The following is a 43,196-nucleotide window of genomic DNA, read 5'->3' as shown; positions in this document are numbered from 1 at the left end:
ATGGGCAGACCGAGGTCGACCCGGTCGGGGTGGTGATGCCGCTGACCGCGTGATTCGTAGCCCGACCCCGCTGCTTAATACCAAGTTAAAGGAACTACCGAAGAACACCACGAAAAGGGACTTGACCGGAAGAACTCGACTCCTTCCGTCCGTATCTCCCATCCAGGGAGGAAACGACGCACCACAGTATGCTTATTCAGCTTGGGGTGACGCTTATTCAACCAATTGACGATCCGCCAGAACGCGTAATGGTCAACGTAACTGAATGTCGCTTTCGACACCCCATGCTGGAAATACGCACACCACCCTCTCAACACCGGGTTCACCCGGCGGAGAAGATCGGCCAGCGTCCGATGTTGCGCTCTGCGAGTCAGACCGCGAATACGCTCCTTGATCGAAGCCAGAGACTTCTTCGACGGATACGTATACACCTGAGCCTGACCGCTGGTTCCCCTCTTCATCCGACGCTGGATGCGCCAGCCCAAGAAGTCGAACCCCTCATCAATGTGAGTCACTTTCGTTTTCTCCACCGATAGGCGCAAACCCATCGGCGCGAGCACTTCAGCCACCTCGTGCCACAGTGCCTCCACGTGCTCGACCGAACCGTGGACAAGGACAACGAAGTCATCCGCGTACCGGATCAGCTTCATCACCGGGATGCCCCTACGGCGCAGTTTCGCTCGCGTCCAGCTCGGACCCAGCGACTCCCACTTCTTTTGGAAGTGATCATCAAGCCCAGACAAGGCGATATTGGCCAGAAGTGGTGAAAGTATCCCTCCTTGCGGGGTGCCGGTGTGAGTGTTCCTATTGACACCATCCTCGCTGAGGATGCCTGCCTTGAGGAACCTTCTGACCAGAGCCAGGACCCTTTTGTCCGTGATTCGTTCACGCAAACGCTGAATCAGACCAGTGTGATCGATCTCGTCGAAACACGCAGTGATATCAGCCTCGAAGACCCACTCATAATTCAAAGGCCTCGACGTGAACTTATGAATCTCAGCAATCGCGTCCTGCGCACGCCGACGCGGCCGAAACCCATACGAGGACGGATAGAAGTCCGCCTCGAAGATCGGTTCCAGCACCAACTTCAGCGACGCCTGCACCACTCTGTCGGCCAGCGTTGGAATCCCCAACGAACGAGTCTTCCCATTCGACTTCGGGATCCTGCGCTCACGCACCGGCAAGGGTCGGAACTCACCAGTCTTCACCTGGCGGCGAATCATAGTGAGCACCTCAACGGCCTGACCATGAAGCAGGGACCGGGGTGCGACCCCATCGACTCCAGCAGTCCGACCGCCCTTGTTACCCCGCACTCGATCCCACCCTGCTACGAGGAAGGCCGGATCGTGGACAAGGTTGAACACATCATCGAAGACACGCCCCGGATCGGTGCGCGCCCATTGGTGCAATTTCGTCTGGATCGTAAGTACTCGATGCCATGCCGAAGTAATATCGACTGGCCCCGACACACCCGTATTCACCGGTGTCCCTCCTTTTCATCCCTACTTTCATTGCGGAATCGGCACTGAGTTCCTTCGCCATGTGGTCGGTTTTCCCGACCTCGGACTACTACGGACTCTCCGCCCCCACACCACTGGTATCAGTCGGCGACGGACCTTCCCTGCCGACCACGCATGTAATCCGTGGTCAGCAGGGACCAGCGGCGGGGTTCCCACGTTCACTATTCAACCGATTGACGGGATCGGTACCCAGCTTTACTCCTGCATCCTCGCCATAGCTACGCCGCAGGCTTTCACTATGGCCTCCCGGACCGGCGACATTCTCCGATCCGGAAGTTCCCTCGACTGGCACACCAGCCTCGGTCTGCGATGCAACCCGACCCCGATCCACCAGATTTCGAGTCGGTGGTCTGACTTGAGGAGCGTTCGGACACTGGTTCCTATGCGTGTACCTCTCCGTCGTGTTAGCCGAGCCCGACCCATCTGGCAGTACTGGAATCGTCTCGGCGTTGTCAGGGCTGCTTCCCGCCCTCGCTCCCATCCCGGAGTTCAGGCTGCCCTCAACTTCACCTGGCTGCTGCGACAGCCAGGCGGTGGTGGTCTCTCACCTCCACTCGGTTCAACAGCGCCTCGTGGCGCACAATGTCGGTCAACCAGAGCCGGTTCACGCCATCGGCTGTGAACTTGTGCCGGGTCCGACCGTCCTCGTCGACCACGGCACACAGGTCGTCGTGGACGGGTGGACCGGGCTTCTTTCCATTCTTACCCCGGCCCTTGCCGAAGGCTGAGAACCAGGAGTTGGTCGAACACAACCGCCACGCGGTGCGCACTGCCATGGGATGGCCGGCCGACTCTGCTTCATCGGCGAGGTATCGGTATCCGAACTCGGGATCGTCGCAGTGGGCGTCGAACAGGGCGTTGGCCCGGTACGCTTCGACGATATCGGCTTCAGGGACCGGTGTGGCCAACCACCGGTAGTAGGGCTGGCGCGAGAGCTTCAAGACCCGGCACGACACCGCCACGGGAATACCGTCGACGGCGAGCTCTCTCACGAGCGGGTAGAGCTGTAATGGCCTCTGGCGGGCCTGCGGCCGGCTGGGATGCTGAGCCGTAGCTCGGCCGAGTGACTCCGGGTAGAACCGACTCGTGAACAGTTCGCGATGTCTTCAAAAGGACGTGTCCTCGTCCGAGCCTCGGCTCGGTCTCTCCGCGCAGATGCCTTGATCAGAAGCCTGTCCGTCCCCAGGGGCGTGACTCATTACAGATGTGACTCTGAGCGACCCGGGCCAGCCCACTGATGTGCTGACGACTGGAGGAACTCACCATGGCCACCGTTACTGAACGCTACGAGCACGTCGTAGGGATCGATACCCACGCGCGTACCCACACGTATTGCATCATCGACTCTCGAACGGGATCGACGGTCGATACGCGAGCGTTCCCGACTACTGCCCCCGGGATGCAGCGTGCGGTCTCCTGGATTCGACGAAGGACTCGCGGAACGGCGGTGCTCGCTGCCGTGGAGGGTACTTCCTCGTACGGTGCCGGCATCACCACCGCCCTTCTGACCGAGGGGATCGAGGTCGCCGAGATCCGAGCTCTCTACCGCCGTTCCCGAGCACGAACAGGCAAGTCAGACCCCCTGGATGCAGAAGCAGCCGCTCGAACGGCGCTCTGCACCGACGTTGAGAAGCTCGCTCATCCACGCCGCTCTGGTGACCGCGCGGCGCTCCGCGTGCTGCTGGCGAGCCGGTCACTGACCGATCAGCAGCGCACGGCCAACAAGAACGCGCTCACGGCACTGCTGCGCACCACCGACGTCGGAGTCGATGCGCGCAAACCGCTCACCGACGCGCAGATCTCCACCATCGCGGCCTGGCGGACCGGGCGAGATGAGCCATCACATCGAATCTTCCGTGAGGAGGCACGAAGGCTGGCCAAGGCGATCATCGAGCAGACCCGGTCACTCCAGCAGAACCACCAGGCGCTGTCGGCGCTGACCGAGGCTCTCGCCCCGGGCCTCCAGGGCATCCCGGGGGTCGGCGCGGTCACAGGAGCGATCTTGGTGGCGTCGTACTCACACCACGGACGGGTGCGCTCGGAAGCGGCTTTCGCCGCGCTCGGGGGCATTGCCCCGTTGCCGGCTTCCTCGGGCAACACCAGTCGCCACCGGCTCTCCCGCTCGGGCGACCGGCAACTCAACCGGGCCGTCGACGTCGTCGTTCGCTCGCGGATGAGCTACGACCCTGCCACCTGCAAGTATGTTGAACGCCGGCGCGCGGAAGGGCTATCCAAGCGCGAGATCCGAAGGTGCCTCAAGCGATACGTCTGCCGTTCTCTCTTTCGGGAGCTTCGGACCCGGATGGCTTGACACGGAGGCATAGAAGCGTCCTTTTGACGGCAGATTCGCCTGCGACAGATACGCAGCCGCGCGGCGCAGGACTTCGTTCTCTTGCTCCAATAGGCGAGTCCGCCGCCGCAGCTCCCGCAGTTCAGCGGATTCGTCGGTGGTATTGCCGAGCTTGTTACCAGCATCGATCTCGGCCTGGCGGAGCCATTTCGCGATGGTGCCTTCGTGGACGCCGAAGTCCTTGGCGATCTGTCCGATCGTGGTCTTCTCGTCGCGGTTCAAGGCCACGCGGACGACGTCATCGCGGAACTCTTTCGGGTAGGGCTGGGGCATGGTGTCTATCCTTCCAGGCTTGCCTGTGTACAAGCCAGATCAGATGTCACCAAACCCTGCATCAGTCCCTACCGCGGTACACGGAAGCCGTCGCCGGAGCGGCTCCTGGCACGGCTCTTGCTACAGCGGCATTGTTCCGACGTCTGGCGGGGCGCCGAATAGAGAATCAATCGCGGCCCTCGCCAACTACCGTCTCGGGGCGATCCTTCCGCCTGTTCAGGGGTTCGCGTCAAGCCAGTCGCACGTTGGTGACTGGACTAGTCAAGGCAGGGCGGGTTGAACACCACGAGCCTGAAGCGCGGATGCACGACGACGGTAGCCGACAGTCCAGTGCCTCGGGAAGCCGTCACGCAAGCCTGTCACTGGGGAGCCTGTCACTCGCAGGGTGTGGTTGGCCTCCTCCAGCGGTGATTCGATGGGTTCATTCCCAGTTGTTCCACTGTCCCGTCTGCCAGTCACCAGATCTGCCGCAAGGCAAGTGCGGATTTGTGCTGCCTACACCAATGAAGAGAAACCGATAATGAACACCACCACGATTGAAACGCCACCGTCGAAAGGCCGCGTCGGACGGCGCTCATTTCTGCTGGGCTCGGCGGGAGCAGCTGCCGCCGGGGCGATGATGCCCTTCAACGCCGCGCCCAGTTTCGCCGATGCCAGCGTCTCCAGCGCCCTACCCAGTGGTGGCGGTGTCATTGGCCCCAAGGATCCGCGTTACTTGGACCTCAGGACGGGAAACAATGTGCGCTTCGTAGCGAAGCCTGACTACGTGCACATGATCAACAGTGCCAAGGACGCCAAGAAGGCGGTGCAGTCAGCGGTCGATGCCGGGAAGAAGGTATCCGTTCGCAGTGGAGGGCACTGCTTCGCCGATTTCGTCTGCAACTCTGACATCGAAGTCATTCTCGACGTGTCGACGATGGTCGGGGTGTCTTACGACGAGAAGAAGCGGGCCTTCGCGGTCGAACCGGGTGCGCGCCTCTCGAACGTGTACGAGCAGTTGTTCAAACGCTGGGGCGTGACGATCCCCGGTGGCATCTGCTACAGCGTCGGTGCTGGCGGGCACATCGTCGGCGGCGGATATGGCCTCCTGTCGCGGGCGCACGGCCTGGTCGTCGACCACCTGTATGCGGTGGAAGTCGTCACCGTCGACGCGGACGGGAAGGCGTCCATCCAGGTCGCCACCCGCGGCTCCCGCGGGGCGCTCGGCGATCTGTGGTGGGCGCACACCGGTGGAGGCGGTGGCAACTTCGGCGTCGTCACGAAGTACTGGTTCCGTTCCCCGCACGCGAAGGGCTCCGAGCCGGCCGGCCAGCTGATCGAGGCACCCTCTCGTGTGCTTGTCAATGCGCTCGCGTTCCCGTGGGACCAGGTCGACGAGACTAAGTTCCGCAAGCTCATGGACAACTGGGGTGCCTGGCACGAGGAGTTCAAGGACCCCGGCACCCCGGAATCGCACCTGTCGAGCCTATTCAACCTCAACCACAAGGCCCATGGCAGCCTGGGCATGTTCACCCAGATCGACGCCGACGCGCCCGATGCGACCGGCGTCCTCGAGCGGTTCATCGCCCGCATCACCGACGGCGTGGACATCGAGACTTCGGCGATGACCAAGCCTAACGGGGAGCTGCCGGCCCTGCCTGACTTCCACCAGACCCGGGAGATCTCCTGGATGCAGGCAACTCGCATGGTGGGCACGGACAACCCGACGATCACCAACCCCACCAGCCGGGGCGCGCACAAGTCCGCGTACTTCAAGAAGCGGTTCACCGACGCCCAGCTCGACGTGATGTGGGAGCAGATGACCCGGGAGGACTTCACCAACCCGGACACCATGATGGTGGTCTTCTCCTTCGGCGGCGCGGTCAACGCGGTGAAGAAGGATGTGACGGCGAACGTGCAGCGCGACTCGATCTTCAAGATCTGCCTGCAGACGTTCTGGCCGGACAAAGCAGATCATGACTTCTATCTCGGCTGGGCGCGCGAGACCTTCGAGGCCATGTTCGCCTCCTCCGGTGGCGTCCCGGTGCCCGACGGGCAAGTCGATGGCTGCTACATCAACTACCCGGACACCGACATGGCCGACCCGAAGCGCAACCGCTCTGGCGTGGCCTGGTCCGAGCTCTATTACCAGGGCAACTATCCCCGCCTGCAGCGGGCGAAGAAGTCCTGGGATCCGACGAACTTCTTCACCCACAGCCTCGGCGTGGAACTTCCCGCCTAAGAAGGGTGCCTGACATGACCACTCCTGTCCCCGCGACGACGACGCGACCACCGAAGCTGCCGTCCCTGACCGGGCTGCGATTCTTCGCCGCCCTGCTGGTGTTCGGATTCCACATCACCCTCTCCTCCTCACCGATCCCGCCGAACGACCCGATCAACCTGTTCGCCGACCCCGAGGTCGCGCGCGTGGCCGAGCAGATCTTCCTGGTCACCGGGTACGTGGGAGTGTCGTTCTTCTTCGTCCTCTCCGGGTTCCTCCTGGCGTGGGCGGCGAAGCCCGATGAGAAGCTCACCGCGTTCTGGCGTCGCCGGGTGATGAAGATCTTCCCGAACCACATCGTCATGTGGGTGCTGTCGATGGTGCTGTTCGCCGCCGCGATCACCCCGGCACACGCCTCGGTGCTTAACTTCTTCCTCCTCCACGCCTACTCCCCGGACGGGGCCGTTAACGTGGCCGTCAACCCGCCGTCGTGGACGCTGAGCAGCGAGCTGCTGTTCTACATGCTCTTCCCGTTCTTCATCGTCCTCATCCGCAAGCTCCCGGGTAACCGCCTGTGGGCGTGGGCGGGGCTCATGGTCGTGGGCATGATCGCCATCCAGATCATCAACCTCACCCTCATCCCCGACACCCCGAAGTCGGCGTTGACCCCGGTGTCCTCGTTCCAGTTCTGGTTCGGCTACATCTTCCCGCCCTCGCGCCTGTTCGAGTTCCTGTTGGGATCGATCGTCGCCCGCCTGGTCCTGGAGAAGCGGTGGCCCGCCTTCCGCATGTGGCACGCCCTGCTCCTGGCCGTCGCGGGATATGCGCTGGCAAACGTGGTGCCCTTCGTGTGGACCTTCAACGTCGCCACCATCATCCCGGTGACCGTGCTCATCGCTACCGCCGCCTCCTACGACGCGACCGGACGCAAGAGCTTCCTCCAGTCCAAGCCGATGCAATGGCTCGGCGACACCTCCTTCGGCTTCTACCTCGTCCAAGGCGTCTCGATCTTCTGGGTCCGCCAGATGATGGACAACGCCACCTTCTCCACCTCGGTCGCGCTGTTGTTCATCGCCGGGTTCCTCGCCCTGACCTTGCTGGCCGGCTGGGCGCTCTACGCGCTCGTGGAGAAACCGATGATGGACCGCTTCGCCCGGCCCCGCCGCAAGCCCGCCCTCCCGCGAGTCGCCGTCCAACCGACAGCGCCCACTGCTGCCCCCGCCGTCGCCGAACCGGCCGCGGTGGCCACCGCTGATTCCCGAGTCTGAAGAAGGAGACACATCATGGACCTCAACCTCACCGGCAACGTCGTCATCGTCACCGGAGGCACCAGCGGCATCGGCCTGGCCACCACCGAACTGCTCACCCGGGAGGGCGCGCACGTGGTCGTCCTCGCCCGCGGCACCACCGACGTGGCCCTGCCCAAGGGGGCGGAGCTGTTCAAGACCGATCTGACCGACCCCCACGCTGCCACTGAAGCTGTGGAAGCTGTCCGGGCACGCCATGGGCGTTTGGACGGGCTGGTCAACAATGCGGCCATCCTCATTTCCCAGCCTTCGTTCGCCGACATCGACGACGAGCAGTGGCACCGGATCTTCGAGCTGAACCTCCACGCCGGGATTCGACTCATCAGGGCCGCGCTACCGTTGCTGGCCGCAGCGGAGGGTGGCGGATCGATCGTGCACATCGCCAGCGAAGCCGCGCGGATGCCGGATCCCACGATCGCCGACTACGCGGCAGCGAAAGCGGCTCTGCTCTCGGTGTCGAAGTCCCTGGCCATCGACTACGGCGGGAGGGTGCGCTCGAACGTGATCTCACCCGGCCCCACCCGCACAGCTCTCTTCGATGCCCCGAGAGGGTTCGCTGAGCAGCTCGCGGAGAGGTTCGAGCTTCCCCCAGAGGAGGCCATCGAGCACTTCATCCAGAAGGAGCGGCGCCTGCCCACTGGACGCATCGGCGCACCCACGGACATCGCCGGGCCGGTGACCTATCTGCTCTCGGCGCGGGCAGCCCAGGTCACCGGAGCGGAGTGGTCGATCGACGGTGGAGCTCTGCGCCAGATATGACCACCCCCCTCACGCAGGATCGCCTACGCGCGACGATCAGCCCAACTCGGGTCACCGTGCCTGCCAGCAAAGACGGACCAGCGCTACCGGCGACCATGCACCGGCAGACCGAGAACGGGGCTGCCGGGTGGATCATCTGGGCCCACGGCGGGTCCTGGCACCAAGGGTCGGCCGCCGACTGGCAGCACGCCACCGGTCTGCTCGCGAGCCTGTCAGGCCGGAACGTGCTCTCACTCGACTACCGGCTCGCGCCGACGCATCGGCACCCCGCGGCCGTGCTCGACATGCTCACCGCCATCGGCTGGGTGCGCGAGACCAGCCCGGACAGTTCGATCATCGTCGGCGGCGACAGCGCCGGAGGCACCCTCGCCGCTGTCGCGGCGATCGCCGCCCGCGACCGGGGCGAGAGCCTGCAGGCGCAGATCCTGGCTTACCCGCCAATCGATCCCGAGTGCCGCGCCGTCTCCTACCATGCCGACCCCGGTTCATTCCCGCCGCCCGGGCTGCTAAGGACAGCCTGGCGGTCCTGGCACGGTACGCCGCAGGCTTCGGCGGTGGCCTCCGACGGGACTCGACTCCTGCTCTCCCCGCGCGAGGCCGACTCGCTTGCTGAGGTGGCCCCGGCCGTGCTCGTCGTCGGTGACCACGACCCCGTCCGTGACGACGTCGCCGCCTACGCCGAGCAGCTTCGCGCCGACGGAGTGCCCGTCGACCATCGTGTCCTGCCCGGGATCGGGCACGGCGACGTCCTCCGCCCGGCCAGCGCCGTCATCGGCGCACTCGCCGCGGCACTCACAGATTTCCCCCGAGAATACACACAGCGAAAGGAAGCATCATCATGACCACCGCGACCACGACCCCTGCACCGCTGGAGGCCCTCGTCCGCCACTTCGCCGATCTGCGCGACGGGGACCACTTCGGCGAGGTCACCCGCCAAGGCAAGGAGGCCGCGTTCCAGCGCGCCGTCGAACTCCTCGACACCCCAGCCCGGCAGGTGCTGGAGGAGTTCAACTCCTACCTCCTGCTCGACACCGGACAGATCGACTTCACTGGCCTGCACCGCGATGCCCATGGCGGGCTCCTGGCCTCCTGGCTGCTGAGCTGGCCGGAGCAGAAAGCCGCAGGCCTCGTCCCGATCAGCATCATCGCCATCTACGGCGCCGGATTCCACCACCCGCACCTACGCGGGGCGACCGTGGCCCAATGGCCCCTGAACGTCGCCACCGCCGATCACGCCTGGGAACTGGTTCCCGTGCTGCGATCGATCGCCGGCAGCGACATCGAGGATCTCGTGTTCCAGGTCGGCGGGAACTGGCGCATCGTGCCGGCCACCGCGCAGAACCGGACCGGGGAGCTGATCGCCTCATGACTGGCTCCACCACACCCGTGACGCTGTCGGTCCTCGACCAGTCACCCATCACCGACCATCTCGACCGCACCGAGGCGCTGCAGGAAAGCCTGCGCCTGGCCGAACGGGCCGAACGCGAGGGGTACCGGCGGATCTGGTACGCCGAGCACCACCACTCGATGTCCTTCGCCAGCCCAGCCCCGGAGACCATGACTGCCCTGGCCCTCGAACGCACCACGCGGATCCGGGTGGGCACCGGTGGGATCCTGCTCCCGCTGTACACGCCTCAGAAAGTCGCCGAGACGATGGGGCTGCTCCAGCGGGTCCATGGCGATCGTGTCGATATCGGTATCGGCCGCGCTGCGCTGCACACGAATGACTTCCCCCACAAGGTCGAGACCCTGCTGAGTCGACTCCCTGAGGGGATGCCGCAGACCGTCACAGAGCCCGAGCACCGGGTGTGGGTGCTCGGCGCCGGCGGAACCTCTGCTCCTCTCGCTGCGAGCCTGGGGGCCGGGTACGTGCAGGGGCACTTCCTCAGCCCGTCATCCACGCCTCGAGGCATGCGCGCCTACTGGGACGAGGTCGGGAAGAAGCCGGGGTTCGCCGTTATCGCGGTGCGTGCCGTGACAGCGGATACCGCCGAGAAGGCGCAGCGACTGGCGGCAGCGGCCGCCCTGTGGCGAGCTCGCAAGGACCTCAACTACGACAGCCCGATCCCGAGTCTCGAACACGCAGAACGCGACAAGGAATGGAGCGATGAAGAACGGGCGCGCGCAGTCACCCGGGAAAACGGCTTCATCCACGGCACCCCGGAGCATGTGCGCGACCAGCTCCTCGCGCTTGCCGAGCAGCATCGGGCCAGCGAGATCATGGTCAACACATTGACTAGCGATCCGGCAGACCGTGACGCCTCGTACACCCTGTTGGCGGACGCGTTCGACCAAGCGGCAGTGGGCGTGGCATAGACACGGCCCACCGAACGCGAAACTGCCCCGGAGTCCAAATCAGACTTCGGGGCAGTTCTGTCGTGTCCGCTGGGCAACGCTCGGCGATCACACGATGCCGCAGCGAGCGCGCAGGGAGAGGCAGGACTCAGGCGGAGTTGAGGAGCAGCTGAAGAGCGGAGCGGGCGCTGCTGCCCGGCGTTGCAGAGTGGGTGAGAATGCGCTGCCCGTCGCCCTCAGGCAGGTGCAGCACCTCGTAGTCGACGTCGAGGTCGCCGACCTCAGGGTGGTGCAGCCGCTTAGTGCCGCTGGTGCACAGCTGGACCGTGTGCTGGACCCACAGGCGCGCGAAGTCTTCACTACCGACGTTGAGTTCGCCGACGAGCTCGTGCAGACGCCGATCGTCGGGGAACTGGGCGGCGACATACCGCAGCGAGGCGACCGCGACGGTGGCCTCAGCCTCCCAGTCGCGGTAGAGCTCGCGGGTGTGCGGGTCGAGGAAAAGCATCCGCATCTGGTTGGGACGGTCGTCCTCGCGAGTGGGAGCTTCGAAGTCGAGGTGCCCGGCCAGGAGGAGATGCCCGGCACGGTTCCACGCGAGGATGTCGTTGCGACGACCCAGGAGGACAGCGGGCACCGATTCCATCGCGTGGAGGAGCTGACGGGCACCGGCGTTGGGCCGTTCGGGCCGGTCCACGGCAGGCCGTTTGACCATCCCCGGCCGGGCCAGGGCGAACAGGTGCGCGGTCTCATCGGCATCCAGGCGCAGAGCGCGAGCCAGAGACTCGATGACCGAGTCGGAGGCATTCTGAGACTGACCCTGCTCAAGTCGGGTGTAGTAGGTCACGGAGACACCGGCGAGCTGGGCGAGTTCCTCACGCCGCAGGCCCGCCACGCGGCGGCGCCCGTAGGAGGGGACGCCGACGTCTTCGGGGCTGAGCCGATCCCTGCGCGAGCGCAGGAATTCGCCGAGGTCGTCGGCGCGGGCCTCGTAGGCGGCTGTGGCGCGGGTCACTGTTGTGTAGTCCTCCATGCTTCCATTGTGCCGTGCCTGCGAGTTCCTAGCCTACCCCTGTGAGTGATAGGCAACTCAGGGATCTGGCTACGCCTTTGACCGGCTTCCAATATGGGAGCATGTCCACAAAAACCGAAGCACCAGAAGAAATAGACCGCGGTCAAACTCGGCTTACTGCCCTTCAGCGTTTGGCCCTCGCGGTGTTGTTGACGGCGAACTTCACCCTCGCGGTGGATTTCTCCATCCTGAATGTCGCGCTGCCGCACATCGGCCGCGAACTCGGGTTCCCCACCGAGAGCCTGCAATGGATCGTGACCTCCTTCGCATTGTGCGCGGCTGGTTTCACACTGCTCTTCGGCCGCGTCGCCGACCTGTTCGGGCGGAAGAAGCTCTTCCTCATCGGCATCGTGCTCCTCGGCGTCGCCTCCCTGGCCGGTGGCCTCGCCCAGGACCCGACCCTGCTCATCATCGCTCGCGTCGGCCAGGGCATCGCGACCGCGATGGTCACTCCTGCCGCACTGTCCCTGATGACCACGACCTTCCCCGAAGGACCGGCCCGTAGCCGCGTACTCGGCCTCAACGGCGCGCTCATGGCTGCAGGCTTCACCGCCGGGGCCGTGCTCGGCGGCCTGCTCACCGGCGCGGTGTCCTGGCGCTGGGCGTTCTTCATCAACGTCGTCGTCGCCGTCGCCGTGATCCTCGTTGCTCCGTTCGTGCTGCGCGAGAAGCCGACCGGTAACCGACCCAAGCTCGACGTGCCCGGCGCCATCACGGTCACCCTCGCCCTGGTCGCCCTGGTCTTCGGCATCGACACCGCCGGCCACGCCGACTGGTCCCACCCCGGCGCCTGGGGTCCGATCCTGGCCGCCGCGATCCTGTTCGTGGTCTTCTGGGCCATCGAGCGTAAGGTCGCGGAACCGCTGGTCGAGCTGTCGATGCTGCGTCGCGGAAACGTCGCGTGGGGCAACATCACCGGGCTCCTGGCCTTCGGCACGTTCACGTCTCTCGTGTTCCTACTCACGCTCTACCTGCAGGAAATCCTCGGCCTGGGCGCGATCAGCACCGGAGTGGTCCTGGGCGTGCTCGGCATCGGTACCGTGCTCGGCGGTCTCATCGCCCCCAAGATCATCGGCCGCACCAGCTCCAAGACGGCGATCATCATCGGTCTCGTCGTCCAGGGCGTGATGACGGTGCCACTGTTCTTCGCCACCGAGTCCAGCATCTGGGTGGTGCCGGTCGCAATCCTGTCCTTCATCGGCGGCGTCGCGAACCTGGTCGCCATCGTCGGCTACACCGTCACCTCGACGGCCGCGGTGCCCTCGCACCAGCAGGGCCTGGCCACCGGCCTGGTCACCATGAGCCAGCAGGTCGGCATCACGCTGGGCACCCCGGTGATGTCGGCAATCCTGGCCAGCCAGCTCGCCGCCGGCATGCTGCCTGGCCTGCAGCTGGCCATGGGCGTCAACGGCATCATCGCCCTGGCATCGGCCGTGCTCATCGCGATCGTGCTCCGGCTGCCCAAGCCCGCACGCGTCTGAGCCTCCAAGCACCACCGGACCGTCACCACGGGTCCATCCCATCTGCGCACGGCCTGCGGGCCACCGTGAGAAGCAGTGGCCCGCAGGCCGAGGAAGGAACGAACGAAGCCGGGGTGGGAGCCCTCCAACACGGAGAGCTCCCACCCCGGCTTCGTTGCGTCCGCTTGCGTACCGTGCTGGCCGGGTTGCTGACCTGGTCTCCCTGGGTATCACGCGATTCTGCGTGCACGAGGCGACGCCGTGGCCTCTGTCATGACAAAGGGTCGAGCGACACCAATGGGCGCGACGGTACAGCGTCGATGATCAGCCCACGGGGCCGAGTCGCCGCCGCCGCCAGCACACCACGATGTCGGTCTCCGCCGTACCACCGGAGCTCTTGCAAGTCGGTGAGAGGAGGGGCGTGCCGGACACAGCGAAGCGGTGCCGGACCCGCGGGCCCGGCACCGCCGAGAAGATGGTTGGCCAAGAGGTAGGTCAGGCCGGGATGAGTGCCGCCAGGTCGCGGAGGCGTTCCTCGGACACGCTGCCGGGGTCGGCGGAATGGGTCAGTAGTCGTTGCTCGCTGCCCTCGAGGGTGAGGATCTCAAAGCGGAGATCCAAGTCCCCGACTTCGGGGTGGTAAAGCTCGCGGATTCCGCGGGTCGGCGCTGCTGGTTGCGGGTCTGCCCAGTAGGCGGCGAACTCGTCACTAGCCACGACCAGATCTCCGACCAGTCTCATGAGCGCGAGATCGTCGGATCGGTGTGTGGCGAGCTGTTGAAGTTGGGTGACCGCTCGCTGCGCCTCGACCTTCCAATCGCGATACGTTTCTCGCAGTCGGGGATCGAGGAAGACCATCTTCACGCGATTTGGGCGTGTGTCGAGGTCTAGAGGCGATTCAAAGGGCAGGTGGGAGGCGATGAGGCGATGCCCGAGTCGATTCCACGCGAGGACGTCGTCGCGAGTGCCCAGCACGATCGCGGGAACATCGGCCATCGCGGTGAGCAGCTGCGCGGTGCCGATGCTGACATGCTCGGGCGGAGGCTCGCGGCGACGCGTGGCAGGAGGCGTCTCGGCGAGACGGAAGAGTTCGTCGCGCTCGTGAGCGTCGAGCATCAACGCGCGCCCGAGACCGTTGAGCGCGGCTACGGAAGCCTGGGTGGCCGTGCCCTGCTCAAGCCGGGCTAGGTAGGCCACAGAGATGCCAGCGCGGTGAGCGACCTCTTCACGAAATAGGCCCGGGCCTTCGCGGGGCTGGGTGAGATCGAGACCGAGGTCCTCCGGGGTCAAGGATTGCCTGCGGGAGCGGAGGAATGCTCCCAAGGCGGCACGGCCAGGATGGCCGTTCGGGTGTGACGGCATAACAACAGGTCCCCTTTCGCGGGAAGCCGGACCGCGTGCGTCGCAGACCGGAGTTTTGAATAAGGAGATCGCCGCGCGCAGCCCCGGTGCAGCTCGGCAGCGATGCGGATATCATCTGCGACCGACGCGGGGCATGGACCCTTCGCCGGGCAGGCAGTTGCGGCGCGGTCACGATGTCAGCGCGTGATACTCGATGGCGAGCCAGACCACGTCGGTGTCTGCCCGATACTGGTGCCAGGGGTAGGCGAGCCGCCCGTCATCCCATCGGCCGAAGATGGACGGTTGGGTCTGGGCGGGCGCGAGGATCTGGTCCTCGAAGACGGAAGCATGCGAGTTGTAGGCGAACTTCTGCATCCGGCCGGTCCCCAGCAGCTGCGTATGGGTCTCGATGAACGCGTGATCCCGGTGGATCCCGCAGTCGGTCCCCGCGGGACTGAACCACAGATTCAGCTTCACCTCGTGAGGAAAGGGATCCTGCGGGGCGTGCGGGTCGGCGAGGATCTGCGCGGGCACGAGCTCGACCTGGCCGACGCTGTCCTGCGTCGACTTCAGCAGCACCGCCGTCCCCGGTTGCGCGTCGGCGCGGTCGGATCCGTAGAAGTCTTCCCACCCCTGGGCGCGGAACACGGACTCGGGCAGCGGCTGCCCGGGCAGGCTGATGAGCGCGAGGAGCCGGCCGGAGACCTGGGTGCCGGCGGCGAGCATCGTCGAGGCCAGCGGCGGGATATACCCGCCCAGTGGCATGTCGATGCGGGCAGGATCAGCATCGAGGTTGACCACCATGCTCGGGTTCTCGAGCGTGAACTCGTCGGCATCGGTGACAGTGTCCGCGGAGAGGGCATCGAAGGAGAAGGAGGCGCGGCGGGTGGTGGACATGGTGGGTCCTTTCGTGAGGTCGGTGGCTACGCGAGGATGCGCTCGGCGACGCGCAGGGCGTTCGCGGCGATCGTCAGCGCCGGATTCAACGCGGCCGAGGATGGGAAGAATGACCCGTCGACGATCCAGAGGTTGTCGAGGTCGTGACTGCGGCAGTCCGGGTTGAGGACGCTGCCGTCGGGGTCGTGTCCGGCCACAGCGGTGCCGCACATGTGCGAGTTGGTCTGGATGCCCATCCGCTCAGTGAAGACCAGTGGGTATCCGCTGCCTCGCACGGCGGCGGTGACTTCCTCGACGAGCTCCTGATGGGGACGCAGATTCGTCGGCGTCCAGTCGATGACAGTCCGCCCGCCTGCCAGGCGCACACGGTTGTGCTGCCGAGGGAGGTCCTCGGTAGTCAGATAGAGGTCCACGGTGCGTGCTGCGACCTTGTCGAGGAACCACAGCGGCAACCGCGCTCGGGCAGGTTTCAGGTGCGCCCCCTGGAGTTTGCCGAGCATCTGCACGTTACCCAGCGGATATCGGTGCGCCGGAGTGGGCAGATACCAGTCGTTGAGGCCGAGGGTCTTCTGCCATCGGGTCCGGTTGCGGCGCAGCGGGTGGAGTCCGATGACAAAGGTGCTGTTGTGCACCATGTAGTTGCGTCCCAACAGGCCGGATGAGTTGCCCAGCCCGTCCGGATGCCTCTCGGTCGCCGAGCCCAGCAGCAAGACGGCGGAGTTGACCGCGCCGGCGGCCAACACGAACCGCTGACCGCGTACCGTCACGGGGCGCCCCTGCCTGCTGCCGTGAGCCGCGGTGATGTGCTCGCCCGCGGGGTCGGTTGTGAGCCGGGTGAGGGTGGTGCCGGTGAGCAGGCGCACGTTCTCGTTGGCCAGGGCCGGGCGGACCAGCCGGGTTTCGGCATCCGATTTCGCATCGGTGCCGGAGGGAGTGCCGTCGTCGGTGGACGCGCGGGCACGATCCCCGTCCGCGGTGAACGTCATCCCGTTGGGCATGTGGAACGGCTGTAGACCCTGGCGGCGCAGCCGTGCGGCGAATCGTTCGATGACCGGCTCATGGGCATGTGCGGGATGCGGATAGGGTCCTGCATGTGGCGGCTCGGTCGGATCTTCACCGGCGTTGCCATGGACGTCGAAGATTTTCTCTGCCCGCGTGTAGTAAGGGTCAAGATCCTCGTAGCGGATCGGCCAGGCGGGCGAGATCCCGTCGGCGGTGTCGAAGGTTTCGAAATCCTCACGGCGGAAGCGGGGCAGGCACGCCCCGTACATCTTCGTGTTCCCGCCGACCCAGTGGTAGACGCCGGGCTGGAACTCCGTACCAGTGTGCCCGTCAATCCAGGCTTCGCTGGTCTGGTAGCGGTGGTGGAGGAACATCTGCGCCGCATCGAAGTTCTCCGATTCCCTGGGCAGGAAGTCGCCGCGTTCGACGATGAGCACAGACAGGCCGGAGCCTGCGAGGGCGTAGGCGAGGGCACCACCGCCCATCCCGGAGCCGATGATCACGACGTCGGCGGTGATCGTGCCGCCACAGGTCTCAGGGTCGATGAGCGCCCCGGGACGCAGCGGTGGATGCGGCTGCGGCTGCCAACCGGTTGAAGGTGTCGGCTCGATCGTGGACGTCATCGCCTCGGCCACCTCGCCTCTGGGCTTGTGAAGGAGCGCGTGTTCTCAAGCATCGGACTAGTCGCTGAGCATCCGGAGCGCGTCGTAGCCGACGGTTCCCTCGGGCGCGGTGTGCACCAGTAGGCGCTGGCCGTCATCCAGCGGGGAATGCAGCACGTGATAGTCGAGCTCGACGGTCCCCCAGTCCGGCAGGATCAAGCTCTTACGACCCCGGGTGCAGCGAGTGACCGGATGCTCCGCCCACAACTTCGCGAACTCCCGGCTGGCCATCGACAGCTCGCCGACGAGGTTGCGGATGTCCGGGTCGTGCGGCGAGTTGCCCGACATGAAACGCAGTGACGCCACCGCCAGTCGGGCCTCCCATTGCCAGTCCGAGTAAAGGTCGCGGGTGTACGGGTCGGTGAACAGTAGCCGGTGCGTGTTGAGCGGCGCGCATTCGTCGAGGTGGGAGAAGAAGATCCGTCCGGCGAGATCGTTGTAGGCGAGCACGTCGTTTGTGCGCGACATCGCGAACACCGCCGCACTGGGCATCAACGCCACCACGTCCTCGAAGAGCGGGTCGCCGGCCGGTGGTGACGCAGGCGCTGCCGGCGCCGGTGCTTCCTTGATGGTGCCGGCGAGGCTGTGCAGGTAGATCGTCGCATCTTCATCGAGGCCAAGTGCCCGGGCGAGGGCGTTGATGACCGACCCGGACACGTTTGCCGCGTGCCCCTGCTCCAGGCGTGTGTAGTACGTCGGCGAGATACCCGAGAGTTGGGCGAGCTCTTCGCGCCGCAGTCCGGGCACCCGGCGGATCCCGTAGGCCACCAGCCCGACCTCTTCCGGCGTGAGACGCGAACGGTGCGCCTGGAGGAAGTCTCCAAGCGGGTTCGTCGACGTGTGAACGGCGGGTGGGTCAGGGTGCCCGGTGGGCCGAAGCGATGCTGCTGCCATACTCACCAGGGTCTCAAATTCGCCGGTGCCGTGCCTATCCCTGCCAGTGATAGGCAGGCCGGTGCTAGACGAAGCAGAGGGATGGTTGATGGCTCGACGCGGTCCGATAGTGGAATTGACACCCGTTGATTTGTCGCCTTGGCGGCGAGGTATCGGGCACATCTCGCACACGGACCTATGGAGAGAATGAGGACGGCTATTGTCCATCGACACGAAACCCGATGTGGGCATTATCAGCCCCGTTCGGAATTCCCGCGCGAAATTGGCGTTGCTCGCATTGAGCATCGGCGGCTTCGGGATCGGGTTGACCGAATTCGTTATCGCAGGACTCCTCACTGAGGTCGCCACTGACCTCAGTGTCACGATTCCCGCCGCGGGGCATCTCGTCGGCGCCTATGCCCTGGCGGTGGTGCCCGGCGCTCTCATCCTCACCCCGTTTCTGATGCGCCGGCCCCCGAAGGTCGCCCTCGTGGCGCTGCTGGCCCTGTTCGTCATCGGCAACATTCTCTCGGCCTGGTCGCCCAGCTACGAGGTCATGTTCGCCGGGCGCATCGTGGCCGCGCTCGCCCACGGCGGGTACTTCGGGATCGGCGCGGTTCTGGCCGGATCCCTGGTCCCGAAGTCGCGGCAGGCGTCGGCGATCTCGATCATGTTCGCCGGCCTCACGATCGCCAACGTGCTCGGTGTGCCCCTGGGCAGCTTCATCGGCCAGCAGCTGGGATGGCGGGCCGTGTTCTGGATCATCAGTGTCATCGGGGTGCTTGCCCTGATCGGTCTGATGGCCCTGGTCCCGCGCACCGATCCCGAGCAGGATCAGCTGCCGGTGCGCCAGCAGTTCGCCACCCTTGCCAAGCCCCAGGTGCTGTCCTCGCTGATCACCACCGCGCTCATTTTCGGCGGCATGTTCGGCGTGTTCACCTACATCGAGCCGCTGCTGCGCAACGAGACCGGTTTCTCCGCCGGGGCGATCCCGTGGCTGCTGGTCCTTTTCGGCGGTGGCCTCTTCCTCGGCAACGTCATCGGCGGACGCGCCGCCGACCGCAACCCCGATAAGGCGGTCGTGGTGCTGTCGATCCTGCTGCCGATCGTCATCCTCGCCCTGGGCATGGCCGCGGGGATCCCGTGGGCGACCGCGGTACTGCTCACGCTCATGGGCGCGGTCGGTTTCGCGACCGTTCCGGGCCTGCAGGCCCGTGTGATGCGCCACGCCCAGGGCGCGGCCACCCTGGCCTCGGCGACGAACATCGCCGCCTTCAACCTTGGCAACACCATCGGCGTGAGTCTCGCCGGAGCGGCGATCGGCGCCGGGTGGGGCTTCCGCAGCCCGACCGTCGTCGGAGCCGGACTGACCGTCATCGGTCTCATCATCATGTGCCTGGCCGCCACTCGGTCGGTACGCGCCGCGCGTGCCAAGAAGGCGCACCCGAGTTCGCTGAGCTCGTAAACCCCACGAAAGGAAACACTCATCATGTCTCTCACCTCACCCGCCCCCGCAGCAGCCCCTGAGCGCGCTGCCGCCGACATCACCATCCCGTGGTTCTCCTCGAGCACCGTTACCGACTTCCTGCGCGACGGCTACTGGCTCGAAGCCCCCGACATCACCGGCGATGGCAAGCCCGACCTCGTCGGCCACGGCCTCAAGGCCGGCGAGCTCTACTGGTACGAGAACCCGACCTGGGAGAAGCGACTCCTGCTGGACAAGATCAAGGAGCCCGTCGGCGCGGACTTCGCCAACATCACCGGCGAGCACGGCGACGACTACGTCATCTCCTATCAGCTCTACGGCCCCGGCGGCACCATCCACCACGCCGATCCCGAGGGCGGGAAGATTGACTGGCTGGAGAACCCTGGCCCCGACGCGGTGCGCCGCGGCGAACGCTGGAAGCGCCACCACGTCGGCCGCGCCATCGGCATGCACCGCCTGCGCGTGGGGCACTTCACCCGCCACGACCGGATCCAGATCCTGGGCTTCCCCATCGTCGCCGTCGAGAGTGTCCACTCCGTGCTCCCGATCGTGCTCTTCACCGCCCCCGACGACGTCCACACCGCCGAGCAGTGGGACATGGAGGTCGTCAACGACAACCAATTCCGCATGATCCACGGTGTCGCCCGCAAGCCGGGCTTGGCCCCCAACGGGCTCGACGGGATTCTCATGGCCTCCGACGAGGGCGTGACCTGGATGACCTACACCGACACCGGATGGGCGTTCGAGCGCATCGGCGAGGGCGAGCACAGCCAGTTCGAGCAGACCACTTTCCGCGGCAGCGGCGATGTCGACGGCGGCCGCATCGGAGACGACCCGCTCGCCTACGTGGCTACCCTCGAGCCCTTCCACGGCAACACCGTTGCCGTGTACGTCAAGGACCCCGTCAGCCCCGGTTCCTGGAACCGGTTCCTGCTCGACACCTACGGAGAGCCCAACGAGAACGGTGAAGGCCCCGGCCACTCGGTGATGTGCGCCGACTTCGACGGCGACGGGGAGGACGAGTTCCTCATCGGGCTGCGCGGCCCGCAGCCCTGGCAGGGCGCCGTCTACTACAAGGCCATCGATGCCGCTCGCGGCATCTTCGTGAAGTGGAAGGTCGGCGAGGAGTCGACGGCTCGCATCGTCGCCGCTGATTTCACCGGCACCGGGTCGATGGACTTCGCGACGATCTCCTACTCCGTCGAGCACTACTTCGTCGCACCCCGCGCCGAGATCACCCTGCACACCAACAACACCCACCCCTGAACCCCAGAGACGCCCCATTTTCGGGACACGCACACGAAGGAAACAGACATGAAGACCATCGGCATCATCCTCGGCACCCGGCCTGAGGCCGTGAAGTTCGCCCCGCTCATCCACGCACTGCGCGAGGATTCCCGCTTCCACCTGCGAGTCATCTCCACCGGCCAGCACCGGGAGATGCTCACGCACACGCTCGGCGAGTTCGGGATCACCCCCGATGTGAACTTCGACATCATGGAACCCGGCCAGTCCCTGACCGATGTCACTCACCGTGCCCTGGCCCGCTTCTCAGCGACTTCGGCGCTTGACGGGCTCGACGTGGCGCTCGTCCATGGCGACACCGCCACCACCCTCGCCGGAGCCCTGGCCGCGTTCCAGGCCGAGGTGCCCATCGTGCACGTCGAGGCAGGCCTGCGCAGCGGCGTGGCGACCTCGCCCTTCCCGGAGGAGGGCAACCGCAAGCTCGTCGCGCAGATGGCCGCGCTGCACCTGGCACCGACCCACGGGAACTTCGCCAACCTCATCCGCGAAGGCGTGCCGGAGAAGAACATCGTGATCACCGGCAACACTGTCGTCGACGCCCTCCACTGGGGCATGGAGAACGTTACCGGGTACGGCGACCCGCTGCTGGATGACCTCGACGATGATCCGCGCCGCGTCATCGTCGCCTCCGCCCATCACCGCGTCAGCCACGGGGCACCCATGCAGGAGATCGCGGACGCCCTGGCCGACATCGCCAACCGGCACGACGTGCGCATCGTCATCCCGGTCCACCCCAACCCCGCCGTCCGGAACGTGATCGTGCCCGCACTGGAGGGCAGGGACAACATCGACCTGGTCGAGCCCCTGCCGTACCTAGCGTTCTGCAAGCTGCTGCAGCGCAGCGACATCATCGTCTCCGACAGCTCCGGCGCCGAGGAAGAAGGACCCGCTCTGGGCATCCCCACTCTGGTCCTGCGTGACGTCACCGAACGTCACGAGTCCCTCGCCACGGGCGCCGCTCGACTGGTCAGCCGCTCCCGCCCCCAGATCATCGCTGAAGTCGAACGGCTCCTCAACGATGAGGAGGCGTACTCGTCCATGGCCAACGCGATCTACCCCTACGGGGACGGACAGGCCACGGCCCGCTCGATCGAAGCCATCGCGGACTTCCTGGAAGTGCCGAAGGCCCGAAAGGACGCAATGGCTCACCGTTCCACACTGCGACGCCCTGTGCTGACGGCGTAAGACACCCTGCGTGAGTCGAGGTGCGGGGTGATGGGGGCTAACGACCGACATCACCCCGCGCCTCGCACTCTTTGCCCAATTCCAGGGTGCAAGTATCTGAAGAATCCTCAGCCTTTTGCATTAAGCGCGTCTGCGACGGAACGCTACCCCATCAAGGGAAAGTGGTCTGACGAGGAAGATGCCGAAGCCCATTAGTGCAGGTGAAGGATTTGAGTTCTCCCCAATCCTGGCGAGGACGAGGGCGTGCCATCGCCCTATCGCGCCGGTCGCGTACGACTGCATCAGGCTCATCATCGTGCGCGATGGTTCCGCGTTCATGTATAGCGAGTTCGGCGAGCGCGCTGTGAACGTCGGTGATGTTGTGCTCTTGGGGACGAACGTGCTGTGCGGCATTGATCCCGACCCGCAGATCACGGCCAGCACGATCTACATTGATCCCGAGTACGCGTTGGATCAGCTGTACTGGCAGTACGCCAGCGTCATTCAGAATCGGCTCGATGCGAAGGAGTTCGCCGACACGGTCTACACCGATCCCACACAGATACTGCGTCTCGGCGAAGACCGTGTCGGTTTGCTCATGCCCTGGGTTGACGAGCTCGTGAGACTGAGCATGGATCCGCACGGATTCAACCGTCGTGCTCCAAGGATGCAAGCGCTGTGGTTCTTGGTGCTGGACATCATCGCGCCGTTTGTGCGCTTCTCGCCGGTCCGGACCTCGCCGCTTCAACGAGCGAGTACACGCCCCACTGAACCCCGCCATCGGAAGTATTGCCCGCTGCGGGCTGAAGCCCGGCAGGCCGCAGAGATGATGAAAGATCAGCTCGACCGGCAGTGGAAGCTTGCGGACCTCGCTGCCGCGACTCACCTATCGCCCTCGCGATTCAGCGAAGTCTTCACCGATGCGTTCGGCAAGACCCCGCACGCGTGCTTGACCATGCTGCGCATCGAGAAAATGGCACGGCTCCTCAGGGACACGGATGCCCCGATCGATCAGATCCTCCGGCAGGTGGGCTGGAGCAGCCGGGGTCACGCCGCTCGAGTGTTCCGTCACGCTATCGGCATGAGTCCTAGCCGCTATCGCGCCATGCGACATGCAGACCCATAGATGACACTTCTGGTTCCGATCTTCCGATCTCTGATCCTGATTTACGGGTCATCCCTAAGGTCCAGCTCCGGCTCGACTAACTTCCCGCTATCCCGGTGTATACGTCAGGTGCGAGTCGCGCCCTGGCGGCCACCCTACTCACCGATCGTGAGTGCTGGCCGTCTCGACACGCCGGACCCTCTCCGCGCACCTGCCGGACGTAGAGCCTGCTCCACACCCCGAAGCCGGCTCTCGACGAGGAGACCTGGTGATGAGACACGCACGGCACAACCGACACGAACCACGACCTGATCACACAGCACGCGATCACGACAGGACCGCACCTGCCACAGGCACCGCCCGAGGGGCGTGGTCGTGATGGCCGAACACGGTGCCGTCTCCTCGGTCCTCCTCCGCCTCGATGACTCCTGGCCCTTAGGCGCAGCCGCACGCGAGTTCGCCCGGGCTGGAGTACCCGTCTTCCCCTGCGCGCCGAACGGCAAGCGCCCCCTGACCCACGGCGGGTTCCACGATGCCACGACAGATTTCAGCCAGGTCCAGGCGTGGTGGGACCAGATCCCCAACGCCAACATCGGCCTGCCGACCGGCCATCCCAGTGGTGTGGTCGTCGTCGATGTCGACCTGCACGAGAAGGTCAACGGCTACGACGCGATCAACCGCGCCCACGACGCCGGGAAGCTCGGGCACTGGGAAGTCGTCACCCGCACCCCCTCCGGCGGCGCCCACCTGATCTACCCGGCCACACCGGCGACGCAGCAGCGGTCGTGGCAGGCGGCCCGGGCTGGTGTGGATTTCCGCGGTGACGGCGGCTACATCATCGTCCCGCCCTCACACCGCCACATCGACGGCCAGCAACACCACTACCGGCTGGACCAAGTCAACAACGGCCCGGCCACCGCCGTGGATGCCCAGGGCTTGCGGGACTTCCTCGATCCCCGCCCTGCCGTGCCTGCACCCGAGTCACGCGGGACTCGGCGGACGCCGAATATCGCCGCGCTCGCTGACCGGGTGGCCAGCCTGCGCGAGGGCGAACGGAACCTGGGCTTGTTCAAGGCCGCGTGCCGGCTGGCGGAGAACGGCATGCCTGCCGGTGAGGCTCTCGACGTCCTCGGTGCCGCCGCCGGTCAGGCGGGGCTGGGCCAGCGGGAGATCTCCCGGACGGTGCAGTCGGCCTACCACAACGTCCACGGCAGCGGAGCACGGCAACGCACCACCGTCGGCGACCAGCAGCGCTCGTTCTCCCCGGCGAGTACGGGGCCGTCGCGTCCGCCGGTGTATCGGGTGATGTGATCATGGGCAGCTCGGAACGGTGGGGATGGTCGGTGATCACGGCCGCATGCGGGACGATCGGGATCGCTCTGGGCGCGTTCTGGCTCTCGTTCACCGCTCTGGCGGATCTGGCGCGACGCTCAGGGATCGCCAGCTCGCAGGCGTGGGTGTGGCCGCTGCTCGTCGATGGGCTCATCGTCGTCGCCACGATCGCTGTGGTGGCTCTCGATGGGCGGGCTGGGGCCTGGTATCCGTGGGGGCTGCTCATCGCTGGGGCTCTGGTCTCGGTGGCGGCGAACGCGATGCACGCTGTGGTGGCCGCGGAGGCAGCCGTGCCGGGATTGCTGGCGTCGGTGATCGCTTCGGTACCGCCGCTGGTGCTGCTGGCATCCACGCATCTGACTGTGGTCCTCATCCGCTCCGCCCACCACCATCGCTCATCCGCTGTAGACGGGCTGGAGAAGGCCGAGCGCACCGATGCCGTCGACCCCGAGCTCGCAACGGTGCCGGACCGGACAGACGGCGACGGTGACGAGTTGCCGCTGACGTCCTCGACCGTGGCGGACCTGCCCCGGTCGGCTCTGCCCTCACCGACCCCGCTGGAACCGACCGCCGAGTCTTCGCCTACACCGACCGAGGCCGTATCCGACGACGGTCCCACGCAGCTTCCTGCCCCATCGCGCACGAGCGAATCGGCGGGGTCGGGACGGAAGCCGGAGGCGGCGCGGCTGTGGGAGGCCGGGTGGTCGAACAAGGCCATCGCCGCGCGCCTGGACGTTCATCCCTCGACCATCGGCCGCTGGCGCACCCGCCAGACCGCCACTACCGCCTCGTCCGAACCCGGGGAGGCCGCAGAGAAGGAGAGCACATCATGAGTTCCGATCCCGCCCAGGACGCGCAGAACTGGGACACCAGCTTCACCCCGCCCGATCCCGAACCATGGAATGCGCTGAACACCGCACCCGCTCCGGACCCTGCCGGAGAGCAGAACCCTTGGTGGGACGCCCCTGAACCCGAGGCCGAGCCCGATCACGACGCCGCGAGGATCACCGGCCGTGAGGGCACGGGGGCTCCGGATGCGATCGAGCACGAGAAGACCGCGCAGCGCCGCGCGAGCCTGCACCAGCGCCTCCAGGCCCCGCAGGGCCGCGGCGTCGACTGGGTCAGGCCCACCGACCTGGTCGCCCGGTCCTCCGCCGCGATGGCAGGACGCGGGATCGCCCTGCAGGAACACCTCGCCCGCAAGGTCGACCGCGGCCTGGTCACCGCCGGGAAGAGCGCCGGCGCGTTTGCCGCGAAGAAGCTGCCACCGCTGAAGGCCTTCGGCCACGGCCATATCCGCGAACCGGCCACCCGCTCGGCCATCGCACGGAACTAGGCGGTGACCTCACATGAGCCCACGCCACGACCCGATGCGACCCCCACGAAAGCGACGTGCACCTGACGTACAGGAGGAAATACCGATGATGACGACCTTGTCCGAACCCGAAGACTTCACGACCAGCGAGGGCCTGCGCGCCCTGCTCGTCCGCCTGCATGAGGCCGGACCCGCCGCCTGGCGCTTGGACCCCGTGGCCGCAGATCTGATGGAACACGCCGCGGCCAAGTACACGCCGTTGGCGCGCAAGCACGGCCTCGACCCCTGGGAGGCCGCCAGTGCGGCGTTCGATGTCATGCGCACCCGCTCGGCGCGCACCGCGAAGGACCCGTGGGGTGTGATCACCCACGCGGTGCGGATCACCTGCATCGCCGAAGAACGCGCCCAAGGACTGCTGTGCTCAGTCCATCAAGCTCGCCGCCCGCACGTGTCCGCCTTCCACGATCCCGAACGGATCTCCGACCGTGAGAACCCCCTGACGGACTACCACGAGGCCTTCCACATCACCGACCCCGACCCGACCGAGGACCCCGCCGATCACGACGAGGACGACCAGCGGCGCGAGTACGACACCTTCACCACCGCCACCCGCCTGGTCGAAGACGCCATCGCCTTCGTGACCATGATGAAATGGCCGCCGGCGCTGGCTCGGGCCGCGGTCGAGCACGTCTGCCAGGAACTGGCCCGCGCCGGGACCCGGCGTACCGCCTACGAGGCGCTGCGCCGAGACAAGCACGCCCAAGCGCTGCTGGATATCGAAGCCGACTCCTGGTCGATTCTGCTCAAAGCGCTGCTGGGGCACCCGCACCCGGCCTATGCCGCGACCAGCACCGGTCGCGGAATCCTGCACCGGCTGCTCATCGGCGAGACCCTGCGGGCACTGCTGCGCGATGAAGACCTCGTGCTCACCCTCTCCCTGGCCGCCCCGCGCCGTGGAGGGTATCGCTGATGGGACAGGCACAGGGACACATCCAACTCCAGCGGGCCGTTGCCTCGATCATGATCGGGCACCGGCACCGCACCGACCTCGGCGACATCGACGCCCTGGCCGCGTCCATCGCCCAGCTCGGACTGCTGCAGCCGCCGACGATCACCACCGACGGGACCCTGGTCTGTGGCGCTCGCCGGTTGGCGGCCGTGAAGCAGCTGGGCTGGCGGACGGTGGACGTGTGGGTCCGCTCGAGCATCTCGGACCGGCTCGGGCACCTGCTGGCCGAACAGGATGAGAACACCCAGCACAAGGACCTCACCCCCGTCGAGGCCGCCGCACTGTACGGGGAGCTCAAGACGCTCATGGCCGAAGACGCCAGCCGACGTGAGTCCGCAACGCAGTTCAGTTCCGAACATCAGCCCCGGTGGAACGGGTCCGCAAAATTTGCGGACCCGTTGGGGACTCCCCGAGGTGAAGCACGCGCACAGGCCGCAGGGATGATCCCCGGCGGTGCTTCCCACACCACGCTGGACAAGATCGCCTACCTGCATCAGCTCGCCACCGACCCCGAGACCCCACCGGCGCTGCGAGAGCAGATCACCGCGGAGCTGGAGGCGATCAACGACGGCGGCCCCGTCCATCCCGCCTACGAGCGCATCCGCGGCCTGCAGCAGCGCGAGGCGGTGCCGGCGCGCGGCACGGATCTGCAGAGCATGGCCGACGACGCGATCGCGCGCGCTCACCGGAGCAAGGACGCCCCGGATCAGCCCGCCGGAGACCCGCCCGAGACCAGTCATGAGGAACCGGTGGCGAAGATCATCCGCTGGCCCCTGCGCGCGTTCAACGCCACCTGGACCGAGCTGGAGAACTGGTGGATCCACTACAACGCCGAGGCGCTCGCCGCTGAGCTGAGCGAGGAACAGATCGAGAGCTTCCTCGCCACCGCGGAGGGAACCAGCCAGTTCGCCCGGGACCTGCGCGCTGCCCGCGACGCCCACGACGAGGGCGCGCGACGAGGGCATCTGCGCGCCCTCTGACCCCGCCCCGCCCGACCGGCGACGGTCGGAGTGCACCTGGGGGTATGACGAGAACTGAAGGCTCCCCGCGGCTGCGCCGCCGCCACATCGCCCTGGCCATCGCCACGATCATCCTGCTCATCTTCACCGGGGTCGGGGTCTACGGCATCATCATCGGCCCCGCCAACCCGGAGCACACCGCACCACAGCCTGACCCTCCAGGCACCGAGACTCCAGCACCGTCCCCGGCTCCGGCGGAGGTCGAGATCCCCGGCATCGCCCCCTCGACCGACCCGGAGGACTTCGCCCGCAGTGCCGCCGAGGCACTGTTCACCTGGGACACCACCAGCGGGTTGATGCCCCTGGACTACACCGCCACCGTGCTGGAGGTCGCCGACCCCAGCGGCGTCGAGCAAGCCGGACTGGCCTCGGACATCGCCGGCTACCTCCCGACCCGGGAGGCCTGGGTCGAGCTGCGCAAGCATTCCACCCGCCAGCATCTGAGCATCGACCGGGCCTACGTCCCCGAGCAGTGGGACGAGGCCCTGGCCCAGGCCCAGCCGGGACAACTGCCCGAGGGCGCGACCGCGATCACCATCGAAGGCACCCGGCACCGCGACGGCACATGGAACGACGCCCCCGCCACCTCCGAGCACCCGGTCACCTTCACCCTCTTCCTCACCTGCCCGAAGGCCACCAGCACCCCGGAGAGCACCGCCACGGTGGCGCCCTCCACGGAGGGGCAAGAGGACTCCTGTTTCCTCATGCGGCTCTCGGCGCTGGATACGCCCCTGCGCTGAGACGAAAGGCCGTGCGATGAAGAAAGCCGTGGCCGCTCTGGCCGTCCTGGTTCTGCTGGGCCCGATGTTCGCCCTGGTCGGCGTCGGCCTGATCATGAACCCCGCCGCCTCCGCCCAATGCGTAGCCCCCGGGGAGAACGGTGATGTTGGCGATGTTGGTGATGTCCCCGATGAGCTCACCGCCGAGACCGCCAACGGCGAGACGATCACGCTGGGCAAGAAGCAGCTCGAGCACGCGGCCACGATCATCCAGACCGGCTCGAAGACCGAGGGCGTCACCCGCGACGGGGTCCAGATCGCCCTGATGGCGGCACTGACCGAATCCGTGCTCAAGCAGCTGTCGAACACCAGCTCCTACCCCGAATCCGGCGACATGCCCAACGACGGCAATGGCTCCGACAACGACTCTCTGGGGCTGTTCCAGATGCGCCCGCAATCCGGGTGGGGATCGGTCGAAGAGCTGATGGATCCCGACTACCAGGCTGAAGCGTTCTACGGCGGGCCGGACGGTCCCAACGGCGGTTCCCCGCGGGGCCTGCTGGATATCGACGGGTGGGAGGAGATGAGCAAGGGCGAAGCCGCCCAAGCCGTCGAAGTCAGCGCCTACCCCGACCGCTACGCCAACTACGAGCCGGTCGCCGAGGCCATCCTCACCAAGCTGTCGACCTCAGAGGACGGCAGCGGCGACGGGGAAGAAGATGATCAGCCGGCCGCGGAGACCTCCCGCGTGGTCTTCCCCCTCCCGGAGGACACCTGGGTCGCGACCTCCCCGTTCGGCCCGCGCACGCACCCGATCACCGGCGAAGAGACCCTGCACACCGGCAGTGACTTCGCCGCCGAGGACGGTACCGAGATCCTCGCCGCCGCTGATGGCACTGTGGCTGAGGCCCAGTACACCGACTCCGGCGGCGGGATCGTCGTCATCGACCACCAGGTCGACGGGCAGCGACTGGCCACGGCCTATATCCACATGTGGGAAGACGGCATCCACGTCCAGGTCGGCGATGAGATCACGGCGGGGCAGCACATCGCCGACGTCGGAAGTTCCGGCCAGTCCACCGGAGCCCATCTGCACTTCGAAGTCCGCGAAGGCGGACCAGACGGCGACTACACCGACCCCGCCGCTTGGCTTAACGATCACGACGCGGCAGACCTCCCCGAGGCCGAAGGCGGCAACCCAGAACCCGGCGAGGACGGCTGCGAGACCGACGACGGTGGCGGGACAGGCGAAGACCCCAGCGACTTCGACGGGGATGATCCCAGCCAGATGGTCGACGATCCCACCAGCGACGGGCAGATCACCGCGCGCATGCTCCACGTCCACGACGAGGCGCTGAAGGCCTACCCCGACACCTCCTGGGCCTGTTATTCCCCCAGACCCGGGCAGAAGTCCGAGCACCCGTTGGGCCGGGCCTGCGATGTCACGTTCGGCAACCCGATCGGGCAGATGCCGACGCCGGATCAGCTCGAGGCGGGCTGGGACTTCACGCACTGGATGCAAGACCATGCCGAGGACCTGGGCGTGGAGTATCTGATCTGGCAGGGCAAGATCTGGTCGGTCGGCAGCGACAAGGACGGGTGGCGCGACTACGACGGTGGGGGCATGCACAGTCCCGAGGACATCACAGGCGGACACTACGACCACGTCCACATCACGGTGAAAGAATAATCTCGGAAGTTGCATCTAAACCTGGATCCACCGATCGAGTAGTGGTTTTGATGGCGCGTTAAACACGAGAATGCCCCTGTGATCAGGGAAAATGGAACTTGCGACAGTTCACTTTCCAATTGATCAAGGAGCATCTCGCAGGTGCAACTCTCTCATACTTCGGCGGCCACGTCAGTGTCCTTCGATGACCCGAATCTCGTGTCGGCAGCCGGCCTGGTGCCGGCCGTCAAGCTCGCCGCAGATGCCGGCCTACACGCGCTGGCCGACCAGCACCTGAGCGTGCCCACGGACAAGGGCGCCAACGCCGGGGCGAAGGTGGCCTCCCTGGTGGCCGGGATGGTCGCCGGCGCCGACTCGATCGACGACATGGCCCTGCTGCGCCACGGCGGCACCGGAAAGGTCTTCACCGGCCGGTACGCACCCTCGACGCTGGGCTCGTTCCTGCGTAAGTTCGCCTTCGGCCACGTGCGCCAGCTCGACGCGGTCGCCTCCCGGGTGCTGACCGGGTTGAGCGCCCAGGCTCCGCTGCTGGTCCGTGAGCCCGGCCAGTACGTGTACGTCGACGTCGATGACACCATCGTCCAGGTCCACGGCCACGCCAAGCAGGGCTCCAGCTACGGCTACTCGGGGGTCCGCGGGCTCAACGCGCAGCTGGCCACCGTCAACACCACCGGCTCGGCTGATCGGCGACGCACTGGCCACCACCGGCCGCCTCGCCGGCATGGCCGGGGCAAGGACCCTGATGAGGGCCGACTCGGCCTACTACGGCCACGCCGCCGTGCAGGCCGCGATCGCCGGCGGGGCCGAGGTGTCCGTCACCGTCAGGATGGACCCGGCCGTGAAGAAGGCCATCGCCGCCATCGACGACAGTGCCTGGCAGACCATCAAGTACACCGACGCGGTCTACGACGAGGACACCGGCACCTGGATCTCGAGCGCCGAGGTCGCCGAGATCGACTACACCGCCTTCACCTCGAAGAGAAAGGGCCAACGCGTGCCCGGCCGCCTGGTGGTGCGCCGCATTCCCGAGCTCAACCCGAAGGACCTCGACCAGCCGACCCTGTTCGACACCCACCGGTTCCACGCCTTCTTCACCACCAGCGACCTGGACACCGTCACCGCGGACAAGACCCACCGCGCCCATGCCGTGATCGAGCAGGTCAACGCCGATCTGAAGGACAGCGCGCTGGCCCACCTGCCCTCCGGGGAGTTCAATGCCAACGCCGCCTGGCTGGTGCTGGCCGTCCTCGCGTTCAACCTCACCCGGGCCGCGGCCACGATCGCCGGGGCCGGGCTGGCCAAGGCGACCACCGGCACCATCCGGCGCAAACTCATCAGCGTCCCGGCCCGGACCGCGACCTCCGCCCGCCGGATCACCCTGCACCTGCCGCAGGATTGGCCGTGGGAGACCGCCTGGACGAACCTATTCACCGCCATCAACGGACCACCACAGCAAGCTGCAGCCTGACCGACCAGCCGGCGAACGGCGCGACTTGAGGACCATCAGTGGAACGCTCCGGGCAGCGAGGCCCGGCGATCATTCCTGCCCGGAGGCTGCGACCTCAGCTGAAATCGGACCCGACACCTACTCCAGCGTTCATCGGTGGATCGAGGCTAAAGCACGATTCATGCACTTGATACATGGCGGAATCGCGCCGATCTGCGGCAACACGTTAGGTCCGGGCCTACCCTGCGACGCACTCCTGACCTGGCCTTTCGTGCGGCGGATCGCATCTAATGCACGAATCGTGCATCTAATGTATCGCCGCACACGGACGCCGTCACTAAGTGCTGGTCCTATCCCAGCGCGTGGATTACCTCAGCAGTCGTGAGCACTTCGTGCGCGTAGGTCGGCCCGTCAATGTTGAGCGCGGCGTGCAGCGCCTCTTCGGACCTGGCCGCAGTCGCGTCACGGACCAAGGTCGTATGGAAGCCCAGTTCCATCCCGATCCTGGCCGTGGCCTCCAAGCACGTATTCGCCAGTAGTCCCACGCAGATGATCTTCTCCTTGCCGAACCGCTTGAGCTTGTGCTCCAGGTCGGTGTTCGGGAAGCCGCTGGAGGCCCAGTGTTCGGTGGCCACGACATCGCCGTCCTGGACCTGGAAGTCGTCGTGGAACGTCCCGCCCCAGGTGTCCTTGGCGAACGCCTGCCGCTCGGCAGCACCGAGCTGATAGGGCGAGGGGTACTTCCAGTCCTGGTAGTCGCCGGGCTCCCACCGGTGGTGCGGTACGTGGTAGACGGTGATGCCCTTCTCCCGGGCGGCTGCCACTAGCGTGCGCAGGTTCTCGTGCATGTCGTTGGCCTCGGCGATGTCCTTGACCCAGGGGTAGAGCTTGCCGCCCTCGGTCAGGAAGTCGTTGTACAGGTCCACGCACAGCAGTGCGGTGATCTCGGGCTCGTAGGCCGTGGTCATGATGTCCTCCTCGTAATGAGTGGTGCCGGTATCGCGGTGATGCGCGTCGGTCGGGTCAGCGGGCGGCGACGAGCAGGGGTTGGCTCACGACTCCGAGGTATCCGTCCTGATCGTAGAGGTCCCCGTCGGTCACACCGCGGCCATCTGCGGAGATGATCGTGCGCGCGGTGATGTTGACCCACTCGGTGCCGGGCTGTCTGCCGAGGGTGAGTGTCATGGTCGGCGGGATGAACGCCCACTCGGTCTGGGAGAGCTCGGCGGAGAGCCCGTTGGCGGAGTCCGCGACGATCGCCAGCCGTTGGACGGGGCTGGTCTCCTCGCCGGCGACGAGCGGGATGCGGGGCCTGGCCCAGACGTTGGCCGGGCCCGTCTCCTGGTAGGAGCCTGCGACGAAGCGCCACTCGATGGCCCGCCCGTACCCCCAGTCCGGATCCACGCCGGGGAAGTAGACCTGCTCCTGCTCCTCCGGCAGCGCCGGGGCTTCCACTGTGTGTGCTTGCTCGGTTGTTGCGCCGGGGGTGGCGCGGAGGCGCCAGGCGGTCGCGGTGACCGCGAGCTTCTCGTTTGCCCACAGCTTGGCCTCGACCAGCTCGATCCGTTTGCCCGGCCGCAGGATCTGCGCTTCGGTGCGAATACGCCCCTGCGGGATCGGGCCGAGCATGTCGATCGAGATCCGCCCGATCGGCATCCCCGCATCCGGGCGCACCCGCTCGACCGCGCGAGCCAGCAACGCCGCCGGCGGTCCGCCGTGCTGCATCGACTCGTCCCAGGGGCTCATTGTGGCCGCGGTGGAGTCGAACTCGTTCTCGGCGAGTGGCAGGTAGAATGCTGCGGGCAATGAGGCGGTATCGGGTGCGGGCATCGGGTGTCCTTTCCTGGTGCTTCTTCGGACCACCGCGGGCGCGGTGGCCGGGAGCGGAAGTGTTCCGGGGGCTATCCGGCCAGGGGTACCGGTGTGCGGTCGGTGCTCGACGGGCGAATCCATGCCGTGGTCGCCACGGTGAGCTGACTTCCGCAGGCGCTGCACCTCTCACCCATGGTGCTGTGGGTACCGCAGGCGCGGCAGACGATCTCGATCTCCCGGTCGGCATCGCCGGTGGCGTGCTTGCCGGCCCACAGCGAGAAGGCGTGCAGGATCGGCAGCGCGTCCTTCGCGGCCTCGGTGGGCTGGTACTCGTAACGGGTGCGGCGCCCATCGTGGTAGGGATGCCGGGTGACGAGCCCGGCTTCGGTCATGGACTTCAACCGTGCTGCGAGTGTGTTGTCCGCGATACCGAGTCTTTCGCGTAGGGCGTCGAACCGTGTCTGTCCGTTCACCAGTTCGCGCAGGATCAGCAGCACCCAGGGGTCACCGACGGCTTGGACGCCGCGGGCGATCGAGCAGGCATCGTGCGACCAGTCAGAGCGCAGAGGCACGATGCCACCTCAGCGTTCCGGTGCGGGCCTGGCCGTCCTGCTGGATGGGTTCCAGCAGGTCCAGGCTCAACGTGTCGTTCTGGATCGTGGCCCGGCGGGGCACGTCGCTGCCCTCCCAGTTCGGGAACAGGCTCGCGACCGGGTGATGGGTGATCACGTCTACGTCCACGCTGTAAGTGCCGGTATAGGCGAGGTAGCCGGCCGCGGCAGCGGCGCGTTCAGCGTCCGTGCCGCCGTGCAGGGCCCCGTCCGCATACGCCGGGCGGCCAGCGGCGCCAATCTGCACCGACATGTACCCGTCAGCGGTGTACATGATCATCCCGGTCGCGTGCTCCCCGAGCGGGTAGGCCACGTCGCTACCGTCGATGTCCTTCGTCTCGTAGGAGCCGAACGTCCACACGCCGACGACGGCGTCCTTCACTGATTCTTCACTGGCTTGCATAAAGCAAGCCTACATCCGATGGCACGCGACGGCCAACCCACCTGGACGGCATGAGGACCCAAGCGAGCAGGCCATTCGGGCACTTCGATCATCCGACCCTGCCGGTAAAGGTCCGAAGTTACATCAGATGCATTCGTCTCTTGATCGCACCGTGAACCCTCGACCCACCAGGTCAGTCGCATTCGATGCCCGGTTTCACGTGCGTGGGCTTCCACCGAGGTAATGCTCCGTGCCCGACGTTGACGCGAATCGGCGGCTGGCGCCCCACCCGGTGCCTGTGCACCTGGGGGCATGGATGTTTTTCCCGATTTCGAGGGCATGAGCGGCATCGGTGATCTCATGGAGGTCGCCGGTGCCTTGCTCATGGCCGCGCTGATCATCGCCGTGCTCATGGTCCTCGTCTCCGCGATCATCTGGGCGATCGCTGCGAGCACCGGCAACTACAGCCTCGCCGCCAAAGGCCGCATCGGCGTGCTCGTCTCCCTCGGCGGCGCGATCCTCGCTGGAGCGGCCACCGGATGGCTGAACTGGCTGGTCAACCTCGGCGAACAGCTCTGATCCCCGCCCCACTCCACGAACGACCCGAGCGCCCATCCAGATACCGGATGGGCGCTTCTTCATGCCACGACAACGCCCGTGCACCTTGCCGCAGACAAGCACCCAACGACTCTGCATGAAGGAGCGTCTGTCGTGATCAACATTGACCCCAATGACTCCGGACTCCCCGGCATCGAACAGCTGCGCGAGATCGTCGGCGCCGTGATGACCGTGGCGCTGATCCTGTCCGTGCTCGCCCTGATTATCTCCGCGATTGTCTGGGCGTACGGCTCCAACTCGAGCAACCCGAACCTCGCGGGCAGGGGCAAAATCGGTGTCCTCATCAGCTGTGCCGCAGCCGTCCTGTCGGGGGCCGCAGTCACCCTGGTGAACTTCTTCTGGGACGTCGGGCAGGGCATCTGAGATGGGCTTCTGCGACGTACCTGTCCTCTCCTCGGTCTGCGACACCGCAGGGGAAGCCGCGGCCAGCCTCGTATCAGCACCATTCGAGTGGCTGGCCGCGGGCATGGGCGCGGCCGCGGAATGGATGTTCGAGTCCGTCTGGAAGATCTTCGACACCACGACCCTGGTCGATGTCACCAGCGGCGAATACGTCGAGGTCTTCAACTTGATCTTCGGCATCGCGATCTTCGTGATGCTGATCTTCTTCTGCCTGCAACTGATCACCGGGATGATCCGCCGAGAACCCGGCGCGCTCTCCCGCGCAGCCTTCGGACTGGCCAAGAGCGTACTCGGATCCTTCGTCGTGCTCACCCTGACCGCCCTACTGCTCGAGATCGTCGATCAGCTGTGCATCGGCATCATCCAAGCCGCCGGCGAGACCACCGAGTCGATGGGCGCGAAGATCACCGGCCTGGTCGCCGCGCTGGCCACCCTGAACATCACCGCGCCGGGAGTCGGCGCGATCATCTCGATCTTCCTCGGCGGCCTCGCGATCTCCGCGGCCGCGATCGTGTGGCTGAGCCTGCTCATCCGCAAAGCACTGCTGCTGGTCGCCGTGGTCCTGGCCCCGTTCGCGTTCGCCGGGGCCTCCTGGGATGCCAGTCGCGGCTGGATCGGCAAATGGTCGATGTTCGTCCTCGCGTTGATCTTCAGCAAGCTCGTCCTGGTCATCATCCTGCTCGTGGCCGTCACCCAGGTCTCAGCACCGATCGAGGCGGATCTGGCCTCGGTCGCCGATCCTCTCGCCGGAATCGTGCTCATGGCGCTCGCCGGGTTCGCGCCCTATCTCACCTACAGATTCCTGTCTTTCATCGGCTTCGACCTCTACAACTCGATGGGCTCCGAGCAGGAAGCGAAATCGGCACTGAACCGGCCGATGCCGACACCGGGCAAGCCGCAGGGCAACAGCCCGAACAAGGTCCTCGACGGAAAGTCCGACAAAGGCGGCGACGGCGGAGGCGGGGGGAAGAAGTCCGGCAACAGCTCGAGCCAGGCCGCCACTCTTGGTCCCGGCGGTGGCACCGGTGGCTCCGGTGCCTCCAGTGCAAGTGCGGGGTCGGCGGGTGCTGGTTCGGCCGGAAGTGCTGGAGCCGGCAGCGCGGGCGCTGGAGCGGGCGCGGGTGCCGGGGCCGGCGCAGCTGCGGCCGGGCCGGCCGCAGCGGTCGTGGCTGGTGCCGCGGTCGCGAAGAAGGCCGCCACCGCCGGCCCCGAAGCAGGCCAAGCCCTGGCCGGACAGGCAGAGACGGCAACCGAGGGCGCCGAGAAGCCCTCCCAGGACACCACGACCTCGACACCGGCCCCGGTCGATACCCCGGCCCCGAACGCCGCCCCGGCGTCCTCGCCGGTGCCGAAGTCGCCGCCGGACACGTCCTCACCGAAACCGTCCGCGCCCAAGCAGGGCCCGAATCGGCAGGGTCCGAAGCCCTCAGGCCCGACGAGTGGGAAGGAGTAGTCCCTCATGTCCACGGAAACCTCCACGGAGTCCGGGACCGCCCTGGTCCCGGCGAAGTTCAGCCGCCTGACCCGTCGGGGCATCCTGCTCGGGCTCTCGGCCTCCCAGCTGGTCACCCTCGGCATCGCCGGGGTGAGCCTGGTCGGCTCCTTCTACGGCGGCGGCGGGGCGCTGTTCCTGCTCACATCACCGATCTGGATCCTCGGTGCGGCGATGACCTGGATCCCCATCAGCGGTCGCCCCGCGGTGGAGTGGGTGCCGATCGCCGGCTGGTGGGTGTGGCGGGCCAGCATGGGCCAGCTGATCTACCGGCGCCGGATCGTCATGCCCCGCCCGGCAGGCACCCTTGCCCTGCCCGGTGATGCCGCCCGACTGCGGGAGTATTCCGATCCCGAGACCGGGGCCGGCATGATCCACGACCCCACGGCCGCGACGCTGACGGTGATGATCGAACTCTCTCATCCGGCGTTCGTGTTACTGGACCCGGTCGAGCAGAACCGCCGCGTCGAATCCTGGGGTCGTGTGCTGGCCACGATCTGCCGCTCGGGCCGGATCAGTCAGCTCCAAGTCTTGGAGCGCACCCTGCCCGACTCCGGGCAGGGCCTGGCCGAATGGTGGTCCGCCCACGGCAGCGACGACGGCTCGTGGGCGGCGACGACCTACGCCGAGCTCATCGACCGGGCAGGCCCTGCCGGGGAGAGGCATGCGACCACGCTGAGTCTGAGCCTGGACATGAAGCACGCCGCCCGCCAGATCCGCACCGCCGGCGGCGGCCTGCGCGGGGCGGCGAACATCCTCCGCCAGGACATGTCCACCCTCGCCTCAGCGCTACGGGCAGCCGACCTGTCCTTCACCGACTGGCTGAGCACCGGCCAGATCGCGGTGATCCTGCGCTCGGCCTACGACCCGGCCATCGCTGCGACCCTGGAACGCCACGGCGAGATCGGCCAGGACCTGGCCACCGCCGGCCCGGTCGCTGTGACTGAACGGTGGGGGCACCTGCGCACCGACTCCGCGTTCCACGCGGTGCTGTGGATCAGCGAGTGGCCCCGGGCGATGGTCCACCCCGGGTTCCTCTCACCTGTGCTGCTCTCGACCGGTATCCAGCGGGCGTTCTCGTTGATCTGCACCCCGCTGCGCACCGATCAGGCCGCGAGAGATATCCGCAAGAAGAAGGTCGAGTACATCTCCGACCGGACCCAGCGCGCCCGGATCGGGCAGATCGAAGACGCCGGGCACAGCGCCGAATTCCAGGACGTGCTCCAGCAAGAGGCCGATCTGACCGCCGGCCACGGCGTCGTGCGCTACACGGGCCTGATCTCCGTCTCGGCCGAAACCCTCGATGACCTCGACCGAGACCTGGCCGCACTCGAACAAGCTGCGATCCAGGCCTCCTGTGAGACCCGCCGCCTGGTCGGACAACAGGCCCGCGCCTTCACCGCCGCGGCCCTGCCCCTGTGCCGTCGGGTCTGACCCTTCGCGTGCACCTCCGTGCTATCTCCGCTCCCGCCCTGCAGCCGGAGCGTCCACCTTCGACTCAGGAGAGCTGATCATGCCGACCTACTCCGATCCCGCCCGTGATGCCGCCGAGACCGCCGAGGCCACACGCGGTCTGGCCCACGCCATCCACGCCATCTCCCGTCCCGAGACGATGCCCGGCATCGTTGGGGACCTGCTGGCCACCACCCGGCGCCTGCGCGAAACCCTCGAGGTCCTGGCGCAGACGCACGTGTACTACATCGACCGGGCCAGCACCGATGCCGGGGACTTCAAGACCGGTGAGGCCCATGCCTTCGCCGCCGCCGACGCGCTCGATGAGGCTGTCACCCTCATCGATGACGTCGAAGCTCGCCTGGACCGGGCCGGCACCCACGCCCACCTCATCGCCTGGCAGCCGTCCCCGGAACCGGACCCGCAGTGGCTAAACGTCGTCTTCCTCCAAGGCCAGGACGCCGATGAGGTCATCGAGATCATCGACGACGAAGGCGAAGACGCCGCGATCGATCACCTGCAGGCCTTCGACGCCGGTGCCGAGACCACCGACGCCGCTCTGACCAACGGCTACGTCTACACCACCCCGCCGATACGGGCCTTGGACCACACCGCCTCCGGTGAGGGCTACATGATGGTCTACAACCGCGACCTCGGCCACGTCGGCCTCTACCGGACCTTCACCCCGGACCCGGACGACGCCCTCGACACACCCGCCGCCCCCGCAGTGCCGGACCACAGTCATGTGCCGGGCTTCCCGCGCCCGGTGATCAAGCCGGCCCCGCGCCAGGCACCTGCCGGGCAGAGCCCTGCTCCACCGTCTTCTGGGGCGACGCAGTCGTCGCGCCGGGACAGCTCATGGTTCGAACACCCCGGTGTCGCCGCGGTCAAGGACAGCCGAGGGCTGGGACGATGAGCCGGGACGACGACGAGCGACTGCACACCTCCGTGCTGGTCGCCCCTGCCTCTGAACGGCGCCGCTCCCGCAAGGCTCGCCGGGCCGCGGCCACCGCGATCCAGGCCAAGCAGAACCGCCAGCACATGGCCGCAGCGAAGGCACGCGCCGAGGCCGAACGCGCCGAACGCCGTGCCCGGGCGTACCTGCCGGCCTCCGGGGAGCCGGGGCCGGCAGCGCTGCGCACCCCGGGCCGGTTCCGGTTGCCGCGGCATCAGGACACCACCGCCAGCCTGGCCGCGGCCTATCCCTTCTTGGCCGAAGGGGGCCTGGGCAGTGAAGGCGTGTTCATCGGTCAGGACCTCTACTCGGGGGCCAGCTTTGTCTATGACCCGTGGGTGCTCTACGCCCGCGGCGTGATCACCGCCCCGAACGTCGTGGTCGCCGGCATCGTCGGCTCGGGCAAGTCGGCCCTGGCCAAGAGCCTCTACACCAGAAGTCTGCCGTTCGGACGGCGCGTGTACGTGCCCGGTGATCCCAAGGGTGAGCACACCCGGGTCGCCCAAGCCGTGGGCGGGCGCGCCATCGCGCTGGGCCACGGGCTGCCGAGTCGGCTCAATCCCCTTGATGAGGGCTACCGGCCCAGCGGCATGACCGATGCCGAGTGGTCCTCCACGGTCGCCTCCCGCCGCCGAGACCTGATCGGAGCACTGACGGAGACCGTGCTGACCCGGCCGCTGACGCCGCTGGAGCACACCGCGATCGACACGGCCCTGGCCGCGACGGTGCGGGAGAACGACACGCCGATCTTGCCGATGGTCGTCGAGCACATCCTCAACCCTTCCGACGATGCCGACGGACGTTTGACCGAAGACGGCAGGATCGCCGGCCATGCCCTGCGTCGGCTCGTGGTCGGGGATCTCGCGGGACTTTTCGACGGTCCCTCGACCGAGATGTTCGACCCTACGCTGCCGATGATCAGCCTGGACCTGTCCCGGGTGACGGAGAACAACACGCTGATGAGCGTGCTCATGACCTGCTCGTCGGCCTGGATGGAGGCGGCCCTGTTGGACCCGCGCGGCGGTCAGCGGTGGTGCGTCTATGACGAGGCGTGGCGGATGATGAGCCACCCCCCGCTGCTGCGGCGGATGGACTCGCACTGGCGGCTGGCCCGCCATTACGGGATCGCCAACCTCATGCTCTTTCACCGGATCTCGGACCTGGAAGCCGTCGGCGATCAAGGATCGGCGATGCGTTCGATCGCGGCCTCCCTGCTGGCCAACGCCGAGACCCGCGTGATCTACCGGCAGGAAGCCGACCAGCTCGGCTCCACCGCCAAGGCCCTGGGCCTGACCGGCACCGAAGAGTCCTTATTGCCGACCCTGAGTGTTGGGCAGGGGCTGTGGAAGATCGCCTCGAGATCCTTTGTCACGCAACACCAACTCCACCCCGCCGAGATGGATCTGTGGGATACCAGCGCTCGCGCGGCCGGGAAAGTCTGAAAGCACCGTCCTGGTCCACAAGCTTCGCCGACGCTTTGGTTTCCACAGGCAGTCGACACCTTTGGACCGTCGCGATCGAGACTAAATAGTAGTTGTTATGCTCTGGGCCTCAGGATGCGACAGCGGTCAGCAGCCGAATACCAGAGTCCGCAAGTGCTGTCGTGCCTGCATCGGTTAAACGCACCGCTCGGGTGGCACCGAGACGTTCAATCCATCCCTTGTCGAAGAATACCGAGCACAGTTCTTTTCCGAGCGGTCCGGCCAGGTGGAAACGTCTCTCGGTTGAGTCCATGCATGGAGTGGCAGTCACCGACTGCGCGTGCGGAAGCCCCCACGCGGCCAGCAGCTCACGACCGGCGGCGGTGGGCTCCCACATTTCGTTCAGGCAGTCTCTATCGTGAAGCTGTTCTGCGAGTGCGACACCGAGGCGACCCGCGAGGTGCTTATAGCACGTGCGTCCAGCCCGGGCGCGGTCGGTGGCGGAGGAGGCCCGAAGACTGTGGGCGGTGTCGAACTTCGACTGCGCAACGATACCAAGACTCTCAATGACGCGGGCGATGTCGCTACCAGCAAGGCGGACGTAACGATGCCGGCCTTGGCGGATGTCGAGGACGAGCCCCCGCTCGGTGAGAAGGTCCACGTGTTCCGAGGCGGTCGAACGCGCGAGGCCACAGTAGTTCGCCAGCTCGCCGACCGTCCATGCACGCCCATCCATCAGAGCGGAGCACATCGCTGCGCGTGAAGCGTCGGCCAGCGCGGCGGCGGTCCGGGAGATATCCGGAAGAGCCTCGGGAAACGTGCGCGTGTCCATCCCTCCAGTATGAGCCCCTGTCTGTTCGGCAACCACCGAACAGTTCCTGGACAAGACTCAATGCCATCGCATCTGTCGTATTCAGAGGAGGAATGATGAGTACGGGACGTCCGCAGTACCGTGGCACCTACGACGACGACTTCTACTGGGAGAGGGTCAATCGCAACCTCGGCTGGCTCGGCGACACCACCGAGGAGCAGCGCGCCAGGCAGGAAAGACTCCGCGACTCTGTGATCGGGGTCGTTGGCACCGGAGGCATCGGTGGCGCAGTTGCCGCCCGTTTGGTGCGCATGGGAGCACTAAATCTGAAGCTGGCCGATCCCGACCATTTCGATCTCACGAACGTGCAGCGGCAGTACGGTGCCGGACGCGACACGATTGGTCGGAACAAGGCCGAAGTGGTCGCTGAGCAGGTTTACGACCTCACAGGCGATGTCAACATCGATGTGTTTCCTGAAGGTATCACTCCGGACTCGGCCGAGGAATTCATGGACGGGTGCGACTATGTCATGGACCAGATGGAATTCTTCCAGATCAAGAACCGGTATGCCCTGCATCGAGCGTTCCGCGCCTCGGATCGGTGCAAGTTCATGTTCAAGATCCCGACAGTGGCTCATTCGACGATCATCTTCACCTATACGAAAGACTCGATGCCGATCGAAGAGGTCTATGACCTTCCCGAGGACGCCGAATTCACGCCGGAGGTCACACGGCGGCTGATGGAACGGATCATGCCCGAGTACCAGGACTTCCCGTCGGAGAAGACCCTGGACGAATGGTTTGTGAAGAACCAGACCATGCCGATTTTCGGAGCCTGCCCCCCGTTGGCCGAAGGTGTCCTTGTCGAACGCTTGGCCCAAGAGATCATGGACCTGCCCGGCCGGGTGCCGCTTCCCGTGCAGCCTGGGTACGCCCTCTTCGACACCCTGACGTGGCGGGCGAAGCTGGTGGAGAAGGCGTGGTGGGCACAGTGAACACACGATTCGTCCTCATCACCGAGACCAACTCACTGTTCGGCTATGAGTTTCTGCACCGTCTCCTCGCTGACGAGCGAAGCAACCTGGCAGCGGTCGTCACACGGGCGCCCGGCGTTCTCTGCGACTACTACCTCGACGATGACGTGCAGGTCGATGTCGCTACCGAGGCTCGCCAGAACGGCGTCGACGTGTATCAGCCCGAGAACCCCAATGCTTCCGAAATCGTGGAGGCGATGCGCGCGCTGGCTCCGGACTACATCATCGTGGCGAACTACCAACTGCAGGTCGGACGCGAGCTGAGGGACGTGCCCGCTGTGGACATCCTCAATTTCCATCCGAGCCCGCTGCCACGCTATGCAGGACTGGCCCCTTATTACTGGATGGCTCAGAACCACGAGGCCCAGGGAGGAGTCTCGGCAATCCGCATGAGCGCGGGCCTCGACGACGGGCCTCTCATCGCTCAGCAGCTGCTGAGCCTGCGCGGGGACGAGACGCCTGATGAAGTCCGTGCCTCCCTCTCTGTCAGGCTGGTTGTGAGTCACTCAGTCTGACACTGAGAGGAACACTAACCATGACCATCACTACTGGATACAGCGTGGCAGAGATCCGGTCTTTCCTGGTTCAGTACGACCAGATCCCC

40 protein-coding genes and 1 pseudogene are annotated in these 43,196 nt (G+C 66.4%); 28 read left to right on the top strand and 13 right to left on the bottom strand.

All coding sequences use genetic code 11. The features are described 5' to 3' along the window. Positions 1 to 74: 74 nt before the first annotated feature. Positions 75 to 1,481 carry a group II intron reverse transcriptase/maturase gene (ltrA, locus tag BANT918_RS15975; RefSeq protein ID WP_025388068.1) on the bottom strand — a complete coding sequence of 469 codons (1,407 nt, stop codon included), beginning with the start codon at positions 1,479 to 1,481 and terminating at the stop codon, positions 75 to 77. Positions 1,482 to 2,026: 545 nt separating this feature from the next. Next, on the bottom strand, positions 2,027 to 2,512 hold the full coding sequence (locus BANT918_RS17575) for a hypothetical protein (RefSeq protein WP_009885406.1): 486 nt from the start codon (positions 2,510 to 2,512) through the stop codon (positions 2,027 to 2,029). A 272-nt stretch (positions 2,513 to 2,784) separates the two neighbouring features. On the opposite strand from BANT918_RS17575, the gene BANT918_RS15965 reads away from it, so the two are divergent. Next, complete coding sequence (locus tag BANT918_RS15965) at positions 2,785 to 3,831, top strand: IS110 family transposase (RefSeq protein WP_025388069.1); 1,047 nt, start codon at positions 2,785 to 2,787, stop codon at positions 3,829 to 3,831. Here BANT918_RS15965 and BANT918_RS15960 read toward each other — a convergent pair. Then, positions 3,748 to 4,143 carry a transposase gene (locus BANT918_RS15960; RefSeq protein WP_009885404.1) on the bottom strand — a complete coding sequence of 132 codons (396 nt, stop codon included), beginning with the start codon at positions 4,141 to 4,143 and terminating at the stop codon, positions 3,748 to 3,750. The genes BANT918_RS15965 and BANT918_RS15960 overlap by 84 nt on opposite strands. A gap of 520 nt (positions 4,144 to 4,663) precedes the next feature. Here BANT918_RS15960 and BANT918_RS15955 point away from each other — a divergent pair. The 6 genes from BANT918_RS15955 to BANT918_RS15930 are packed head-to-tail and all read left to right on the top strand — an operon-like array spanning position 4,664 to position 10,725. Next, complete coding sequence (locus tag BANT918_RS15955) at positions 4,664 to 6,364, top strand: FAD-dependent oxidoreductase (RefSeq protein WP_101621124.1); 1,701 nt, start codon at positions 4,664 to 4,666, stop codon at positions 6,362 to 6,364. 14 nt (positions 6,365 to 6,378) lie between these two features. Beyond that, positions 6,379 to 7,611 carry an acyltransferase family protein gene (locus tag BANT918_RS15950; protein WP_009885402.1) on the top strand — a complete coding sequence of 411 codons (1,233 nt, stop codon included), beginning with the start codon at positions 6,379 to 6,381 and terminating at the stop codon, positions 7,609 to 7,611. Positions 7,612 to 7,626: 15 nt separating this feature from the next. Next, entirely contained in the window at positions 7,627 to 8,409 is a 783-nt protein-coding gene (locus BANT918_RS15945) for an SDR family NAD(P)-dependent oxidoreductase (RefSeq protein WP_009885401.1), read from the top strand. After that, positions 8,406 to 9,251, top strand: coding sequence for an alpha/beta hydrolase (locus tag BANT918_RS15940; RefSeq protein WP_009885400.1), 846 nt, complete (start codon positions 8,406 to 8,408; stop codon positions 9,249 to 9,251). The genes BANT918_RS15945 and BANT918_RS15940 overlap by 4 nt, the downstream gene beginning before the upstream one ends. Continuing rightward, positions 9,248 to 9,778 carry a hypothetical protein gene (locus BANT918_RS15935; protein WP_009885399.1) on the top strand — a complete coding sequence of 177 codons (531 nt, stop codon included), beginning with the start codon at positions 9,248 to 9,250 and terminating at the stop codon, positions 9,776 to 9,778. Before BANT918_RS15940 ends, BANT918_RS15935 begins: the two co-directional genes overlap by 4 nt. Continuing rightward, on the top strand, positions 9,775 to 10,725 hold the full coding sequence (locus BANT918_RS15930; protein ID WP_009885398.1) for an MsnO8 family LLM class oxidoreductase: 951 nt from the start codon (positions 9,775 to 9,777) through the stop codon (positions 10,723 to 10,725). Before BANT918_RS15935 ends, BANT918_RS15930 begins: the two co-directional genes overlap by 4 nt. 127 nt (positions 10,726 to 10,852) lie before the next feature. Here BANT918_RS15930 and BANT918_RS15925 read toward each other — a convergent pair whose 3' ends face one another. Then, complete coding sequence (locus BANT918_RS15925) at positions 10,853 to 11,737, bottom strand: helix-turn-helix transcriptional regulator (protein ID WP_009885397.1); 885 nt, start codon at positions 11,735 to 11,737, stop codon at positions 10,853 to 10,855. Positions 11,738 to 11,838: 101 nt separating this feature from the next. Between BANT918_RS15925 and BANT918_RS15920 the strand changes: the two genes are divergently transcribed. Then, complete coding sequence (locus BANT918_RS15920) at positions 11,839 to 13,257, top strand: MFS transporter (RefSeq protein WP_025388072.1); 1,419 nt, start codon at positions 11,839 to 11,841, stop codon at positions 13,255 to 13,257. Positions 13,258 to 13,731: 474 nt separating this feature from the next. Here BANT918_RS15920 and BANT918_RS15915 read toward each other — a convergent pair whose 3' ends face one another. The 4 genes from BANT918_RS15915 to BANT918_RS15900 all read right to left on the bottom strand — a co-directional run bounded on the left by BANT918_RS15915 (position 13,732) and on the right by BANT918_RS15900 (position 18,032). After that, positions 13,732 to 14,598 (bottom strand): helix-turn-helix transcriptional regulator, encoded by an 867-nt coding sequence (locus BANT918_RS15915; RefSeq protein ID WP_025388073.1) that lies wholly within the window; start codon positions 14,596 to 14,598, stop codon positions 13,732 to 13,734. 168 nt (positions 14,599 to 14,766) lie between these two features. Further along, the gene (locus BANT918_RS15910; protein WP_009885394.1) at positions 14,767 to 15,474 is read right to left on the bottom strand and encodes a hypothetical protein; all 708 of its coding nucleotides are present in this window, start codon (positions 15,472 to 15,474) and stop codon (positions 14,767 to 14,769) included. A 26-nt stretch (positions 15,475 to 15,500) separates the two neighbouring features. Further along, the gene (locus tag BANT918_RS15905; protein ID WP_009885393.1) at positions 15,501 to 17,099 is read right to left on the bottom strand and encodes a GMC oxidoreductase; all 1,599 of its coding nucleotides are present in this window, start codon (positions 17,097 to 17,099) and stop codon (positions 15,501 to 15,503) included. A 57-nt stretch (positions 17,100 to 17,156) separates the two neighbouring features. Further along, a complete protein-coding gene (locus BANT918_RS15900; RefSeq protein ID WP_009885392.1) occupies positions 17,157 to 18,032 on the bottom strand; it encodes a helix-turn-helix domain-containing protein in 876 nt (291 codons plus the stop codon). 199 nt (positions 18,033 to 18,231) lie between these two features. Here BANT918_RS15900 and BANT918_RS15895 point away from each other — a divergent pair, with 199 nt between their 5' ends. The 12 genes and pseudogenes from BANT918_RS15895 to BANT918_RS15840 all read left to right on the top strand — a co-directional run bounded on the left by BANT918_RS15895 (position 18,232) and on the right by BANT918_RS15840 (position 31,623). Continuing rightward, on the top strand, positions 18,232 to 19,476 hold the full coding sequence (locus BANT918_RS15895) for an MFS transporter (RefSeq protein WP_009885391.1): 1,245 nt from the start codon (positions 18,232 to 18,234) through the stop codon (positions 19,474 to 19,476). A 24-nt stretch (positions 19,477 to 19,500) separates the two neighbouring features. Further along, positions 19,501 to 20,763 carry a hypothetical protein gene (locus tag BANT918_RS15890; RefSeq protein ID WP_025388074.1) on the top strand — a complete coding sequence of 421 codons (1,263 nt, stop codon included), beginning with the start codon at positions 19,501 to 19,503 and terminating at the stop codon, positions 20,761 to 20,763. 48 nt (positions 20,764 to 20,811) lie between these two features. Beyond that, the gene (gene wecB, locus BANT918_RS15885) at positions 20,812 to 21,987 is read left to right on the top strand and encodes a non-hydrolyzing UDP-N-acetylglucosamine 2-epimerase (RefSeq protein ID WP_009882028.1); all 1,176 of its coding nucleotides are present in this window, start codon (positions 20,812 to 20,814) and stop codon (positions 21,985 to 21,987) included. Positions 21,988 to 22,282: 295 nt separating this feature from the next. Next, the gene (locus BANT918_RS15880) at positions 22,283 to 23,092 is read left to right on the top strand and encodes a helix-turn-helix transcriptional regulator (RefSeq protein WP_196776660.1); all 810 of its coding nucleotides are present in this window, start codon (positions 22,283 to 22,285) and stop codon (positions 23,090 to 23,092) included. Between the two features lie 357 nt (positions 23,093 to 23,449). Then, the gene (locus tag BANT918_RS15875) at positions 23,450 to 24,382 is read left to right on the top strand and encodes a bifunctional DNA primase/polymerase (protein ID WP_009882026.1); all 933 of its coding nucleotides are present in this window, start codon (positions 23,450 to 23,452) and stop codon (positions 24,380 to 24,382) included. A 2-nt stretch (positions 24,383 to 24,384) separates the two neighbouring features. Then, a complete protein-coding gene (locus BANT918_RS15870) occupies positions 24,385 to 25,236 on the top strand; it encodes a DUF2637 domain-containing protein (protein WP_081748497.1) in 852 nt (283 codons plus the stop codon). Further along, positions 25,233 to 25,739: a hypothetical protein gene (locus BANT918_RS15865; RefSeq protein ID WP_009882024.1), complete on the top strand. Its 507-nt coding sequence runs from the start codon at positions 25,233 to 25,235 to the stop codon at positions 25,737 to 25,739. Before BANT918_RS15870 ends, BANT918_RS15865 begins: the two co-directional genes overlap by 4 nt. 85 nt (positions 25,740 to 25,824) lie before the next feature. Continuing rightward, positions 25,825 to 26,688 carry a hypothetical protein gene (locus tag BANT918_RS15860; protein WP_009882023.1) on the top strand — a complete coding sequence of 288 codons (864 nt, stop codon included), beginning with the start codon at positions 25,825 to 25,827 and terminating at the stop codon, positions 26,686 to 26,688. Beyond that, a complete protein-coding gene (locus BANT918_RS15855; RefSeq protein ID WP_009882022.1) occupies positions 26,688 to 27,707 on the top strand; it encodes a ParB N-terminal domain-containing protein in 1,020 nt (339 codons plus the stop codon). Before BANT918_RS15860 ends, BANT918_RS15855 begins: the two co-directional genes overlap by 1 nt. Positions 27,708 to 27,751: 44 nt before the next feature. Beyond that, complete coding sequence (locus BANT918_RS15850; protein ID WP_009882021.1) at positions 27,752 to 28,486, top strand: hypothetical protein; 735 nt, start codon at positions 27,752 to 27,754, stop codon at positions 28,484 to 28,486. A 16-nt stretch (positions 28,487 to 28,502) separates the two neighbouring features. Continuing rightward, positions 28,503 to 30,155, top strand: coding sequence for a M23 family metallopeptidase (locus BANT918_RS15845; protein WP_009882020.1), 1,653 nt, complete (start codon positions 28,503 to 28,505; stop codon positions 30,153 to 30,155). Between the two features lie 141 nt (positions 30,156 to 30,296). Beyond that, positions 30,297 to 31,623 (top strand): annotated as a pseudogene (locus BANT918_RS15840) (IS1380 family transposase). A 329-nt stretch (positions 31,624 to 31,952) separates the two neighbouring features. Here BANT918_RS15840 and BANT918_RS15835 read toward each other — a convergent pair. The 4 genes from BANT918_RS15835 to BANT918_RS15820 all read right to left on the bottom strand — a co-directional run bounded on the left by BANT918_RS15835 (position 31,953) and on the right by BANT918_RS15820 (position 34,428). Next, positions 31,953 to 32,570, bottom strand: a complete 618-nt coding sequence (locus BANT918_RS15835; protein WP_009882017.1) for a cysteine hydrolase family protein — start codon at positions 32,568 to 32,570, stop codon at positions 31,953 to 31,955. Between the two features lie 55 nt (positions 32,571 to 32,625). Next, positions 32,626 to 33,432, bottom strand: a complete 807-nt coding sequence (locus BANT918_RS15830) for a thioesterase family protein (RefSeq protein WP_009882016.1) — start codon at positions 33,430 to 33,432, stop codon at positions 32,626 to 32,628. Positions 33,433 to 33,503: 71 nt separating this feature from the next. Next, positions 33,504 to 33,986, bottom strand: a complete 483-nt coding sequence (locus BANT918_RS15825; RefSeq protein ID WP_009882015.1) for a winged helix-turn-helix transcriptional regulator — start codon at positions 33,984 to 33,986, stop codon at positions 33,504 to 33,506. Further along, entirely contained in the window at positions 33,970 to 34,428 is a 459-nt protein-coding gene (locus BANT918_RS15820) for a lipocalin-like domain-containing protein (protein ID WP_009882014.1), read from the bottom strand. The genes BANT918_RS15825 and BANT918_RS15820 overlap by 17 nt, the downstream gene beginning before the upstream one ends. Before the next feature lie 291 nt (positions 34,429 to 34,719). Between BANT918_RS15820 and BANT918_RS15815 the strand changes: the two genes are divergently transcribed. From BANT918_RS15815 to BANT918_RS15790, 6 genes are all read left to right on the top strand, one after another. Beyond that, entirely contained in the window at positions 34,720 to 34,986 is a 267-nt protein-coding gene (locus tag BANT918_RS15815; RefSeq protein WP_025388076.1) for a DUF6112 family protein, read from the top strand. Between the two features lie 132 nt (positions 34,987 to 35,118). Beyond that, positions 35,119 to 35,388, top strand: a complete 270-nt coding sequence (locus BANT918_RS15810) for a DUF6112 family protein (protein WP_009882012.1) — start codon at positions 35,119 to 35,121, stop codon at positions 35,386 to 35,388. 1 nt (position 35,389) lies between these two features. Next, the gene (locus tag BANT918_RS15805; protein ID WP_009882011.1) at positions 35,390 to 36,880 is read left to right on the top strand and encodes a hypothetical protein; all 1,491 of its coding nucleotides are present in this window, start codon (positions 35,390 to 35,392) and stop codon (positions 36,878 to 36,880) included. Positions 36,881 to 36,886: 6 nt separating this feature from the next. After that, positions 36,887 to 38,353 carry a PrgI family protein gene (locus BANT918_RS15800; RefSeq protein ID WP_009882010.1) on the top strand — a complete coding sequence of 489 codons (1,467 nt, stop codon included), beginning with the start codon at positions 36,887 to 36,889 and terminating at the stop codon, positions 38,351 to 38,353. A gap of 79 nt (positions 38,354 to 38,432) precedes the next feature. Beyond that, entirely contained in the window at positions 38,433 to 39,287 is an 855-nt protein-coding gene (locus tag BANT918_RS15795) for a hypothetical protein (RefSeq protein ID WP_009882009.1), read from the top strand. Continuing rightward, the gene (locus tag BANT918_RS15790) at positions 39,284 to 40,768 is read left to right on the top strand and encodes an ATP-binding protein (RefSeq protein ID WP_009882008.1); all 1,485 of its coding nucleotides are present in this window, start codon (positions 39,284 to 39,286) and stop codon (positions 40,766 to 40,768) included. The genes BANT918_RS15795 and BANT918_RS15790 overlap by 4 nt, the downstream gene beginning before the upstream one ends. Before the next feature lie 109 nt (positions 40,769 to 40,877). On the opposite strand, the gene BANT918_RS15785 is transcribed toward BANT918_RS15790, so the two are convergent. Beyond that, entirely contained in the window at positions 40,878 to 41,579 is a 702-nt protein-coding gene (locus tag BANT918_RS15785; RefSeq protein WP_009882007.1) for a helix-turn-helix domain-containing protein, read from the bottom strand. 95 nt (positions 41,580 to 41,674) lie between these two features. On the opposite strand from BANT918_RS15785, the gene BANT918_RS15780 reads away from it, so the two are divergent. Both BANT918_RS15780 and BANT918_RS15775 read left to right on the top strand, forming a co-directional pair. Beyond that, a complete protein-coding gene (locus BANT918_RS15780; RefSeq protein WP_009882006.1) occupies positions 41,675 to 42,553 on the top strand; it encodes a ThiF family adenylyltransferase in 879 nt (292 codons plus the stop codon). Continuing rightward, positions 42,550 to 43,107: a formyltransferase family protein gene (locus BANT918_RS15775; RefSeq protein WP_196776662.1), complete on the top strand. Its 558-nt coding sequence runs from the start codon at positions 42,550 to 42,552 to the stop codon at positions 43,105 to 43,107. The genes BANT918_RS15780 and BANT918_RS15775 overlap by 4 nt, the downstream gene beginning before the upstream one ends. Positions 43,108 to 43,196 lie beyond the last annotated feature (89 nt).

This window comes from Brevibacterium antiquum CNRZ 918 (assembly GCF_900169145.1).
GTDB lineage: Bacteria > Actinomycetota > Actinomycetes > Actinomycetales > Brevibacteriaceae > Brevibacterium > Brevibacterium koreense.
The sequence above is the reverse complement of the archived record's forward strand: the minus strand, read 5'-3'. Positions and strand labels throughout refer to the sequence as shown.

Bases quoted from the DNA above. Each gene is read 5' to 3' on its own strand.
- BANT918_RS15910 (WP_009885394.1), bottom strand. From the start codon at position 15,474: ATGTCCACCACCCGCCGCGCCTCCTTCTCCTTCGATGCCCTCTCCGCG.
- BANT918_RS15950 (WP_009885402.1), top strand. From the start codon at position 6,379: ATGACCACTCCTGTCCCCGCGACGACGACGCGACCACCGAAGCTGCCG.
- BANT918_RS15965 (WP_025388069.1), top strand. From the start codon at position 2,785: ATGGCCACCGTTACTGAACGCTACGAGCACGTCGTAGGGATCGATACC.
- BANT918_RS15860 (WP_009882023.1), top strand. From the start codon at position 25,825: ATGATGACGACCTTGTCCGAACCCGAAGACTTCACGACCAGCGAGGGC.
- BANT918_RS15870 (WP_081748497.1), top strand. From the start codon at position 24,385: ATGGGCAGCTCGGAACGGTGGGGATGGTCGGTGATCACGGCCGCATGC.
- BANT918_RS15920 (WP_025388072.1), top strand. From the start codon at position 11,839: ATGTCCACAAAAACCGAAGCACCAGAAGAAATAGACCGCGGTCAAACT.
- BANT918_RS15960 (WP_009885404.1), bottom strand. From the start codon at position 4,143: ATGCCCCAGCCCTACCCGAAAGAGTTCCGCGATGACGTCGTCCGCGTG.
- BANT918_RS15790 (WP_009882008.1), top strand. From the start codon at position 39,284: ATGAGCCGGGACGACGACGAGCGACTGCACACCTCCGTGCTGGTCGCC.
- BANT918_RS15845 (WP_009882020.1), top strand. From the start codon at position 28,503: ATGAAGAAAGCCGTGGCCGCTCTGGCCGTCCTGGTTCTGCTGGGCCCG.
- BANT918_RS15830 (WP_009882016.1), bottom strand. From the start codon at position 33,432: ATGCCCGCACCCGATACCGCCTCATTGCCCGCAGCATTCTACCTGCCA.
- BANT918_RS15955 (WP_101621124.1), top strand. From the start codon at position 4,664: ATGAACACCACCACGATTGAAACGCCACCGTCGAAAGGCCGCGTCGGA.
- BANT918_RS15780 (WP_009882006.1), top strand. From the start codon at position 41,675: ATGAGTACGGGACGTCCGCAGTACCGTGGCACCTACGACGACGACTTC.
- BANT918_RS15945 (WP_009885401.1), top strand. From the start codon at position 7,627: ATGGACCTCAACCTCACCGGCAACGTCGTCATCGTCACCGGAGGCACC.
- BANT918_RS15865 (WP_009882024.1), top strand. From the start codon at position 25,233: ATGAGTTCCGATCCCGCCCAGGACGCGCAGAACTGGGACACCAGCTTC.
- BANT918_RS15820 (WP_009882014.1), bottom strand. From the start codon at position 34,428: ATGCAAGCCAGTGAAGAATCAGTGAAGGACGCCGTCGTCGGCGTGTGG.
- BANT918_RS15800 (WP_009882010.1), top strand. From the start codon at position 36,887: ATGTCCACGGAAACCTCCACGGAGTCCGGGACCGCCCTGGTCCCGGCG.
- BANT918_RS15890 (WP_025388074.1), top strand. From the start codon at position 19,501: ATGTCTCTCACCTCACCCGCCCCCGCAGCAGCCCCTGAGCGCGCTGCC.
- BANT918_RS15900 (WP_009885392.1), bottom strand. From the start codon at position 18,032: ATGGCAGCAGCATCGCTTCGGCCCACCGGGCACCCTGACCCACCCGCC.
- BANT918_RS15940 (WP_009885400.1), top strand. From the start codon at position 8,406: ATGACCACCCCCCTCACGCAGGATCGCCTACGCGCGACGATCAGCCCA.
- BANT918_RS15935 (WP_009885399.1), top strand. From the start codon at position 9,248: ATGACCACCGCGACCACGACCCCTGCACCGCTGGAGGCCCTCGTCCGC.
- BANT918_RS15850 (WP_009882021.1), top strand. From the start codon at position 27,752: ATGACGAGAACTGAAGGCTCCCCGCGGCTGCGCCGCCGCCACATCGCC.
- BANT918_RS15930 (WP_009885398.1), top strand. From the start codon at position 9,775: ATGACTGGCTCCACCACACCCGTGACGCTGTCGGTCCTCGACCAGTCA.
- BANT918_RS15805 (WP_009882011.1), top strand. From the start codon at position 35,390: ATGGGCTTCTGCGACGTACCTGTCCTCTCCTCGGTCTGCGACACCGCA.
- BANT918_RS15905 (WP_009885393.1), bottom strand. From the start codon at position 17,099: ATGACGTCCACGATCGAGCCGACACCTTCAACCGGTTGGCAGCCGCAG.
- BANT918_RS15785 (WP_009882007.1), bottom strand. From the start codon at position 41,579: ATGGACACGCGCACGTTTCCCGAGGCTCTTCCGGATATCTCCCGGACC.
- BANT918_RS15925 (WP_009885397.1), bottom strand. From the start codon at position 11,737: ATGGAGGACTACACAACAGTGACCCGCGCCACAGCCGCCTACGAGGCC.
- BANT918_RS15795 (WP_009882009.1), top strand. From the start codon at position 38,433: ATGCCGACCTACTCCGATCCCGCCCGTGATGCCGCCGAGACCGCCGAG.
- BANT918_RS15855 (WP_009882022.1), top strand. From the start codon at position 26,688: ATGGGACAGGCACAGGGACACATCCAACTCCAGCGGGCCGTTGCCTCG.
- BANT918_RS15915 (WP_025388073.1), bottom strand. From the start codon at position 14,598: ATGCCGTCACACCCGAACGGCCATCCTGGCCGTGCCGCCTTGGGAGCA.
- wecB (WP_009882028.1), top strand. From the start codon at position 20,812: ATGAAGACCATCGGCATCATCCTCGGCACCCGGCCTGAGGCCGTGAAG.
- BANT918_RS15835 (WP_009882017.1), bottom strand. From the start codon at position 32,570: ATGACCACGGCCTACGAGCCCGAGATCACCGCACTGCTGTGCGTGGAC.
- BANT918_RS15815 (WP_025388076.1), top strand. From the start codon at position 34,720: ATGGATGTTTTTCCCGATTTCGAGGGCATGAGCGGCATCGGTGATCTC.
- BANT918_RS15875 (WP_009882026.1), top strand. From the start codon at position 23,450: ATGGCCGAACACGGTGCCGTCTCCTCGGTCCTCCTCCGCCTCGATGAC.